The organism is Novosphingobium rosa NBRC 15208, assembly GCF_001598555.1.
Lineage (GTDB): Bacteria > Pseudomonadota > Alphaproteobacteria > Sphingomonadales > Sphingomonadaceae > Novosphingobium > Novosphingobium rosa.
Genome location: NZ_BCZE01000054.1, coordinates 1 through 57,033 on the forward strand (window position 1 = coordinate 1; position 57,033 = coordinate 57,033).

General features: G+C 65.3%; 51 protein-coding genes and 1 pseudogene (1 of these 52 only partly in view). 40 read left to right on the forward strand and 12 right to left on the reverse strand.

What is annotated here, in order from left to right:
• Positions 1-375 precede the first annotated feature (375 nt).
• The 3 genes from SR3_RS31450 to SR3_RS19530 all read left to right on the forward strand — a co-directional run bounded on the left by SR3_RS31450 (position 376) and on the right by SR3_RS19530 (position 3,233).
• A complete protein-coding gene (locus SR3_RS31450; RefSeq protein ID WP_068089975.1) occupies positions 376-1,089 on the forward strand; it encodes a hypothetical protein in 714 nt (237 codons plus the stop codon).
• Between the two features lie 187 nt (positions 1,090-1,276).
• The gene (locus SR3_RS19525; RefSeq protein WP_157098980.1) at positions 1,277-2,626 is read left to right on the forward strand and encodes an oligosaccharide flippase family protein; all 1,350 of its coding nucleotides are present in this window, start codon (positions 1,277-1,279) and stop codon (positions 2,624-2,626) included.
• 7 nt (positions 2,627-2,633) lie between these two features.
• The gene (locus SR3_RS19530; protein ID WP_157098981.1) at positions 2,634-3,233 is read left to right on the forward strand and encodes a CatB-related O-acetyltransferase; all 600 of its coding nucleotides are present in this window, start codon (positions 2,634-2,636) and stop codon (positions 3,231-3,233) included.
• Between the two features lie 92 nt (positions 3,234-3,325).
• Here SR3_RS19530 and SR3_RS19535 read toward each other — a convergent pair whose 3' ends face one another.
• Positions 3,326-4,615 (reverse strand): polyhydroxyalkanoate depolymerase, encoded by a 1,290-nt coding sequence (locus tag SR3_RS19535; protein WP_084455731.1) that lies wholly within the window; start codon positions 4,613-4,615, stop codon positions 3,326-3,328.
• 218 nt (positions 4,616-4,833) lie between these two features.
• Between SR3_RS19535 and SR3_RS19540 the strand changes: the two genes are divergently transcribed.
• From SR3_RS19540 to SR3_RS32480, 13 genes and pseudogenes are all read left to right on the forward strand, one after another.
• Complete coding sequence (locus tag SR3_RS19540; RefSeq protein WP_084455732.1) at positions 4,834-6,714, forward strand: ABC transporter transmembrane domain-containing protein; 1,881 nt, start codon at positions 4,834-4,836, stop codon at positions 6,712-6,714.
• 54 nt (positions 6,715-6,768) lie between these two features.
• A complete protein-coding gene (locus SR3_RS19545; RefSeq protein ID WP_068089978.1) occupies positions 6,769-7,581 on the forward strand; it encodes an undecaprenyl-diphosphate phosphatase in 813 nt (270 codons plus the stop codon).
• A 118-nt stretch (positions 7,582-7,699) separates the two neighbouring features.
• Entirely contained in the window at positions 7,700-7,981 is a 282-nt protein-coding gene (locus SR3_RS19550) for a hypothetical protein (protein WP_068089979.1), read from the forward strand.
• 185 nt (positions 7,982-8,166) lie between these two features.
• The gene (gene rpmG, locus SR3_RS19555) at positions 8,167-8,334 is read left to right on the forward strand and encodes a 50S ribosomal protein L33 (RefSeq protein WP_068089980.1); all 168 of its coding nucleotides are present in this window, start codon (positions 8,167-8,169) and stop codon (positions 8,332-8,334) included.
• A 49-nt stretch (positions 8,335-8,383) separates the two neighbouring features.
• Positions 8,384-9,100 carry a LolA family protein gene (locus tag SR3_RS19560; protein ID WP_084455733.1) on the forward strand — a complete coding sequence of 239 codons (717 nt, stop codon included), beginning with the start codon at positions 8,384-8,386 and terminating at the stop codon, positions 9,098-9,100.
• 362 nt (positions 9,101-9,462) lie between these two features.
• Entirely contained in the window at positions 9,463-10,251 is a 789-nt protein-coding gene (locus tag SR3_RS19565; RefSeq protein WP_068090018.1) for an exodeoxyribonuclease III, read from the forward strand.
• A complete protein-coding gene (gene ribA / locus SR3_RS19570; RefSeq protein WP_174549170.1) occupies positions 10,209-11,303 on the forward strand; it encodes a GTP cyclohydrolase II in 1,095 nt (364 codons plus the stop codon). The genes SR3_RS19565 and ribA overlap by 43 nt, the downstream gene beginning before the upstream one ends.
• 358 nt (positions 11,304-11,661) lie before the next feature.
• Complete coding sequence (locus SR3_RS31455; RefSeq protein ID WP_157098982.1) at positions 11,662-12,432, forward strand: tyrosine-type recombinase/integrase; 771 nt, start codon at positions 11,662-11,664, stop codon at positions 12,430-12,432.
• Complete coding sequence (locus SR3_RS19580; RefSeq protein WP_169805667.1) at positions 12,420-12,851, forward strand: tyrosine-type recombinase/integrase; 432 nt, start codon at positions 12,420-12,422, stop codon at positions 12,849-12,851. The genes SR3_RS31455 and SR3_RS19580 overlap by 13 nt, the downstream gene beginning before the upstream one ends.
• Before the next feature lie 261 nt (positions 12,852-13,112).
• Positions 13,113-13,409 carry a tyrosine-type recombinase/integrase gene (locus SR3_RS32825; RefSeq protein WP_407668182.1) on the forward strand — a complete coding sequence of 99 codons (297 nt, stop codon included), beginning with the start codon at positions 13,113-13,115 and terminating at the stop codon, positions 13,407-13,409.
• 82 nt (positions 13,410-13,491) lie between these two features.
• Positions 13,492-13,662, forward strand: coding sequence for a site-specific integrase (locus tag SR3_RS32235; RefSeq protein WP_218018853.1), 171 nt, complete (start codon positions 13,492-13,494; stop codon positions 13,660-13,662).
• Between the two features lie 53 nt (positions 13,663-13,715).
• Positions 13,716-13,898: pseudogene (locus SR3_RS32830) on the forward strand (integrase); the annotation flags it as partial.
• A gap of 278 nt (positions 13,899-14,176) precedes the next feature.
• Positions 14,177-14,662, forward strand: coding sequence for a tyrosine-type recombinase/integrase (locus tag SR3_RS32480; protein WP_407668181.1), 486 nt, complete (start codon positions 14,177-14,179; stop codon positions 14,660-14,662).
• On the opposite strand, the gene SR3_RS19590 is transcribed toward SR3_RS32480, so the two are convergent.
• The 4 genes from SR3_RS19590 to SR3_RS19605 form a co-directional block, all read right to left on the reverse strand.
• Complete coding sequence (locus tag SR3_RS19590) at positions 14,657-15,568, reverse strand: HEPN domain-containing protein (RefSeq protein ID WP_068089984.1); 912 nt, start codon at positions 15,566-15,568, stop codon at positions 14,657-14,659. The genes SR3_RS32480 and SR3_RS19590 overlap by 6 nt on opposite strands.
• Before the next feature lie 251 nt (positions 15,569-15,819).
• Positions 15,820-16,272 (reverse strand): Dps family protein, encoded by a 453-nt coding sequence (locus tag SR3_RS19595; protein WP_068089985.1) that lies wholly within the window; start codon positions 16,270-16,272, stop codon positions 15,820-15,822.
• Between the two features lie 165 nt (positions 16,273-16,437).
• Positions 16,438-16,998, reverse strand: a complete 561-nt coding sequence (locus SR3_RS19600) for a hypothetical protein (RefSeq protein WP_157098983.1) — start codon at positions 16,996-16,998, stop codon at positions 16,438-16,440.
• Positions 16,995-17,414 carry a group III truncated hemoglobin gene (locus SR3_RS19605; protein WP_068089987.1) on the reverse strand — a complete coding sequence of 140 codons (420 nt, stop codon included), beginning with the start codon at positions 17,412-17,414 and terminating at the stop codon, positions 16,995-16,997. The genes SR3_RS19600 and SR3_RS19605 overlap by 4 nt, the downstream gene beginning before the upstream one ends.
• Before the next feature lie 412 nt (positions 17,415-17,826).
• Here SR3_RS19605 and SR3_RS19610 point away from each other — a divergent pair, with 412 nt between their 5' ends.
• Entirely contained in the window at positions 17,827-18,297 is a 471-nt protein-coding gene (locus tag SR3_RS19610) for a low molecular weight protein-tyrosine-phosphatase (RefSeq protein ID WP_068090019.1), read from the forward strand.
• Positions 18,298-18,425: 128 nt separating this feature from the next.
• Entirely contained in the window at positions 18,426-19,268 is an 843-nt protein-coding gene (locus SR3_RS19615; RefSeq protein ID WP_157098984.1) for a hypothetical protein, read from the forward strand.
• A gap of 22 nt (positions 19,269-19,290) precedes the next feature.
• Here SR3_RS19615 and SR3_RS19620 read toward each other — a convergent pair whose 3' ends face one another.
• A complete protein-coding gene (locus SR3_RS19620) occupies positions 19,291-19,956 on the reverse strand; it encodes an SGNH/GDSL hydrolase family protein (RefSeq protein ID WP_084455735.1) in 666 nt (221 codons plus the stop codon).
• Between the two features lie 768 nt (positions 19,957-20,724).
• Complete coding sequence (locus SR3_RS19625) at positions 20,725-21,558, reverse strand: LysR substrate-binding domain-containing protein (RefSeq protein ID WP_068089990.1); 834 nt, start codon at positions 21,556-21,558, stop codon at positions 20,725-20,727.
• A 179-nt stretch (positions 21,559-21,737) separates the two neighbouring features.
• Between SR3_RS19625 and SR3_RS19630 the strand changes: the two genes are divergently transcribed.
• Positions 21,738-22,325 carry a nitroreductase family protein gene (locus SR3_RS19630; RefSeq protein WP_068089991.1) on the forward strand — a complete coding sequence of 196 codons (588 nt, stop codon included), beginning with the start codon at positions 21,738-21,740 and terminating at the stop codon, positions 22,323-22,325.
• 211 nt (positions 22,326-22,536) lie between these two features.
• Here SR3_RS19630 and SR3_RS19635 read toward each other — a convergent pair whose 3' ends face one another.
• The gene (locus SR3_RS19635; protein ID WP_068089992.1) at positions 22,537-23,652 is read right to left on the reverse strand and encodes an oxidoreductase; all 1,116 of its coding nucleotides are present in this window, start codon (positions 23,650-23,652) and stop codon (positions 22,537-22,539) included.
• Between the two features lie 97 nt (positions 23,653-23,749).
• On the opposite strand from SR3_RS19635, the gene SR3_RS19640 reads away from it, so the two are divergent.
• The 13 genes from SR3_RS19640 to SR3_RS19700 all read left to right on the forward strand — a co-directional run bounded on the left by SR3_RS19640 (position 23,750) and on the right by SR3_RS19700 (position 41,806).
• Positions 23,750-24,625: a LysR family transcriptional regulator gene (locus SR3_RS19640; protein WP_218018854.1), complete on the forward strand. Its 876-nt coding sequence runs from the start codon at positions 23,750-23,752 to the stop codon at positions 24,623-24,625.
• A gap of 144 nt (positions 24,626-24,769) precedes the next feature.
• The gene (locus SR3_RS19645) at positions 24,770-25,531 is read left to right on the forward strand and encodes a siderophore-interacting protein (protein WP_157098985.1); all 762 of its coding nucleotides are present in this window, start codon (positions 24,770-24,772) and stop codon (positions 25,529-25,531) included.
• A 179-nt stretch (positions 25,532-25,710) separates the two neighbouring features.
• Complete coding sequence (locus SR3_RS19650; RefSeq protein ID WP_068089994.1) at positions 25,711-28,182, forward strand: TonB-dependent receptor; 2,472 nt, start codon at positions 25,711-25,713, stop codon at positions 28,180-28,182.
• Between the two features lie 4 nt (positions 28,183-28,186).
• The gene (locus SR3_RS19655; protein WP_245654002.1) at positions 28,187-28,966 is read left to right on the forward strand and encodes a tetratricopeptide repeat protein; all 780 of its coding nucleotides are present in this window, start codon (positions 28,187-28,189) and stop codon (positions 28,964-28,966) included.
• Positions 28,963-29,634 carry a PepSY-associated TM helix domain-containing protein gene (locus tag SR3_RS19660; RefSeq protein ID WP_068089996.1) on the forward strand — a complete coding sequence of 224 codons (672 nt, stop codon included), beginning with the start codon at positions 28,963-28,965 and terminating at the stop codon, positions 29,632-29,634. The genes SR3_RS19655 and SR3_RS19660 overlap by 4 nt, the downstream gene beginning before the upstream one ends.
• Positions 29,634-30,620, forward strand: a complete 987-nt coding sequence (locus SR3_RS19665; RefSeq protein ID WP_245654003.1) for an FAD:protein FMN transferase — start codon at positions 29,634-29,636, stop codon at positions 30,618-30,620. The genes SR3_RS19660 and SR3_RS19665 overlap by 1 nt, the downstream gene beginning before the upstream one ends.
• Before the next feature lie 115 nt (positions 30,621-30,735).
• Positions 30,736-31,518 carry an energy transducer TonB gene (locus SR3_RS19670; protein ID WP_068089997.1) on the forward strand — a complete coding sequence of 261 codons (783 nt, stop codon included), beginning with the start codon at positions 30,736-30,738 and terminating at the stop codon, positions 31,516-31,518.
• 240 nt (positions 31,519-31,758) lie between these two features.
• Positions 31,759-32,436 carry a response regulator transcription factor gene (locus SR3_RS19675; protein ID WP_068089998.1) on the forward strand — a complete coding sequence of 226 codons (678 nt, stop codon included), beginning with the start codon at positions 31,759-31,761 and terminating at the stop codon, positions 32,434-32,436.
• Between the two features lie 18 nt (positions 32,437-32,454).
• Positions 32,455-33,834, forward strand: coding sequence for a sensor histidine kinase (locus SR3_RS19680; protein ID WP_068089999.1), 1,380 nt, complete (start codon positions 32,455-32,457; stop codon positions 33,832-33,834).
• A 465-nt stretch (positions 33,835-34,299) separates the two neighbouring features.
• A complete protein-coding gene (locus SR3_RS19685) occupies positions 34,300-37,539 on the forward strand; it encodes an efflux RND transporter permease subunit (RefSeq protein WP_068090000.1) in 3,240 nt (1,079 codons plus the stop codon).
• Complete coding sequence (locus tag SR3_RS19690; protein WP_068090001.1) at positions 37,532-38,707, forward strand: efflux RND transporter periplasmic adaptor subunit; 1,176 nt, start codon at positions 37,532-37,534, stop codon at positions 38,705-38,707. The genes SR3_RS19685 and SR3_RS19690 overlap by 8 nt, the downstream gene beginning before the upstream one ends.
• Positions 38,700-40,115, forward strand: a complete 1,416-nt coding sequence (locus SR3_RS19695) for an efflux transporter outer membrane subunit (RefSeq protein ID WP_068090002.1) — start codon at positions 38,700-38,702, stop codon at positions 40,113-40,115. Before SR3_RS19690 ends, SR3_RS19695 begins: the two co-directional genes overlap by 8 nt.
• Before the next feature lie 224 nt (positions 40,116-40,339).
• Positions 40,340-41,806 carry an MDR family MFS transporter gene (locus SR3_RS19700; RefSeq protein WP_068090022.1) on the forward strand — a complete coding sequence of 489 codons (1,467 nt, stop codon included), beginning with the start codon at positions 40,340-40,342 and terminating at the stop codon, positions 41,804-41,806.
• A 43-nt stretch (positions 41,807-41,849) separates the two neighbouring features.
• Here SR3_RS19700 and SR3_RS30735 read toward each other — a convergent pair whose 3' ends face one another.
• Positions 41,850-42,794: a glycosyltransferase family 4 protein gene (locus SR3_RS30735; protein WP_169805668.1), complete on the reverse strand. Its 945-nt coding sequence runs from the start codon at positions 42,792-42,794 to the stop codon at positions 41,850-41,852.
• A gap of 414 nt (positions 42,795-43,208) precedes the next feature.
• Entirely contained in the window at positions 43,209-43,625 is a 417-nt protein-coding gene (locus SR3_RS19710) for a YybH family protein (RefSeq protein WP_068090004.1), read from the reverse strand.
• 152 nt (positions 43,626-43,777) lie between these two features.
• On the opposite strand from SR3_RS19710, the gene SR3_RS19715 reads away from it, so the two are divergent.
• The 3 genes from SR3_RS19715 (at position 43,778) to SR3_RS19725 (ending at position 46,056) form a co-directional block, all read left to right on the forward strand.
• Positions 43,778-44,275 (forward strand): hypothetical protein, encoded by a 498-nt coding sequence (locus tag SR3_RS19715; RefSeq protein WP_157098986.1) that lies wholly within the window; start codon positions 43,778-43,780, stop codon positions 44,273-44,275.
• A 109-nt stretch (positions 44,276-44,384) separates the two neighbouring features.
• Complete coding sequence (locus tag SR3_RS19720) at positions 44,385-45,482, forward strand: FUSC family protein (RefSeq protein WP_068090006.1); 1,098 nt, start codon at positions 44,385-44,387, stop codon at positions 45,480-45,482.
• Between the two features lie 76 nt (positions 45,483-45,558).
• Positions 45,559-46,056 carry an RrF2 family transcriptional regulator gene (locus SR3_RS19725; protein WP_068090007.1) on the forward strand — a complete coding sequence of 166 codons (498 nt, stop codon included), beginning with the start codon at positions 45,559-45,561 and terminating at the stop codon, positions 46,054-46,056.
• 33 nt (positions 46,057-46,089) lie between these two features.
• On the opposite strand, the gene SR3_RS19730 is transcribed toward SR3_RS19725, so the two are convergent.
• Positions 46,090-47,736, reverse strand: a complete 1,647-nt coding sequence (locus SR3_RS19730) for an alkaline phosphatase D family protein (protein WP_068090008.1) — start codon at positions 47,734-47,736, stop codon at positions 46,090-46,092.
• A 79-nt stretch (positions 47,737-47,815) separates the two neighbouring features.
• Complete coding sequence (locus SR3_RS19735) at positions 47,816-50,218, reverse strand: TonB-dependent receptor (RefSeq protein ID WP_068090009.1); 2,403 nt, start codon at positions 50,216-50,218, stop codon at positions 47,816-47,818.
• Positions 50,219-50,485: 267 nt separating this feature from the next.
• Here SR3_RS19735 and SR3_RS19740 point away from each other — a divergent pair, with 267 nt between their 5' ends.
• The 5 genes from SR3_RS19740 to SR3_RS19755 form a co-directional block, all read left to right on the forward strand.
• Positions 50,486-52,297: an aspartyl protease family protein gene (locus SR3_RS19740; protein ID WP_068090010.1), complete on the forward strand. Its 1,812-nt coding sequence runs from the start codon at positions 50,486-50,488 to the stop codon at positions 52,295-52,297.
• Positions 52,298-52,316: 19 nt separating this feature from the next.
• Positions 52,317-53,630 carry an MATE family efflux transporter gene (locus tag SR3_RS19745; protein WP_245654005.1) on the forward strand — a complete coding sequence of 438 codons (1,314 nt, stop codon included), beginning with the start codon at positions 52,317-52,319 and terminating at the stop codon, positions 53,628-53,630.
• 183 nt (positions 53,631-53,813) lie between these two features.
• Positions 53,814-54,884, forward strand: a complete 1,071-nt coding sequence (locus tag SR3_RS19750; RefSeq protein WP_068090011.1) for a hypothetical protein — start codon at positions 53,814-53,816, stop codon at positions 54,882-54,884.
• A gap of 105 nt (positions 54,885-54,989) precedes the next feature.
• A complete protein-coding gene (locus SR3_RS31905; RefSeq protein WP_169805669.1) occupies positions 54,990-55,130 on the forward strand; it encodes a hypothetical protein in 141 nt (46 codons plus the stop codon).
• Positions 55,127-57,033 carry the 5' portion of an FUSC family protein gene (locus SR3_RS19755; protein WP_068090012.1) on the forward strand. The gene runs 103 nt beyond the window's last position, so the window shows 1,907 of its 2,010 coding nt (coding positions 1-1,907); its start codon is at positions 55,127-55,129; the stop codon falls past the right edge of the window. The genes SR3_RS31905 and SR3_RS19755 overlap by 4 nt, the downstream gene beginning before the upstream one ends.

Consider the following 57,033-nt stretch of genomic DNA (forward strand, 5'->3'; position numbering starts at 1 on the left):
GTGGCTCCGAAGCGTGGCGCTCAGCCTCTCCACCTGCGCCACATAGTGCGCCGCAGGCAGGCAATTCCTGTACGATACGCGGTGCCAGCGATGTTAAAGCGCTGCGGCGCAGCGTGCCTCGCTCTTTGGCTGAAACTGAAGCGTAAGGTAGACATGAAAGGGAGCGCGAGGGTTATGACCCTCGCATTTCCTCTTCCTTCCTGCTCGCCTTTCACCTCCCGTACATGTTCCGCTTTGCAGGGAAAGGTGCAGGCTCTATGCCCCATGCGCCTCCGATTCCCGCGCTGCCCTTGCTCCAGTGGGCGGCCATGAAAGGTTCGACCGATTAGCCTGCCCGTCTCTTTTGCCGGACAACGCCGCCTGCGTGATCGCACGGTGTCGGCGCTGCTGTCGCTGGCGATCCTGCTGCTGTTTGCGCTGGTTTTGCTGGAACTGGGCGTGGTGGGGCCGGGGTCTGGCCCGGGGCAGGGGCATCTGGTCTCGCTGAGCATGTCTCAGGAGAAGAATGAGCAGAAGAAGACGCCCGAGCAGAAACAGAAGACCGAGGTCACCCATGCGGTGACCGCTGCCGTGCGCCCGCCCGCGCCTTTGCAGAAGCCAGAGGAGGCGCCTCCGCCGCCGCCTGCGCCCGTGACGCCGGGCTTCATCCATATGAGCCATGACGAGATGGCCTCGTCAGACATCAGCAAGATGCCCAAGTCAGCCGGTGGCGGCGGGGGCGGAGGCGGTGGTGGCGGCTCGGGCGGCGGTCAGGGCGCGGGCACCGGGCCGGGCGGTGCGGTGCTGTACAATGCGAAATGGTATCGCGAGCCGACCGAGGCCGAGACGCGCACCTACATCAAGCCCTCGGTGCCGCCGGGCGCCTGGGCGACGATCGCCTGCCGCACGGTGGAGCATTTCCATGTAGAGGATTGCGAGATTCTCGATGAAAATCCGCGGGGCACGGGGCTGGGGCATCAGTTGCAGCAGGCTGCGTGGCAATTTCTGGTCTGGCCGCCGCGCATCAATGGCAAGCCGCAGGTGGGCGAGTGGGTGCGCATCCGCTTCGACATCAGCCGCCGTGGTGGCAACGATTCCGACGGGCAATAACGCCCACTGCACGGCGCGTCGATCGCGTCTTGCTGCATTGCAAAACCGCGTGTAAGCCCCCTGTAAATCTCCGCATGATCGGCCTTATGCCTGATACCGGGCGCAGGTTGGGGCGTGTGGGCCTGTCGCGCCGGGGCATTGCACGGCCTTGTCGCGACCTCTGCTGACTGTTCAAAGGATAGCCTGCTTGAGCCCGACCACATCGACCGGCACAGCTGCCACAATCGCTCCGGCGGGCCAAGCCGGTGGCGCGAAGACTATGAATCGCGACAAGCTGCTGATGCTGGTGGCCACCGCTGCGCGCATGGGGGTGGGCATGCTCACCTTCGTGGTCATGGCCCATTCGCTCGATCCGGCAGCTTTCGGTGTGCTCGCCACCGCGATTGCCTATGCCGCCTTTGTCAGCGTGGTCTCGGATTACGGGCTGGGGATCAGCGCGCTGCGCCTTGCCTCGGCCGAGCCGGAGCGGGCGGGCGAGATCGTTACCCATGCTATGGTCACCAAGCTGCTGCTCTCGGCGCTGGTGGCGGTGGTGTTCCTGGGCGGCGCGGCGGTGCTGCGGCCCGCGCAGCTGGGCATCTATGCCATGGCGCTGGTGGGCTGCCTGACCTATGCTTTCGGCGATCTGCAGATGATCGCGGCGCGCGCGCGCCAGCGCTTCGATGTCGAGGCGGTGATCGTGACGACCACCAGCGTGGTCATCATGCTGCTGGTGGGCGGCACGGCGCTGCTGACGCACAGCACAGTGCTGACGGCGGCGGCCTTCATGATCTCGCGGATCATCTATCTGGTCACCTCCGGCATCGTGCTGCGGCGCTGGCTGGGGATCGCCATCGGCTGGCGCTGCTCGGTCGAGGATTTGAAGGCGATGCTTGCCCGCTCCTCCACCTATGCCGTCGATGCCATTCTGACGACGCTGTCGAGCCAGGTGGATGTGCTGCTGTTCGGCGCGGTGCTGGCCGCGCATGATATCGGCATCTATCAGTCCGGCGCGCGGCTGGTGCAGGTGATCATGCCTTTCGCGGTGGCGCTGGCCACGGTCTATATGCCCACGCTGGCGGCCGCCGCGCTCAACAGCCAGCCCGAGGTGTTTCGCCAGAATTCGCGGCGCATCAACATCGAATTCACAGCTCTGGCGATCATCGGCACGCTGGGCTTCATCATCGTGGGGCCGGTCTTCACCAAGCTGGTCTATGGCAGCCGCTATGATGCGCTGATCCCGCTGTGGCGGGGCTTCGGCGTCTTCGTGATGCTGCGAATGGGCGGGGCCTGCTATGGCATCCAGCTTTCGGCTCTGGGCTTTATCCGCACCCGTATCACGGCGCAGATCGCCTCTGTGGCGGCATTTGTGGTTCTGGCGGCGGTGGCGCTGCCGCATTACGGCCTGCCGATCACATCATGGCTGCTGGCCGGGGCCAGCGTGCCTTCGACGCTGGTGCTGTGGTTCGCCATGTTCCGGGACGAGCGCTCGGACGCCAGCGCGCTGTGGTCGCTGGTGGTGATGGCGGCGGTGTCCATAGCTTGCGTGATCATCTGAGGAATTGATGTCCAGAATTCGCCGTCTGATTGACCGTCTGCGTGGTCGCCATAGTCCCATGGACGAGTTCACCAGCCTGGCTCTGCGTGAGAAATTTCGTGCGCAGGGGGTTGAGGTGGGGCTCTACAGCTATGGCTGCTTCGATCTGGGCCGGGTGCCTGCCGGGGTGACGGTGGGGCGTTATTGCTCCTTCGCGCCCACCGCGCAGATCTTCCTGCGCAACCACGGTGTCGAGTTTCTGGGGCTGACGGCCTATCTCTACAACCAGCATCTGGGCGTGGTGGAGGACAACAAGATCCCCCATGTCACCCTAACGGTGGGCGATGATGTGTGGATGGGGCACAATTGCATCATCCTGCCCCAGGTGGGCAGCATCGGGCGCGGCGCGGTGATCGCGGCGGGCGCGGTGGTGACGCGGGCGGTGCCGCCTTATGCCGTTGTGGCGGGCAATCCGGCGCGGGTGGTGCGGATGCGCTTTGACGAGGCTACCATCGCTGCCATCGAGGACACCCGCTGGTGGGAGCTCGACACCGAGGGGTTGCGCCAGCTTATGCAGGACAAGCCCGAGCTGGTCTTCACCCCACACGAGCATTTCGCGCAGCCATAAGGCGCCTACAGGCCAAGCGTCTGGGCCTGGCTTCCCGGGAAAGCCTGGAGCGGCCGATCCGATGCAATCCAGCTCAGCCGCTCCGCAGCAGCTTAGTCGAGCGTGGCGGCTTTCGTGGGCTGAGGCTTGCGCGCGGCGATGGCAGGCGTTGCCTTGGGTTCCCCGCCATGCTTGGCCATCCAGCCTTCCACCACCGGGGCGATGATGGTGCGCCATTTCGATCCGTTGAAGATGCCGTAATGGCCCACCTTCTCCACCAGCAGATAGCGCTTGGCATCCTCGGGCAGGCGCGGGGCCAGCTTCAGCGCGGCGCGGGTCTGGCCGATGCCGGAGATGTCGTCACGCTCGCCTTCCACGGCCAGGATGGCGGTGTCGGTGATGGCCGAAAGGTCGATGGGCTCGCCGCGATGGACGAACTCGCCTTTGGGCAGCGAGTGCTTCTGGAACACATGCTCGATGGTCTGGAGGTAGAATTCCGCGGTCATGTCGCAGACGCTGCGGTATTCCTCATAGAAGGCCTTGGAGCTTGCGGCATGTTCGCCATCGCCATCCACCAGATGGCGGAACATCTGCCAGTGGCTCATCAGATGGGTCTGCAGGTTCATCGAGATGAAGCCTGCCAGCTGCAGGAAGCCGGGATAGACCTTGCGGCCCGCGCCCGGGTAATGCAGCGGCACGGTGGCGATCACGCTGTGCTGGAACCAGGCGAGGGGGCGATCCGTGGCCACGTCATTGACGCTGGTGGGTGCCTCGCGCGTGTCGATGGGGCCGCCCATCAGGGTCAGCGTGCGGGGGCGGGCAGGATGCTTGGCCTTGGCCATCACCGCCGTGGCGGCCAGCGCCGGAACGCTGGGCTGGCAGACCGCCAGCATATGCGCGCCGGGGCCGATATGCTCCAGATAGCCGATCAGGTAGTCGATGTAATCGTCGAGATCGAAGTTGCCCGCCTCGGCGGGGACCATCTTCGCGTCGGCCCAGTCGGTGATGTAGACCACCGAGCGTTCCAGCATGCGCGCCACCGTGCCGCGCAGCAGCGTGGCATAGTGGCCGCTCATCGGCGCGACGATCAGCAGGCGCGGCGCGTCCGCAGGCAGGCCGGCATGGGTGAAGCGCAGCAGGTTGCCGAAGGGCTTGTGCTGCACGATGGCCTCCGTGACCGGATGCTCCTTGCCATCGACGGTGACGGTCTCGATGTCGAAGGTGGGCTTGCCGCGCGGCATAGCGGCATGGGCGAACACGTCCAGCGCGCTGGCGATCACCGGACCCATGCCGAGCAGCGAGGGGCCGATGGAGGGATTCGTGACAGTTTCAGCCATCACCGACGCCCAGGCACTGGCGCCCGACAGCAAGCTGCGCTGCATTTCATAAAGATTATAAAGCATTGGCACTTTCCTGCATGCCGGTCCGGGCGATCCGGCGGGCGGTCTTGCTGCCGCTTGGCCTTGAATGTGGGGGCGATTGCGCCATGTTGCAATGCACAATCGCTTGTGGCCGCATGAATTTACCCGATCACGTGTAAAAATTGCGGCGCATGTGCCATCAGGGTTTGATCGCGTGCCCCCATTTCATTGCCGCCAGAAATGTTTTAGGGGCTCAGCCCATGACCATCGACGCGCCCGCTCCAGCCGCCGAACCCGCGCCCAGCGCAACGGATGCCCTTTCCCAGATTGCGCCGGCAAGCCCGGCGCCGCAGGAGGTTCCCGTCACGGGCAAGGATGCGCGCAAGCTGGGCGCCCTGGCCATGATCTGGCGCGCGGCGGTTGCCTATCCCGGGCGGGTGACCATGGCGCTGCTGGCGTTGGTCACCTCTTCGGCGGCCACGCTGGGCGTGCCGATGATGTTCCGCCTGATCATCGACCATGCCTTCGCTCCCGGCAGCAAGCCCGAGGATGTCGGCATCTGGTTCGAGGGGCTGCTCGCCGTGGTGGCGGTTCTCGCGCTGGCCACGGCGCTGCGCTTCTACAACGTCAGCTGGCTGGGCGAGCGGGTGGTGGCCGATATCCGCATCGCCGTGCAGCGCAATCTGCTGCGCCTGCCTCCCAGCTTCTTCGAGGAAAACTCCCCGCGTGAGATTTCCAGCCGCCTGACCTCCGACACCACGCTGATCGAGCAGGCGGTGGGCACCACCGCCTCGATCGCGCTGCGCAACATCATCACCGGCACGGGCGGCATCGTCTTCCTGTTCCTGCTGGCGCCCCGGCTGACGCTGTGGCTGCTGCTGGGCATCGTCTGCGTGGTGGCGCCGATCACCATCTTCGGGCGGCGGTTGAAGGGTGCGGCGCGCAACAGTCAGGATCGCGTGGCCGAGATCGGCGGGCTGGTTTCCGAAGTGCTGGGGGCGACGCGCATCGTCCAGGCCTTCAATCAGGAAGGCCTTGAGGCCGAGCGCTTCTCCGCCAAGGTGGAGAGCACCTTCGAGACCGCCAAGCGCCGCATCGTGATCCGCGCCTGCATGACCGGCGTGGCGATGTTTCTGGTGTTCGGCGCGCTCAACGTGCTGATGTGGCGCGGCGCGGTAGGCGTGGCCCGCCATGAGATCACCGGCGGCACCATCGCCGCTTTCGTGCTGACCGGCGGCGTGGTGGCGGGGGCCTTTGGCGCCTTGTCCGAAGTCTATGGCGATCTGGTGCGCGCGGCGGGGGCGGCCAGCCGCCTGTCCGAGCTGCTGCAGGAAAAGCCCGCGATTGCGGCCCCGGCGCGGCCCATCATCCTGCCCGAACCGGCGCGCGGCGCGATCAGCTTCGAGGGCGTGACCTTCCGCTATCCCACGCGGCCCGAATATATGGCGCTTTCCGATTTCACGCTGAAGGTGGAGCCGGGCGAGACGGTGGCCATCGTCGGCCCCTCGGGCGCGGGCAAGTCCACCATCTTCCAGCTGGCCGAGCGCTTCTACGATCCGGCGACCGGCGCGATCAAGCTGGACGGCGTGCCGCTGACCGGCGCCGATCCCGCCGACATCCGCCGCCGCATCGCGCTGGTGCCGCAGGAGGGCGTGCTCTTCGCCGCCAGCGCGCGTGACAATCTGCGCTATGGCAACTGGCACGCCAGCGATGCCCAGATCTGGGACGCCGCCGCTGCCGCTAATGCCGAAAGCTTCCTGCGCGCCCTGCCCGAGGGGCTCGACACCTTCCTGGGCGAGGGTGGCGCGCGTCTGTCGGGCGGCCAGCGTCAGCGCATCGCCATCGCCCGCGCCCTTCTGCGCGAGGCGCCGATCCTGCTGCTCGACGAAGCCACCAGCGCGCTGGATGCCGAAAGCGAGCGTCTGGTGCAGGATGCGCTCGACCGGCTGATGGCCAGCCGCACCACGCTGGTGATCGCCCATCGTCTCTCCACCGTGCGCGCGGCCGATCGCATCGTGGTGATGGAGAACGGGCGCATCGTGGAAGTGGGCCGTCACGACGAGCTGGCACGGGCGGGCGGATTGTACGCTCGCCTTGCTTCTTTGCAATTTGACGAGAACGCGCTTTCCGTTGAACTGTAACGGCGATTCGGGGCGCCCGCCCCTCCTTTTGCTCCCCTCAAGGAAAGCTCTCCCATGTCGTTGACGACCACCGCCATCCTGCTCGGCATTGTCGAGGGATTGACCGAATTCCTGCCGGTCTCCTCGACCGGGCATCTGGTGCTGGCCACCAAATTCTTCGGCTATGACGAACGCCCGTGGGAGGTTTTCAACATTGTGATCCAGCTGCCCGCCATTCTGGCCGTGGTGGTGGTCTACTGGCGCACGATCTGGGCGGTGATCCAAGGCTTGCTGCGCGGCGAGGCGGGCGCCATCCGTTTTGTCCGCAACATTCTGGTGGCCTTCATCCCCTCGGCCATTCTGGGCGTGCTTCTGAAAAAGAAGATCGACATGCTGCTGGAAACGCCGGTGGTGATCGCCTGGGCGCTGCTGATCGGCGGCATCGCGATCATCGTGATCGAGAAGCTGGTCAAGCAGGGCCGCCCGATGGGGCTGGCCGATCTGCCTGTCGGCAAGTCGCTGGCGGTGGGTTTCATGCAGTGTCTGGCGATGGTGCCGGGCGTCAGCCGTTCGGGCGCGACGATCATGGGCGCGCTCTCCATGGGCGTCGAGCGGCGTACGGCGGCGGAGTTCAGCTTCTTCCTGGCGATCCCCACCATGTTCGGCGCCACCGCCAAGCAGCTGTTCGACCATCGCCACGAGCTGTCGAGCGGCGTGGCCGAGGTGGGCTTCACCCAGCTGGCCATCGGCTCGGTGGTGTCTTTCGTGGTGGCGCTGGCGGTGCTGAAGCCCTTCGTGGGCTATGTCAGCCGCTCGGGTTTCATGCCTTTCGCGATCTACCGAATCATTCTGGGCGCTGCGGCCATCGTCTGGCTGAGCCACAGCTGATTCGCATCAGGGGCTCCGATTCGCGCCGGAATGCGATTTCGGCGCGATGGAGCCAGCTTGCGCGGAACTCTGATCGGCGTATCCTGTTGCATGACAGGGGGCTGTTGGAGGTGCTGCGATGACCCTTTTTGTCATGCTGCTGGCTGGCGCTGCGCTGGGCGCTCTGGTCGGTCTGGTTTTTCGTACCGGCGGTGTGCTGCTTCATGCCGCTTTGGGCGCTTTGGGCGCCGTTCTGGCGGGCGCGCTCGACAGCGAGGGCCTGCTCACCGGGCTGAGCCCGCTTTCCCTTGGCACTGCCATGCTGGGCGCTCTGGCGCTGGTCGTCGGGGCCCATGTGGTGGGCCGGATCGGCGATGGGCCTGTGCGTGGCTGGGGGCGTTCGCGCGGCCTTTCTGACTGAAGGCCGGATTGCAGCGCTTTGGCTCTTCGCGCTTGACTCTGTCACGCGGCTAAGCCAAGGGGCACAGCCTTGAAGGGCGGTGGGCCTGTGCCTGCCGCTTTTGCTGATTTTTACAGACTGTACATTGGCATGGCGAACAAGGCCGTGGCGGTGGGGCAGTCAGGCAGGGAATTTAGGAAAGCGCCATGGCAAAGCCCGCAACCGTCAAGATCCGTCTGGTCTCGACCGCCGACACCGGCTTCTTCTATGTGACGAAGAAGAACCCCCGGAACACGACCGAGAAGTTCGTGTTCAAAAAGTATGACCCCGTCGTGCGCAAGCATGTCGAGTTCAAGGAAGCCAAGATCAAGTAATTCAGCGCGGGTTCAAGCCTGCGCTGACACAGCGCAGGACATGACCCGGATGAATGAAAGACAGGTTTCGAACCTGAGCGCCCTGCCCGAGAACCTTGGGGGGGCATTCGCGAAGAGGCTGCTGACCATGGGGTTGGCGGCCTTTTTGCGTGGTATGGCCCCTGTGGCGCTGGTCGCGGCCTTGCCCGTTCCCGCCATGGCGGCGGACGCTCCGCAGCCCGGCAATGCGCAAGTGGCCGAGGCCGTGGCGGCGCTGCGGGCGATCACCGCGCTCAAGGCCGATTTCGTGCAGAACGATTCGAACGGTGGCAGCGTGCGCGGCACGCTTTACCTCAAGCGCCCCGGCAAGATCCGCTTCCAGTACCAGCCCGGCTATCCGATGACGATCCTCTCGGACGGGCATGCGCTGTTCATGATCGACAAGGAGGTCAACCAGACCCAGCGCTGGCCGATCAACAACAGCCCGCTGGGCGCGCTGCTCGATCCCAACAAGGATGCCGCGCGATTCGGCCGACTGGTGCCGGTGAACGATCCGGGCGCCGTCGCCATCGAGGTAAAGGACAAGACTCACCCCGAATATGGCACGATGACCTTTGTGTTCCGCCGCAAGGGCGGGGCGCCGGGCGGGCTGGAGCTGGAATCATGGACCACCCGTGACGCGCAGAATCGCCAGACGCGAATCGCGCTCAGCGGCCAGCAGTATAATGTGAACCCCTCGGAGGATCTGTTCCGCTTCACCGATACAAGGGCGCGCCCGCACAAATAGGGCTTTACGCGGTTTAATATACTGAATTTTTATACGAAACCCCGTGCCGGGCAGCCACGGCGCGGGGTTTCTGCCGTCTGCAATGGTGACGAGCTGCCTCAAACTTATGACAATCTGCGACAATCCTGCCAGCTTTGTTCACTTGGCAGACAGGCAAACCCCGCTAGAACAACTCTTGTCAGGACGGGATGACAAAGCGGGTTTCCCCCCTGTTGCCCGCTGCCCCAAGACAGACCGCCTGATATGCGTGACGAACGCAGACACGAACCCTCGTCCCCATGCCCCCGGGACGAGGGTTTTTTCTTGCCTGCAATCCACGCGCCGGACTGGTCAGGCGCCACGCATCGCCCTACATGGCGCGCATGATCACCGTTGCCACCTGGAACATCAATTCGGTGCGGCTCCGCATGCCGCTGGTCGAACGCTTTCTGAAGGATGAGGCACCCGATGTGCTGTGCCTTCAGGAAATCAAGACGATTGCCGAACTCTTCCCCTATGACGCCTTCACCGCGGCGGGTTACCCCTATCACGCGGTGCATGGGCAGAAGGGCTATCATGGCGTCGCCACCGTCAGCCGCATTCCCTTCGAGGAGGTGGACCGCCACGACTGGCAGGCCAATGGCGAGGCGCGCCACGTCGGCGTCCGCCTGAAGGATTCCGGGCTGGTGATCGAGAACGTCTACATCCCGGCCGGCGGCGACGAGCCCGACCGCACGATCAACCCCAAATTCGGCCAGAAGCTGGACTTCCTCGAACGCATGATCGGCTGGGCCGGCGCCGTGGCCGAACCCACGCTGATCGTCGGCGATTTCAACATCGCTCCGCTCGAATCAGATGTGTGGAGCCACAAGGCGCTGCTCAAGGTCGTCAGCCATACGCCGCTGGAGGTGGAGACGCTGGCCCGCTTTCAGGCCGCGCATGACTGGGTCGATCTGGGCCGCCAGCTGGTGCCCGCCCCGGCGCGCTACTACTCCTGGTGGTCGTATCGCTCGAAGGACTGGCGGGTGAACGACCGTGGCCGCCGCCTCGACCATATGTGGGCCTCGCCCTCGGTCGCGGCCAAGGCCACCGGCCACCGTATCATCGAGGACGCGCGCGACTGGGAGAAATGTTCGGACCATGTGCCGCTGATCACCGAGTTCGATCTGTGAGCAGCCCGGCGCGGCGCGTGGCGCTGGCCGTCGATGCGCTGCGCCACGGCTGGGCGATCCGCATCGGCAGCTGGGTGCTGATCCCCGCCGAAACCGGCTTCGGCCCCGATCTGCATGCCGAGCGCATGCTGATCAGCGCGGCCCGCGCGGTCTCGCTGCGCCTCGCCAATCAGCGCGACGCCGCCGAGCCCGAGGCTCCCGTGGTGATCCGCGCCGCCGAACCTTTCGATCTGGCCACGGCGCGGGCCATCGCCGATCCTTCGTTGGATCTCGATTACCCGCTCAAGGGCCCGTTCCTTGCCGAGCCGATCCCCGATGTCGCCACCGCGCGCGCCGCTAATGAGCTGGCACGTATCGCCGGTATCCTGCCCGCCTTCCTGATCGACCCGGCAGGCGAGGGCGAGGCCCAGCAGGTGGAGGCCGAAGATCTGGCCGATTGGAAGAACACGGCCCATCTCGCCATCGCCAGTCGTGCGCGCCTGCCGGTCTCGGCCAGCGACCACGCCGAGATCGTCGCCTTTCGCAGCGTGAACGATCTGCGCGAGCATGTCGCCCTGGTGATCGGCCAGCAGAGCGGCGACCGCGCGCCGCTGGTGCGCCTCCATTCCGAATGCCTGACGGGCGATGTCCTCGGTAGCCTGAAATGCGATTGTGGGCCGCAGCTGGACGCGGCGCTGGCTGCCATGGCCGACGAGGCCAGCAAGGGCGGCTGGGGCGTGCTGCTCTATATGCGGCAGGAAGGGCGGGGCATCGGTCTCATCAACAAGCTGCGCGCCTATCGCCTGCAGGATCAGGGCTTCGATACGGTGGACGCCAACAACCGCCTCGGCCTGCCCAATGAAGCGCGCGATTTCCCGGTGGCGGCGCGGATGCTGGCGCTGCTGGGCGTGAAAGGCATCCGCCTGATGACGAACAACCCGGCCAAGGTGGATGCACTTTCCGGCGTGGGCGTGCCGGTGATCGAGCGCGTGCCGCACGAGTTGCCCGCAAACCCGCATAATGAGCGTTATCTGGCAACAAAGCGGGATCGGTCGGGGCATTTGTTGACGTAAGGGCTTCAGGAAAAAGGAAAATGCGAGGGTGTTACACCCTCGCGCTCCCGAAACGTCTCCTGACGCGCGGGCTGGGGCCCCCTATCGGGGTGCCCAGCCTCTCCACCTGCCCAATGCAAAGCCCCGCAGGCAGATCATCTTTGAAGGATAGGTCGTGCAGGAATTTTACTTTCCCCTATGCCGCGTGCGGCATAGGGGCTTTATGCTCACCGGCGGACTATGCCGATTGGGCACGGCTTTCCCAGCATGGCCCGAGCGTTAGCGGCTTTCGGTGCGGCATAGTTTCCTCCTTGCGTGCATCACGTGCGCAAAGAGGAAAGGCAATGATCACCGTGAGTATTCGAATAGCAGTCGGGTTTTGCGGGGTCTGCAACATGGCCCGGTCGGCGAGCACATCCACCTCTACGTCGAATGGCTGCAACGACGAGGTTACATTCGAGAAATCGGTCAGCGAGATCTGAGCCTTTCTCGAGATTTTGGCTTCTGGCTTGCCGCCACCGGCGCTGGGCTTGCCGATATCCAGGAAGCGCTCGTCACCCGATATTTGGCCAAGCGAGCCCGCTACCAACCGCGCCGTCAAGGCGACGCGTCGGCGTTAGCTCGTGTGTTGTCGGTCATGCGCGACGCCACCGTCATTGCGCCTAGGCCAGTTCCAGAAGGCGTTCCTCACGAGGACCTTCTCGATGCCTATGCCTTCTATATGTCGCGTCAGCGTGGTCTCGCGACAATCTCCATCGCAAGCCACCTGTGGTTTCTTCGTCCATTTCTCAAAGAGCTGAGGATGATGAGCCGCGCCGACGCCGCGCGCCTTTCGTACCGCGAGGTTGCACGTTATGTTGAGCGACATGCTGGCGACCACAGACCGACAACTGCCCGCATCATGTGCTCTCGCCTGCGCGCCTTCCTGCGATACCTGCATGCTGAACGGTTTCTCGCCAAGGATTTGACGGCAGCGCTACCATCAGTGCGCCGATGTGCTGAAGCCGGCTTGCCCAGATTCATGCCGATAGAAGATGTGCAATGTGTCCTTGCCGGTTGTGACCGGAGCACGCTAACCGGCCGAAGGGATTACGCGATCCTCAGTTGCTTGCCCGTCTGGGATTGCGGGCGACCGAAGTGGTCAGGCTGAGCTTTGATGATTTCGATTGGCATGCCGGGCAGTTCACGGTTCACGGCAAAGGGCGCAAAATGGCGATCATGCCGCTGCCGCCCGATGTCGGTGCGGCAATCGCTAACTATCTGCAAGACGGACGCCCCCGATCAGACAGCCGGAGCCTGATTCTGCTCGCGGTCGCGCCATATGCCGGGTTCAAGGGAGCACCCGCGGTGCAGACCGTCGCACGCAAGGCGATAAGGCACGCTGGTATTACCGGCTTGCATGCCTTTTGCCACAGTCTGGCAACCGGGTTGCTACGATCAGGCGCGCCGCTGACCGAGATCGGCCAACTTCTGCGTCACGAGCAACCAGACACGACACGGATCTATGCTAAGGTGGATATCGGCAACCTGCACACCCTGAGCCAGACTTGGCTGGGAGGCGCGCAATGAGCGGGCTCGATCAGGCACTCAACTGCTATCTGCGCATGCGGCGTGGGTTCGGCCACCGCTACGACAGGGAAGCCCGTTATCTGGGGGAGTTCGTCGCGCTAGTTCACCATCATTACGCGTGGGCTCGCCATGGCCTGGATCACCCAGGCTCAGCGAACGTCATGGCGGCTGTGATTATCGGCGGTGCGTGGATTTGTCCGACATCTTACGGACATCGAGCAACTATTCGAAGTGACCCTTCACTAGGGTTGGGCCAAAGGTATCAATCGCTGGACCTATCATTGCCTCTTCGGTCTGCTCGCTGCCACTGGCATGCGTATTGGCGAAGCGATCAATTTGGCGCGGGCAGATGCGGATCTTGAAGTTGGGATCTTGAGGCCGCGCATGACGAAGGGCGGCAAAGGGCGGCTGATTCCACTTCACCCGACCACGACGCAGGCTTTGGCGGACTATGTAGCGCGACGTGACGAGTCCCCTGATTGCCGTAAGAGTTCCCGCTTCTTCATGGGCAGCGCTTGCGCCTTCAATATCCGGAGCGGGTATTCCTGGGCGTGGTAAGGCGGATCGGACTGCGCGATCCCGAACCCCATAGCAAAGGCCAGCGAGTCCACGACCTGAGCCACAGCTTGCGGTCAACACCATGGCGCGGCGGTATCGGGCAGGCGAAGATATCGAGCGCCTGCTGCCGATGCTCGCGCCCTATCTGGGGCACAGCAAAATCCGCGACACCTATTGGTATCTGTTAGCCTACCCCGAGTTGATGGAGCAAGCTGTCAACCGGCTCGAAACGCGCTGGGAGGCACAGGCATGACCGGGGCCGCAACCCTGCCAGCGCTCATCGAGCGCTTCTTCACCCAACGTCTCATGCGACAGCGCAACACCAGTACGCACACCATCGCATCCTATCGTGATACGTTCCGCCTGCTGTTCGCCTTCGCGCAAACGACGCTGGATAAGCTGCCATCCCGGCTCGATCTGGCCGATCTCGATGCCCCGTTCATCTTTGCGTTTCTTGACGATCTGGAGGTGAGCCGGGCAATTGGAATCAAGATGCGCAATCTCCGGCTGACTGCCATTCGCGCATTCTTCCGCTTTGCCGCGCTCGAAGAGCCGAGCCATGGTGGTCAGATCCAGCGCGTACTGGCGATCCCGGCCAAGCTGCATGACAAACGCGAGATGCATTTTCTCACGCGCGCAGAGATCAATGCCCTCCTGGCCGCACCTGATCGCAGCACCTGGATCGGACAGCGCGATCACATGCTTCTTCATCTCGCTCCCCAAACCGGGTTACGGCTCTCGGAGATCATCCGGCTCGAACGCGAGGAGTGGTTCTGGGAGGGAGGGGCGCCCATGTCCGATGCCTCGGCAAACGCCGCAAGGAGCGTTGCACGCCGCTCACCAGGCAGACCGGTCAACTGCTGCAGGCTTGGCTCCAGGAGGCAGGGCAGGAAGGCTCGACGAAGTTATTTCCCAACATTCATGGCGGCCCGCTTCGCCCTGACACCGTGCAGCGCCTGTTGGTCCGGCATGTCATAACTGCGACCCTGCAGTGTCCTTCGCTGAACTGCAAGCGGATCGCACCCCATGTTCTTCGGCACAGCGCAGCGATGGAGCTCCTCCAGGCCAGCGTCGATATCTCGGTTATCGCCTTCTGGCTCGGGCACGAGTGGATCAGAATCACCCAGGTTTACCTGCACGCACACCTCGCGCTGAGGGAAGCGGCACTGGCCAGGAGCAAGCCGTTCAATGGTCAGAAGGGCGGAAGGTACAAGGCTGGCGATCGCCTTCTGGCATTCCTGGACGCGTTATAACGGGAACGCAGCTTTGGCCCGCAGTCGCTCGAGCCATTCGAGGGATACTGTTTCAACGCTGTCGCGCAGATGGCGCACCATGTCCTTGATCGATTGCAGATCTTCGGCGCCGATCTCGTAGCTGGCTGAGTAGCGGGCCTCGACATAGGCGCGCTTCGCCAGTTCGAAGCGCCGCCGGTCGAGTTTGGTTGCACGGGGCCAGCTATCGATCAGCCGTGGTTGCTTGTCCTCGGCCAGCGAGCGCAGGAACTTGAGGTTGTGCGAGCGGGGAACGTACAGACTGCGCACGAGAATGTAACAGATATAGGCCCGCTCCGCTGCCTGATGCAGCGTGAAAGCGGCAAGATTTGCGTTACCGCGCTCGCGGTACAGCTCCACACCAGCAAGAAGGTCGTCGATCCCCGAAAACCATTGATCGAAATAGCCTTTTGCCATCTCGTATGCATCAGCCGCCGTCAGGGGCCTAGGGGTCGCCAGTGTCGAACCTGCCAGCTCGTAGAGCGCGATCCCATCACGGGCGATATCGACCCAGAAATACTCGCCGCGCGTCAGCCCCTCATTCACCTCATCGAGCGCGTGAACAATGACGTTCACCGGACGCGTGATGGCCGTATCCCGCTGGATTTTGTCCTCTGCGACATACCAGTATTCCGCGACGTCGGTCAGATCCTTGTGGCTCACGATAACGAGGATATCGAAGTCCGACTGATAGCCATTCTCCGCCTCGTCGACCCAATCGTCGCGAGCGTAGCTGCCGAACAGGATAACCTTCAGAATCTTGCCGTTCTTCTTCCACGGCTGCGTGGCTCGGGAGATCGCGACGGCAAATTCTTCCATCAGAATCCGGCGCACCCGCGCAAGCTCGGCCTGCTGGGTCAAAGGGAGATGATCGACGTCGTGACGCATGGGCTGATTGTCGCGCTCTGTGATCCAGGTGGCAAGCTTTTCTGTGCCAGCAGCTGGAAACTATGCCACGCCGAAAGCCGCTAACGCTCTGGGCATGCTGGGAAAGCCGTGCCCAACCGGCATAGTCCGCCGACCGGAATAATGCCTGCGGCGCCATTAATCCGTGCCTGACCGGTAGGTTGCGCGCAACGTAGACATTAAAAAGAACGCGAGGGCGATGGCCCTCGCATTCTCTTTTTTCCAACGTTAAATCATGCCAAAGTTTCCGCCAGGAACCAGTGCCGCTGCTGCGCCTGATCGGTCCAGTCGTCGGCGGCACCTTCGGTGGCGTTGTCGCCCGCGGCGGTGGCGGCGGCTTTCACGGCGCGGATCACCTCGACCAGCCTGGCATTATCGTCGCGCAACTGGGCGACCATCTCTTCCGGCTTTAGGTCGGCGCGGGGTTCGTCCTTCAGGTTGGCCTTGGCGGCGATGGCGCCGATGCCGGTCAACGTGGTGGCGCCGTTCTTGCGCACGCGCTCGCCGATGATGTCGGTCAGGGCGAAGATCTCGGCTGCCTGATCGTCGAAAAGCAGGTGCAGATCGCGGAAGTTGGGGCCTCGCACGTGCCAGTGGAAGTTCTTGGTCTTTACATAGAGCGTGAAGAGATCGGCCAGCAGCCCGTTCAGGCTGTCGACAAGGGCGGAGGTGGCGTTGTTGGTCATGGGGGCGCTCCTTTGGGTCATCGGCATGATCTTGCAGGGTTTGTAGTGCATTGCGCGGTGGAGGGTAAGGTTGCAAGCACGGCGAGACTGATCGAAAATTCCGATCAAAAAGCATCGTGCGAAAAAGCGGGAAGCGGTTTTTCGCAAAAACGACGCGGCAACAGCCTAGAGCACGCCCAATGTGGTCCATCCCAGCGTGACGCCGGAAAGCAGCAGAATGGCCCCGGCGAGGCGGCGGGCGAGGCGCAGGTGTCTTTCTGCCGCCAGCAGCGGCCCGGCGCCGAACCAGCCGATGGTGATGGCCGCGCCGCCGCCCAGCGTGCCGCCCAACGCGGCGAGCAGGGGAGCGTGGAGCAGGGCGATGGCCAGCACGATAAAGCGCGCGGCATCGACGATCTGGCTGATCGCCAGCACCAGCAGCGCGGCGAAGAGCGAGCGGGTGGGCTCCTTGGCGCGGCGCCCGGGGGAGACGAGCAGCGATTCCACTCCTGCCGCCGCAAGGGCGAAGCTGGCCAGCAGCAGGCGGGCGCGGTGGTTCATAACGCCGGCCAGATCCTGCGCGAAATAGGCGGCCAGCGCGCAGGTGAGGCCGCCGGTGATGCAGGCGATTGCGAGCAGGCTGAAGCGCGGGCCGAGGCGGTCGGTCAGGGCGGCTACCAGCACCTGATCGCGCGCGCCGCAACCGGCGAGGAAGCAGGCGATAAAGGCGTAGAGCAACCCGTTCATGGCCGGGTTTCACCCTCTGTTCGCGTGTCTGCCACGGCCTGTTGCAGCACCTGTGTGATGCGCTGCGCTTTTTCGGTCAGCAGGGCGGCGTCTTGCGGGGCCATCACCTCTGCAGCCGCGGTGCGCCACAGGGTGAGCCGGCGCGCGAACATGTCGGGCGTGATACTGCTGGCCAGAGCGACATGCGGGGCAACGGGCTGGCCGCGATAGCGTCCCCGCCCCCGCAACTGCGCGGCCCAGAAGGCGGTGAAGGCGCGAAAATGCCCTTCCCAATCGTGGATGATCCCCTCGAAGACGGGGCCGATCAGCGAGTCCTGCCGGGCGCGTTCATAGAACAGGCGCACCAGCCTGGCGATGTCGGGATGGCGATCCATCACCGGGCTGGGGCCGGGTTGAGGCAGGGCGTTCAGGGTCATCGATGGGCACCCTAGAGCGTTTTCACAATGAGTGAAAATGCTCTGGTCTGGATGCCGCATTTTTCGAGTCGGTGATCGTTGACGGTCAACTGGCAGATGCTCTGGCGCGTTGTCTGCAGGGCCCGAAAGGTATGTGCCAAATTGGGCTCCAGGCGCGGATTTTCGGGGCTTTAAGCGGCCTAACTCCATCCGTCGAAAAGGGCGGGCCATTGGTCGCGGGGTGATTGTCTACTGCCGAAATTGAGTTATTACTCGGCATGGCTCGGCCGATGCAGGCGGCAGGGCGAATCGGCAAAGGGCGGGACTTCGTGGCTGGCGCATGGGCGCGGAGCCCCGCCTGGGCCCGATCAGCATCCCGATCACCAAATCCAGACTGATGACAGGCCTTGATCGGCGCTTTATGCCGGGCCTTATGCATCAGCCTTCTGTTCTCTTCGTCTGTCTGGGCAACATCTGCCGCTCTCCGCTGGCCGAGGCCGCGTTCCGGAAGGAGGCGCAGCGCATGGGCCTTGCCGTCACGGTGGATTCGGCGGGCACCGGCAACTGGCATGTGGGCTCGGCGCCCGATCTGCGGGCCTGCGCTCAGGCGTTGCGCTGCGGGGTGGACATAGCCGCCTACCGCGCCCGTCAGGTGAGCCGCGCCGATTTCACCCGCTTCACGCATATCTTCGCTCTCGATGCCAACAATCTGGCCGATCTGCGCACATTGCGCCCCGCCGATGCCACCGCCCATCTCGGCCTGCTGCTGGATGAAGTGCCGGGGCATGAGGGCCAGTCCGTCGCCGATCCCTATTACGGCGGCCGGGAGGATTTCGCGCAGACCTGGGATGAGGTCACGCGGGCCGCCAAGGCTCTGGTGGCACGGTTGCAGGCTGTGGCCTGAGCGCCTCCGCTATCTCGGGCCGGTTGCATCCGCCCAAGGGAACTTCCTCTTTCGCGAGAAATTGGTTCTGTGATAGGTCGGAATCACTATGTAATTTTTATGCCCAGATGGCGGGCGGGAGGTTACCCATGTCGAGCAATATCCTACGCCCGGTTCTTGCGGCTTTCCTGACAACAGCAGCGATTCACGCACCAGTCCATGCCGCCACGGAGATGGGTGAATTTCACGCCCCGCCCTGCGGCGAGGCCCCCTCTGCCCGTGCCATCGCCGCCTCTGCCCGCTATGAGGCCCGCGAGCCCACCATGGCCGACATGACCCAGCCGGGCGAGGGCATTCCGCATGGCGTCGTGAATGCCCATGGCAAGCCCTATGGCTGGGCGGTGCGGGCGCATGTCCACCTCGGGCCTTCCGCGCCCGAAGGCTGGCAGGGCATCACGCCCACCGCCATGATCTATGCGCCGCAGGAGCAGCCTGTTTCGACAGGCGTGCGCGTTCAGGTCCGCAACCTCAGCCTTTTCGTCAGGCCGAAAGCGACAGGCCGCTGGTGCCTGCTGGAAACCAAGGCCTCTCCGAACGGAGCGCTCTTCGTCGAGAGTTTTACCGGCAATCAGGCGCTCCCCGCGTCGCCCCGCCCGGAGCCGAGCGGGGGCATCAGCGTCGTGCTGATCGGAGGCCACAACTTCCATTTCTTCGGTGACATCAAGCCCTTGCCGCCCGGTGGCGTCGAGGGGGTTTTCGCGCAGTATGAAGCACGCATCATCCCGGCGAATGGCGCGAGCGACAGTGATGTTGCTGCGGCCCGTTATATCGGTGCCGCCTCGGCCGATTACTGGAAAAGCGTGAACGGGCCCACCGGCCATGTCGGCACGCAAAATGATGATGCGGCGATTGGCCGCTTCAAAAAGCTGTCCAGCAACTGGCGGGTCTTCACCATGAACGCCGATGGCGGCGGAATGCCTCCCCCGCGCTGACCGAGCACTGGAAACGCGGGGTTCAGGCCTCGCAGCTCTTCCCCACCGCCGCTTTCCAATGGCTGTAGCCAGCCGGATTGGGGTGCGTGCCGTCGTCGCTGTAGCTGTCGGGCAGCCATTCGGTGCCGGGCTGGCGCATGGCTGACCACAGGTCGATGGTCGGCACGCCCATGCTGGCGATGATGCGGTTTTCCGCCTCGATACGCTTGGGATCGAAGATGCGGTTGGCTTTGACCACCGGCTCGACATTGACGGCGACCACCCGTGCCCCGGTGGCCTTGGCCAGCGTGATGATCTGGCGATAGGATGCGGTGAAGGCCGAAGTGTCGGTGGGCGCCTGACCGACAGCGTCATTCACGCCCACCGCGATCACCACCAGATCGGCCTTGCGCCCGGGCAGGATGTCGGCGGCGATCGTCTTGACCTGCGCCGCATTCGCCCCGCCCAGCCCGGCGTTCAGCACATCCTTGCCGCAAAGCTGGGGCAGCAGCGCCATTTCCGAGATGCTGTCCCCCAGCAGGATCACGCGGGCATCGCTCTGCTTGGCCTGGCTGACGATGGCCTTGGTCCGGCTCTGGGCATGCGATGCGGGTTGCTTGCCATGCATCCATGCGTAAGCTGATGCACCGCCCGAAGCGAACACAACACCGCTCCACGCCATACCAGCGAGAATTTTTCTCATCATCATGAAGCTCCCAACATGAAGTCGCGATCCGTCCGGGAGGAGCACATACAGTTGAGGTGCGGAGACATCAACGGAACGCCGCAAATTTTACATGACTTGTCTTGTTTTGAGGCGATGTAAAAGTGCGTTCAATGCTGTTTCCGGTGGTGCCGAACTTGACTTGAGTTGCTGATCGCGAAAGATTTTCATGCCTGTGGCCATGATGTGTTCCTGCCAGATGCAGCCTGTCGCTGAGAGTCTGTTTGGACATTCGGCGAAGCCGAATTTGCGGCACCGGCCCTCTCCCCCATCCGGCTAGCCATATGATACTGCCGTTGGGTGGCCGGGTGGGGGAGAGGGCCGGTGCCGCATCAGAAGATGCGCTTTTGCGCATCTTCCAAACAGGCTCTTAGCGCTTTCCGAAAACCGCTGCCTGGCTTTCGGAAATCGCCAGCAAGGTCGAAACGCCCCTTACGGCATTCCGATAGGGCGAAAAGGCATAGGTGCCCCACACAAGGCCGATGAACAAAAGAAAGATAATACGGCTCGCTGTGATCACGTCAGATCGCTCCCCTGCGTGACGGCGACTTACGGATCAGGCAGAATATTCGCAATCCTACGGATGTAGGGGGCAGGTGAGGCCGTTCTGTTCTGGCACATCGACTGTCTTGTGCTGCAAAGGCGCTGTTGCAAAAGAATTTTTATGAGCCCCTGACAAGCAGACTTGCGATTCGCTTCGGTGGCAGATTTTATGGAAAAAGGATGGCGCGTGTCCGAATGCGCCCCTCCCGATCACAACGCCGCCATCGCCTGATGCGCCAGCCGTGCCAACTGCCCGGTCACCATATCCAGCCGGGGCGCGGTCTGCAGGATGCAGGACAGGCGCGGCAGGCCGGGCAGCTTGCGTGAGGACAGCGGCGGCTCGGTCAGGAACAGCTGGGTGCGGCAGGTGACGCCCAGCCCGGCTTCCACCGCGGTGCGCAGGGCGGTGAGATGCGGCGTCTCCACCGCGATGCGATAGGGAATGCCCGCCTTGTCCAGCGCCCGCAGCGCGGCATCGCGAAAACGGCAGGGCGCCTCCAGCATGGCCAGCGGCAGCACGGGCTGCTCCAGCAAGTCGGCCTTGCCGTACCAGTCCATGGCGGTGTGGGCGATGGCCCGATCGTCGGAAGCCTGCGCAAAGCCCAGCACGATATCGAGCTGCCCCCGGTCGAGCAGGGTGAGCAGATCCTGCGTATCGGCCACCCGCGAGTAAATCTGCGTCCCCGGATGATGATCGGCAAATTGCGACAACAGCCCGGACAACAGGCTCTCGGCGAAATCCTGCGCCACGCCGATGCGCGTGGGGCTGGCGAAATGCCCCGCGCTGATGGTGGCCACGGCCTCGTCATGCAGCACCAGCACCTTGCGGGCGTAATCCAGCATCAGATCGCCCGCCGGGGTCAGCGTCAGGCGGCGGCCCTCGCGGTGGAACAGGTTCTGGCGCAGCAGTTCCTCCAGCCGCTTGATCTGCAGGCTAAGCGCCGATTGCGTGACGAAGACCTTGTGCGAGGCACTCAGCATCGAACCGGCATCGACGATGGCGACGAAACTGCGGAGCAGATTGGTGGGCAGATTGACAGGCATCGTTTTTTCGCAACTCTCTGGTGAGGCAGGCGATGTATGATAACCTCATATACTCTATCAAATCACTAGAGATTATGGGGTTAAAAGCATTTCTTTTTGGCAGGGCGCTCGCGCCGGGGCGGGCAATGGGCTAACCTGTAGCCAAGAATGTCACCTAAATCATTGAAGAAAGGCGTTTCATGAGCGAGCCGCGCATTGCTGACCACCCCATCGATGAATATTTCCTCGCCCGCTGGTCCCCCCGCGCCTTCGACGGTTCGACGCTGAGCGAGGCCGATCTCAAGCCCCTCTTCGAAGCCGCGCGCTGGGCCCCCTCGGCGTTCAACTATCAGCCGTGGCGCTTTGCATGGGCGGTGAAGGGCGATGCGCATTGGGACGCTTACGTCTCGGCCCTGCTGCCCTTCAACGCCACCTGGGCCTCGAACGCCGCCGCGCTGGTGTTCATCCTCTCCGACCGGCAGATCACCGCGCCCGGCTCCACCGAGTCCACGCCCGCCGGCACCAACAGCTTCGATGCCGGCGCGGCCTGGGGCTATCTGGCCCTGCAGGCGACGCGCCTCGGCCTCGCCACGCATGCCATGGCCGGTTTCGATGCCGCCCGCGCCGGGGAGATCACCGGGGCAGGGGAGCGCTATAAGGTGGAAGTCGCCGTGGCGATCGGCCGTCGCGGGGATGCATCGACCTTGCCGAAAGCTCTGGCCGCGCGTGAGGCGCCCAGCCCGCGTCTGCCGGTGTCGGAGATCGCTTTTAACGGGGCGATCAGGTAAGGGAAAAGAGAAGCGCGAGGGGATTATCCCCTCGCGCTCCCATGACGTCTTCCGGCGCATGGGCAGTGGCGCCGCCATGGAGCGCCCTGCCTCTCCACCTGCGCAAGCCACGGCGCCGCGGCAAGCTGGGCGCAATGCCGAACCCCAAGCGCAAGGTAGACACTAAAGGGAGCGCGAGGGTCATGACCCTCGCACTTTCCCTTCCATCTTCTTAAGCAGCCACAGCCTTACCCGGCCCCTTATAGCGCGCCAGCCAATGGGCATAAGGCGCGGGCAGCACATCATCAGGCTGATCCACGCCCAGCTCCAGCGCCAGACGGTGAGGATAATGCGGATTGGCGAGCATGGCGCGCCCGATGCCCACCAGATCCATCACCCCGTCCGCCACCACTCTCTCGGCATCCGCGGCCGCATCGAAGCCCCATGCCGAGGACACGGGCAGCCCGGCCTCGCGGCGCACGCGGGCCACCACGGGCGCCAGAAACGCCGGGCCCCATGGGATGTGCGCCTCCGGGGTGGAGAAGCCCATGCTGACGCTCAGCAGGTCCAGCCCGCCGTCCTTCATCTTGCGGGTGAGGTCGATGGCTTCGGAGAGCGTTTCCTCGTCGCGGCCATCGTATTCGATCACGCCGAAGCGGGCGGTCAGCGGCAGGCGCTCGGCCCAGACAGAGCGCACGGCGCTCAGCGTTTCAAGGATGAAGCGGCCCCGGCCTGCGGCGTCGCCGCCGTAGGCATCCTCGCGGTGGTTGGCGTGGACGGAGAAGAAGCTCTGGGCGAGGTAGCCATGGGCGAAATGCAGTTCCAGCCACTCGAAACCGGCGGCCAGAGCGCGCCTGGCGGCGGCGGCGAAGGCTTCGCGCACCTCCGCGATATCCTCCAGCGTCATGGCCCGGGGCACCTTGCCCAACCCGCCGCCAAAGGCGATGGCCGAGGGGGAGATGGTGTCCCAGCCGCGCGGATCGCTGTCGGGGATGTGGTCATCGCCTTCCCACGGGCGGTTGGCGCTGGCCTTGCGGCCGGCATGGGCGATCTGGATACCGGGCACGGCGCCGGCGGCCTTGATGGCGGCGGCGATTTTGGAGAGGCCTGCGATATGGCTGTCATCCCAGATGCCGGTGCAGCCGGGGGAGATGCGGCCCTCGGGCAGCACGCCGGTCGCCTCGACGACCACCAGACCCGAGCCGCCGCGCGCCAGAGCGGTGTAATGCGCCAGATGCCAGTCGGTGACGGCGCCGTCGATCGCGCTGTACTGGCACATGGGGGGCACGGTGATGCGGTTGCGAAGGGTGACATCCTTCAGGGTGAAGGGGGTGAACAAGGCTGTCATTCAGAAACTCCGGGGGGAGAGGGAGAGGTTATGATGGCCAAGATAGGCGATGGCTTGTATTAGATAACCCCGTGGTCGCTTATGGATTCGATAAATAATGCTAATGCTGAATCCGATCTGGTTGCGCAGTTTCATCGCGCTGGCCGATCTGGGCAACTTCACCCGCGCGGCGGAGCGGCTGGGGGTGACTCAGGCGGCGATCAGCCAGCATGTGCGGGCTCTGGAGGACCGGCTGGGCCCTCTGCTGGTGCGGCGAGGGCGGCAGGTGGAGATGACCCCCGCAGGCAGATTGCTGCTCGACCATGCGCAGGCGCGCGAGCAGGCCGAAAGGCTGCTCCATCAGCGGATCGAGGGCGACTGCGATTGCGAGGGTGCGGTTTCGCTGATCACGCCGGGCAGCGTGGGGTTGAAGATCTATCCGCTGCTGCTCGATCTGCAGGCGCTGCATCCGCTGCTGGCAATCCATCACCGCTTCGCGCCGGACGCCGAGGTGGTGGAGGCGGTGCTGGCGGGCCGTTTCGAGCTGGGTCTGGCCACCGTGCTGCCCGATGATCCGCGCCTGATCGCAAGGCCTTTCGGCAGCGAGGCGCTGGAGCTGATCGTGCCCGCGCAGGCGCAGGTGAAGAGCTGGGAGGATCTGGCCCGGCTGGGCTTTATCGACCATCCCGAAGGCAAGGCCATGGCGACGCGGCTGCTGGGCCTCGCCTTTCCGCGCCATCCGGGGGTGGCCAGCCTGCCGGTGAAGGGTTTTTCCAATCAGGTGGGGCTGATGCTGGAGCCGGTGGCGCGGGGCATGGGGTTCACCGTGTTGCACCGCCATGCGCGGCAGGCTTTTCGCGATCAGGCGGCGATCCGCGTGGTGGAGCATGGCCCCCCGGTGATCGACCGGCTGTGGCTGCTGCATCGCGCCGAGTGGCCTTTGTCGCAGCGGGCGGAGCGGGCGGTGGCGTGGTTGCAGGCCAATCTCGTCTAGAAGGTCTCGACTGAGTAAGTAAAACTGCATCAAGATATATCTTGATTTTGAATCGCAAGTCGTCCATTGGCGGGGACACCCACTGAGAATCATCCTTTTGCGCAGGCGTCTGTGCCTGTCGCCCAGTCATTGGAGTTCGTTCCCATGTCGACCCAGACCCAGCCCCGCCATCACATCGAACGCGTCCGCCATGAGCTGCGCCGCCGCACCATCACGGTGACCAGCGTGATCGACCTCTCGCCCAAAATGCGCCGTTTCGTCTTCACCGCTCCAGACCTCTCCGATTTCAACAGCGCGGGCGTGGACGATCACATCAAGCTTTTCTTCGGCGAGGAGAATGGCGAGCGCCTGATGCGCGATTTCACCCCCCGCGCCTTCGACAATGCCACCCAGAGCCTGACCGTCGATTTCGCCCTGCACGATCACGGCCCCGCCGCCCATTGGGCGCAGACGGCGCAGATCGGCACGACGCTGGACATCGGCGGCCCGCGCGGCTCGCAGATCGTGCCCGATGATTTCGACTGGTATCTGCTGATCGCCGACGAAACCGGTCTGCCCTCGATCGGCCGCCGTCTGGAGGGCCTGCGCGGGGGCGTGCCCGTCACCACCATCGTGCTGGTCGACAGCCCGGCCGAGGCCCAGCAGATCGAGACCCAAACCGCATGGACAGCCCAATGGCTGGCCCGCAACGAAGGCGAGGGCGATGACCAGGCCCGCCTGCTTGCCGCCCTGAGCGCGCTGGAATGGCCGCAGGGCGAGGGCTATGTGTGGATCGCCGCCGAGGCTGGCGTGGCCAAGGCCCTGCGCGCCCATGTGCTGGAAGAGCGCGGCCATCCCCCCGCATGGATGCGCGCTGCCGGCTATTGGCTGAAGGGCGAAGCTGGCGCGCATGAGAACTTCGGCTGAGGTCAGCCAAAAACGCGCCTTTTCAGGCTCATGTCGCACCGCCCTCGGAGCCTGTCCCCGGGGGCGGTGTTGCATCTGGGCCACGCGTTCAACATTCCGCAACAGCGCCGATTGACCTTTTGCAACTCACTTGCAATAGCCGCGCCAACTATTGCGTATCAGTTGCATAAAGGATCATCATGCCGACCACCACCTCGCGCAGCATCGCTCAGGGCGCCAGCACGCTGGCCATCGGCTGCATCGGCCTGTTTTCGGCCTTCCCTGCCATGGCTCAGGATCAGCAGGCGCAGGGCAAGGGCGGTGAAGGCCAGAACCTTGGCGGCGTGACGGTGACCGACACCGCCATCGAGGAAGGCAGCTACAAGGTGGAGCGCATGGCCAGCCCCAAGGCCACGGCGCCGCTGCTCGATACGCCCAAGTCGATCACCGTGATCTCGCGCCAGGTGCTGGAAGACACCAACTCCACCACCCTGACCGAGGCGCTGCGCACCGTGCCCGGCATCACCATGGGCGCGGGCGAGGGCGGCAACCCGCTGGGCGACCGCCCCTTCATCCGCGGCGCGGATTCGCAGGCCTCGACCTATCTCGATGGCGTGCGCGACATTGCCGCCCAGACCCGCGAGACCTTCGACGTCGAGGCCATCGAGGTCACCAAGGGTTCGGACAGCGTCACCAACGGCTCGGGCAATGGCGGCGGTTCGATCAACATCGTCTCCAAGGCGCCGGAAACCAAGCGTTTCGCCAAGGTGGAAGGCAGCCTGGGCAATGCCGATTACAAGCGCGTGACGGTGGACATCAACCAGCCGCTCAGCGATTTCGTGGGCGTGCGCATCAACGGCATGTTCCACGATCAGGGCGTGGCGGGCCGCGATGCCATCTGGCAGAAGCGCTGGGGCATCGCGCCCTCGATCAAGTTCGGCCTGAACGGTCCCACCAGCCTCGAGCTGGACTGGTATCACATGCATTCGACCGAACTGCCGGATTCGGGCATTCCCTATGCCACCACCATCAGCAACCAGACCGCGACCAACGCGCTGACCGCGCCGTTGCCCACCACGCCTTTCACCACGGCGCAGGGCAACACCATCACCCGCAGCCGTGGCGCTTTCTATGGCCTGGCCGACCGCGATTTCCGCACCACCAACAATGATGCGCTGACCGCCCGCTTCGAGCATAATTTCGACAGCGGCCTGAAGCTGCGCAACACCATGCGCTACACCAACACCACGCAGGAATACATCTACACCCAGCCCGACGATTCGCAGGGCAACGTCTACAACACCGGCACGGTGTGGCGCCGTGCCAACACCCGCTACAGCAAGCAGACCGGCTTCGTCGATCAGGTCGATCTGTCGGGCAAGTTCAACACCGGTTCGATCAAGCACAGCTTTGCGGGCGCCGTGGAATACAGCTGGCAGTCCTCGGGCTATGGCTCATTTGTGTCGAACGCCGCCACCGGCACCGCCCTGTCGACCGGCTCGACGATCAGCCCGCGCTGCAACGCCACCACGCTGGCGCAATATTACTGCACGTCGGCGGCGACCCCCAATTCGAACGACGCCTGGGCCAGCACCGTCAGCGACACCTCGGCCACGCCTGCCGCCATCCAGCGCAGCGCGCCCGCCTCGATGACGCTGGCCAACTCCTCCACCGTTTCGGCCAGCCTGTTCGACACGATCAGCATCACCGACCAGCTGATGATCAATCTGGGCGGCCGCTATGACCGCTATTCCACCAATGTCAGCGCCGCCGTGGCCGCGCCCTACACCGCCAGCCGCAGCTGGCAGAACCGCACCGACGACATCTTCACCTATCAGGCCGGTCTGATCTTCAAGCCGGTGCCTAACGGCAGCTTCTATATCTCGACCGGTTCCTCGGCGGTGCCTCCGGGCTCGTTCCTGGGTCAGGGCAGCGAGGACAATGCGGTGGCCTCCACCACCATCGATCCCAACACGCTCAAGGTGCAGAAGACCACCTCCTATGAAGTGGGCACCAAGTGGAGCCTGCTGCATGACCAGCTGGCGCTGAGCCTCGACCTGTTCCAGACCCGCACCACCAACGCGCGCTACACGGACTCGACCGGCGTCGTGGCCTTCATCGGTGAGAAGCGCGTGCGCGGTGTCGAATTCGGCTTCAGCGGCAATGTGACGCCGCAGTGGAGCATCTTCGGCGGCTACACCTACATGCCCTCCAAGGTGCTGAACGCGGGCTACACCGTCACCACCACCACCGTGGGCACGGGCGCCAATGCCGTGACCTACACCGCATCGGCCCCCGCCGCGCTGACGGGTCATGCCTTCCCCAACACGCCCACCAACAGCTTCACCCTCTTCACCAGCTACAAGGTGACGCCCAAGTTCACGCTGGGCGGCGGGGCGATCTATATGGGCCGCGTCTATGGCGGCTTCTCCGACAGCCGCACGGCAGGCCCGAACGGCGTGGTGACCATCACCAAGACGCGCGCGGTCTATGTGCCTGATTACTGGCGTTTCGATGCCAATGCCTCGTATCAGATCAACAGTGTGATCGGGCTGCGGGTCAGCGCGCTGAACATCACCAACAAGCTGTATTACGATCAGGCCTATGCCACCCATTACGCCCATCAGGCGGCGGGTCGCACGGTGATCGGCACGCTCAGCATCAAGTACTGACCGCGTGACGACAGCGCCTGCTGCCGATAGCCCGTCCGAAGCTTCGGCGCTCCCTCGGGACAATCCCGTGTGGAGCGCCGAGGAATGGCGCGCCCTTCTCACCGGCCCGCCCGAAGGCGCCGCCCGGGCGCTGGAGCAGGCGGCGCAGGGCGGCATGGCGCTGGCGCAGCTTTATTATGGGCAGTTTCTGGTCGACGGGTGCGGGGTTTCGGCAGACCCCCGCGCCGCGCTGCACTGGTTCCACAAGGCGGCGCAGGCCGGGCTGCCCATGGCGATGAACATGGTGGGGCGCTGCTTCGATCAGGGCTTCGGCGTGGAGGAAGACCCGGCGCAGGCCGTGCCATGGTTCCGCGCCGCGGCGGAGCAGGGGCTCGACTGGGGGCTCTACAATCTGGCCACCATGCTGACGCTGGGGCGCGGCGTGGCGGAAGACAAGGCGCAGGCGCTGGAGCTGTTCCGTCAGGCCTCGGCCCAGAGCCACGCCAAATCGACCAATATGGTCGGCATTTTTCACGAGGATGGCTGGGTGGTGCCGCAGAACCTGCGGCTGGCCGCCTATCACTTCGCCCGCGCGGCGGAGGGTGGCGATTTCCGCGGTGCTTTCAATCACGCGCGCATGCTGATCGCGGCTGGGCAGATGGCGGAAGCGCTGCCATGGCTGGAAAGTGCGCGGGCCGGCGGGCATGCGCGTTTCGCGGAGCAGATGACGGCGTGGCTGGCCGCGCGCAAGGAAGAGTCTCTGCGCGCATTGGCGCGGCAATGGGATGAGCAAGGGCGGGCATGAAGACGGTCGTGAAGCAGAAGCCGGTGCTGACTCCTGCCGAAAAGGACAGGCTGGCCAAGCGCAAGAAGGCCAAGCAGTTCTGGCTGAAGCAACTGCATAGCTGGCACTGGATCAGCGCGGCGCTCTCCATGATCGGCATGCTGGGTTTCGCGATCACCGGGATCACGCTCAATCACGCCGAGGCGATCCATACCGAGCCCAAGGTGGTGTCGCGCAGCGGCCAGCTGCCCGCCGCCATGGTGAAGGAGCTGGCCGCGCCCGCCAAGCCGAATGCGCCTCTGCCCGCCGATATCGCCGCGCAGGTGAAGGCGCAGGTGGGGATCGATGTGGCGGGCCGCCCGGCGGAATGGGCCAGCGACATCGTGACGGTCAACATGCCCCGCCCGGGTGGCGACGGCTGGGTGACGGTCGATCCGGCGAGCGGCGCCATCGCCTCGGAGCTGACGGATCGCGGCTGGCTCTCGTTGGTCAACGATCTGCACAAGGGGCGCAATTCCGGCGGCGCATGGAGCTGGTTTATCGACCTTTTCGCCGGGGCCTGCGTGATTTTCACGCTCACCGGGCTGTTGCTGTTGCAGCTTCACAGCAAGCATCGGCCCAGCACCTGGCCGATTGTCGGGCTGGGGCTGTTGATCCCGATCCTGCTGATCCATTTTCTGGTGCCGTGATGGCGGAAGAGTTGCGCATTGCTCTGCCGGATCACGTCGATCCGCTGGCCCTGCGCAGCATGGATGCCGATGCGCCCGTCACCACCCTGTCCGGCCCGACGATGGGCACGACTTGGCGCCTGCATGCCGTGTTGCCCTCTGGCCTGAGCGCGGCGCGCGTCACCGAGGTGATCGAGGCCCGGCTGGAAGCGCTGGTGGCGCAGATGAGCCATTGGGAGCCGGACAGCGCCCTGTGCCGCTTCAACGCCGCGCCCGCCGGGCATGGGCAGATTCTGCCGCCCGCTTTCGCTTATGTGATGCGGGCGGCTCTGACCATCGCCGAAGCCAGCGCGGGCGCTTTCAGCCCCGCCATCGGCCGGCTGGTCGATCTCTGGGGGTTTGGGCCGCCCGGCCCGGTGGCGCAGGCTCCCGCGCCTCAGCGTGTTACACAAGCACTGGCCCCCTCCGACTGGCGCTTGCTGAAGCTGGAAGAGGGGCGGCTTTATCAGCCGGGCGGTCTTTCGCTCGATCTCTCCGGCATCGCGAAAGGCTATGCCGTGGATGCGCTGGCGGGCGATCTGGCGCGGCTGGGGGTGATTCACCAACTGGTCGAAGTCGGCGGCGAACTGGTCGGGCGCGGACTGCGGCCCGATGGCCAGCCATGGTGGGTCGATCTGGAAACGCCAGAACAGGCTGGCCTGCCGGGCCTGCGCGTGGGGCTGCATGGCTTGGCCGTGGCCACCTCGGGCAGCTATGTGCGCGGGTTGCACAATCTCGATCCGCGCACTGGCGCTCCCGCGACATCGGGCGTGGTGGCCTGCAGCGTGATCCATGCCAGCGCCATGAGCGCCGATGGCTGGGCCAGTGCTTTCAGCGTGCTCGATCCCGATGGCGGCATGGCTTTGGCGACTCGGCTTGGGCTGGCGGTGCGCTGGGTGATCCAGCGGGCTGACGGACCCTATATCGAGCATATCAGCCCCGTTCTGGCCCATATGCTGGCTGAATAGCGCTGTTTTGGCCTTTACGGCGGCCTCTGTGATTGATACTGACTCTCAATAACCCGGATCGCCGATCCGGGTTTCCTATTGTCGTCACCGCGTCGTCATCACGTCAGGGGCAGTCATGCTGGCAGACACTTCCGCACTCGCGCGCTTTGCGCCGGATGATTTCCCGCTCCCCACGCGGAACGCCGCGCTGGCAGCCCCCCGTCTGGTGCCGGTGAGCGCGCCGGAGCCGATCTATTCCCATGCCTCCACCTATGGGCAGGGCGGGGTGAAACGTCAGGCGCCCGCCGCCGTGGTGGCCTTTGCGGCGGTCAGCCTGCTGTTCTCGACGCTGGTGTGGATGAATGTGCATGAGCATCACCATCGCCACCACCGCGTCATGGCGGTCGATCTGAAGCTCGATCCGCCCGCGCCGCCCAAACAACAGCCCAAGCCCGAGGTCGAGAAGGTGGAGCTGCCCACCACCCCAACCCCTGTGCAGCAGCCTGTGGTGACCCCCGAGCCCATGCCCGCGCCCGTGGCCCTCTCTCCCGCGCCCGCCCCGGCGCCCGTGGTGCAGGCGCCGCCCGCGCCGCCGGCTGCCCCCGCCGCGCCGCCGCCCAAGGCGGTTGGCCCTGCCGAGGGCGGCGATCTTTCGGCCAAGATGCTGTCCTTCACCGCGCCGTCCTATCCGCTGGAATCGCGGCGCAACAAGGAAGAGGGCACGGTGGCGCTCAGCCTGCTGCTGGGCACCGATGGCCGAGTCGCGGAGATTTCCATCGCCAGCAGCAGTGGTTTCGCCCGGCTCGACAAGGCCGCGCTGGAGGCGGTTCGCAAATGGCGCTGGTCCCCCGTGATGCGCGGCGGTGAGGCCGTGCAGGTGCGCGGCACCGTGAAAATTCCCTTTATCATCAAGCATTGAGGGGCCATCCGCCAAGGCTTTCCGCCGCATGGATATCCATGCGGCGGGCTGTCTTACGTCTGCATCGTAAGACCAAGGTGAAATTCTATTCACTTGAGCCCGGCGCGCCGATGCGCGAAAGCGGCAGGCGGAGAGGACGCCCGAACGGCCGTTCCGCCCACGCATTCACCCCCCCGATGCGTCTGGCGGAACGGCCAATCCGGGTTAAGGGGCCCGAGCACCGGATTTGAGGAGAGCGGCATGGCCCGCATCTTGGTCGTCGAGGACGATTCAGAAACCGCCGAGATTATTGCCTCTGCCCTCACGGGTCAGGGGCATGATGTTGTTTGGGTCGATGATGGCCGCTTGGCGCTGACCCGGCTGGAGACCGAACGCTTCGACGCCATCACGCTGGACCGCATGCTGCCGGGCCTCGATGGCCTGGGGCTGGTCGCAAGGCTGCGCGCGCGCCGGTTGCAGACGCCGGTGCTGATGCTCTCCGCGCTGGGCGATGTCGATGAGCGCGTGGCGGGCCTGCGCGCGGGCGGCGATGATTACCTCGCCAAGCCCTTTGCCGTCAGCGAGCTGGCGATGCGGGTGGAGGTGCTGCTGCGTCGCAACCGTGAATATCCCGAGGATGGTTTCCTGCGCGCCGGGCAGGTGGAGATCGATCTGGTCAAGCGCCAGGTCTGGGTCGGCGGTGAGCCGGTCACGCTGCTTCAGACCGAGTTCCGCCTGCTGGAGTTTCTGGCCCGCCATGCCGGTCGCCCGGTTGCGCGGCAGGTGATTTTCGAGCAGGTTTGGGGACGGTTCTTCGAGGCGAGCGACAATCTCATCAATGTGCATATCGCCAAACTGCGCAAGAAGCTGGAGCGGCCCGGCCATCCCTCGCCGATCCAGACGCTCAAGGGCGAAGGGTATCGCCTTGAAGTCGAGTAAGGGCCGCCGAAGCACCCCATGCCGCCCCTGACCGAAACCTTGCTTGGCCTGCGGCTGGCCGATCTGCGCCACACCACCGCCTTCCGGCTGACGGCGGGGCTTTGCGCGGTCTTCGTGGTGGCGGTGATCGGCCTGCTGGGTCTGACCTATGTGCTGACCGCCCAGCAATTGTTCTGGCGCACCGACCAGTTTCTCACCACCCGCATGGACAGCATCCTGCACACGCCGCGCGGCCGTGAGGCCCTGATGACCCGCCATGCCATCGATGCCTGGGCCAGCGGTCTGGAATTCATCGCGCTCTACGATGCGCATGGCCAGAGGGTGGTGGGCAATGTGAAGGTCGCCGAGCCCTTTCCGCTGGGCAAGCCCTTCGAGCGCAGCGACGGCGGCCCGCCGGGCATCCCGCTACGCCTGCTGGCCGGGCGCCTGTCCTCCGGCGATGTGGTGGTGGTGGCGCGCGACATTTCTCCGCTGCGCGATCTGCATGAGCGTGTGCTGATCATCATGGGGCTGAGCGGCTTTGCCACGATTCTGGTCGCGCTGGTGGTGGGCGTGTCGCTCAGCATCGGGCCGATGCGGCGCGTGCGCGACATGCAGGTGATGGCCAGCGCCATCGCGCGGGGCGATCTGCGCCACCGGCTGCCCGAAACCCCGCGCCGCGACGAAATCGACGTGATCGGCACCATCATCAACGGCATGGTCGAGGAGATCGAGCGGCTGATGGGGCAGGTGAAGGGCGCCACCGATGCCATCGCTCACGATATGCGCACGCCGCTGACGCATCTGCGCGCCCGGCTTGACCGGCTGGCCCAGCACGCCGCCATTGCTGACGACACCGAACTGCGCGGCTCGATCTACGGCGCCATGGGCGAGCTGGACATGACGCTGGCCCGCTTCCGCGCCCTGCTTCGCATTTCCGAGATCGAGGCCTCGCGCCGCCATGCCGCCTTCGCCAATCTCGATCCGCTCGATGTGCTTTCCGGCGTGGCCGAGCTTTACGATCCGCTGGCCGAGGAGCGCGGCATCACCCTCTCCGTGGCCGCAACCGGTGGTCTGGTGATCCGCGCCGACGAGCGGTTGCTGTTCGAGGCGATCAGCAATCTGGTCGAGAACGCCACCAAATTCGCGCCGGAGAACTCCACCGTCACGCTGGCGCTGAAGCCTTTGCCCGATGCCGTGGCCATCGAGGTGCGCGACTCGGGGCGCGGCATCCCGGAGGGCGAGCGCGAGCGGGTCTTGCGCCGCTTCGAGCGTGGGGCAGGGGCCGCCATGGCGCCCGGCTCCGGTCTGGGGCTGAGTCTGGTGGTGGCCATCGTGCAGTTGCACGGTTTCGAGTTTTCGCTCGAGGACGCCGGGCCGGGGCTGGTGGCGCGGATCGTGGCAAGGCGGTTGCGGTAGGGTTTTGCAAATTTAAAGAATAAGATGCGAGGGGGTTACCCCCTCGCGCTCCCATAACGTCTTCCGGCTATAGGGCAGGGGCTCCGAAGCGGGGCGCCCTATCTCTCCACCTGCGCAACTGGCGCAGCAGGCAGGAAACCCCAGACTGCCCTCACGATATTGACTGCCTGCGGCGCCGACGCTTGCGTCGGAGCGCTACCTTAATCTTCGCACTACGCCAGCGTCGGGAGACGTAACGGGGTGCAGGGGCGATGGCCCCTGCATTTTCCCTTTTCTGCCTTGCTTTTCGGGCCCTTCGCACTGGCGCTGCTCCGGGGCGTTCGAACTTAATTTTAATTAAGTTGTTCGCACTTGCACAAGAGCGCAGATGCATCGTCATCCCCTCGGCGCGTCGGGCTTCGTCCCCCCTCATCCCCCCCGGCTCGGCGCGCCAACCCTCGATTGTTCAACGAGAGAGCGCCTTTCATGCTGCAACTCGTCAAGATCGCATTGCTCAGGCCGCTCACCTTCGTGGTGATGGCGATTCTGATCGTGCTGTTCGGCTCCATTGCCTGGGTCAAAACCCCGACCGACATCTTCCCCGACATCAAGGTGCCGGTGATCGCCGCCGTGTGGACCTACACTGGCCTGTCCCCCAAGGACATGTCCGGGCGTATCGTCTACAGCTACGAGCGTCAGCTGACCGCCACGGTCAATGACATCGACCATATGGAAAGCTCGTCGTACAACGGCATCGGCGTGGTGAAGATCTACTTCCGGCCGGGCGTCGACATCCGCACCGCCACCGCGCAGGTCACCTCGACCTCGCAGACGGTGCTCAAGCAGATGCCGGCGGGCATCACCCCGCCGCTGATCCTGAACTACAGCGCCTCGACCGTGCCGATCCTGCAGATCGCGCTGTCTTCGGGCGTTCTGTCGGAACAGCAGCTGTTCGATCTTGGCCAGAACACCATCCGCTCCTCGCTGGCGACGGTGCAGGGCGCGGCGCTGCCGTCGCCTTACGGTGGCCGCGTGCGCCAGATCCAGATTGATCTCGATCCGCAGGCGCTGCAGGCCCGCCACCTTTCGCCCGCAGACGTGGGCGCGGCGCTGGCCTCGCAGAACCAGATCATCCCGGCGGGCACGGCGCGCATCGGCACCTATGAGTACAACGTCAATCTGAACAACGCCCCCGAAGCCATCGACTCGCTCAACACTCTGCCGATCAAGACGGTGGACGGCGCGACGGTGATGATGCGCGACGTGGCCAATGTGCATGACGGTTCGCCCCCGCAGCAGAACGAAGTGCGCGTGAACGGCAAGCGTTCGGTGCTGATGACGCTGCTCAAGGCCGGTTCCGCCTCCACCATCGACATCGTCGACGGCACCAAGGCGATGCTCGACCAGCTCAAGCCCTCGCTGCCCGATGGCGTGAAGATCGACCTGCTGTCCGATCAGTCACTCTTCGTGAAGGCGGCCATCTCGGGCGTGGTGCGCGAGGGCGTGATCGCCGCGGCGCTCACCTCGCTGATGATCCTGCTGTTCCTGGGCTCCTGGCGCTCGACGGTGATCATCGCCACCTCGATTCCCCTGGCCATTCTGGCCGCCGTCTGCGGCCTGTCGCTGACGGGCGAGACGCTCAACATCATGACGCTGGGCGGCTTGGCGCTGGCGGTCGGCATCCTCGTCGACGACGCCACCGTCACCATCGAGAACATCAACTGGCACCTTGAGCATGGCAAGCAGGTGCAGGACGCCATCATGGATGGCGCCAAGCAGATCGTGCAGCCCGCTTTCGTCTCGCTGCTCTGCATCTGCATCGCCTTCGTGCCGATGTTCTTCCTCGATGGCGTGGCGGGCTTCCTCTTCGCGCCCATGGCCAAGGCCGTGGTCTTCGCGATGATCGCCAGCTTCGTGCTCAGCCGCACGCTGGTGCCCACCATGGGCAACTGGCTGCTGCGCGCCCATGCCGGGCCGCACACCCATGAGCATATGGCCACCCATGATGCGATGGCGGGCGAACCCAACACGCGCAATCCCTTCAAGCGCTTCCAGCATGGCTTTGAAAAGCGCTTCGAAAACGTGCGCCGGGTCTATGTCGGCATCCTCACGCTAGCGCTGGACAACCGCAAGCGCTTCGTGATCGGTTTCATGAGCGTGGTGTTGGTCAGCTTCGTGCTGGTGCCGTTCCTGGGCCGCAACTTCTTCCCGACCGTGGACTCCGGCCAGATCAGCATCCACGTGCGCGCGCCCACCGGCACGCGTCTGGAAGAGACCGCCGCCCTGTTCGACCATATCGAGCAGCGCATCCGCCACACCGTGCCCGAAGAGCAGACCGCCTCGGTGGTCGACAACATCGGCATGACCGTGTCGGGCATCAACATGGCCTATTCGAACAATGGCGGCATCGGCTCGCAGGATGGTGACATCCTGATCACGCTGAAGGAAGACCACAAGCCGACGGCGCAGTATGTCGAAGCGCTGCGCAAGGATCTGCCCGCGCAGTTCCCCGGCACCAACTTCGCCTTCCTGCCCGCTGATATCGTCAGCCAGATTCTGAACTTCGGCGCGCCCGCGCCCATCGACGTGGTGGTTTCGGGCAAGGACAATGCCGCGAACGAGACCTATGCCAATGAGATCGCCGCGCGCATGAAGCATATCGGCGGCATCGCCGACGTGCGCCTGCAGCAGCCGAGCAACTATCCGGAGCTGAAGGTCAATGTCGACCGCTCGCTGGCCAACCGCATCGGCATCACCGAGAATGACGTCACCAAGTCGCTGTCGGTGAATCTGGCGGGCAGCTCGCAGGTGGCGCCCACCTTCTGGCTCAACCCCAAGACCGGCATTTCCTACCCCATCGTGGTGCAGGCGCCGCAATATGCCAATGACTCGATCTCGGCGCTGAACAATGTGTCCGTGACCGGCACCAATACGTTCCAGACCCTGAACGGCGTCAGCAACATCCATCGCGGCCTGACCGCGGCGCTGATCACCCACTATTCGATCCGCCCCGCGATCGATGTCTACGCCACCACTCAGGGCCGTGACCTTGGCGCCGTGGCCGCCGGGATCCAGCAGATCCTGAAGGACACGCAGAACGACCTGCCCAAGGGCTCGACGGTGGTGCTGCGCGGTCAGGTGCAGACCATGAACTCGGCCTTCTCCGGGCTGATCCTGGGTCTGGCCGGTGCCATCGTGCTGATCTACCTGCTGATCGTGGTCAACTTCCAGAGCTGGGCGGACCCGGCGGTGATCGTCTCGGCGCTGCCGGCTGCTCTTGCCGGCATCGTCTGGATGCTGTTCGCCACGGGCACCACGCTGTCGGTGCCCGCGCTCACCGGCGCTATCATGTGCATGGGCGTGGCCACGGCCAACTCGGTGCTGGTGGTCAGCTTTGCCCGTGAACGTCTGGCCATCGTCGGCGATGCCTACAAGGCCGCGATGGAGGCGGGGGCCACCCGCTTCCGCCCGGTCATCATGACGGCGCTGGCCATGATCATCGGCATGGGCCCCATGGCCCTTGGTCTGGGCGACGGCGGCGAGCAGAACGCGCCACTGGGCCGCGCGGTGATCGGTGGCCTGATCTTCGCCACCACCGCCACGCTGATCTTCGTCCCCGTGGTCTTTGCCATCGTCCATCGCCACATGAAGGCCGGTTCTTCGCAGCCTGCCGAAACCCACCCCCCTGTTGCCGCCCATGAAGCCGCGGAGCCCGTCCATGTCTGAACACAATGAATCCGATGCCCTGCTCTCCGCTCCGGTGGCGCCGCCCAAGGGGCTGGCCAAGCTCGGACTGATCGCCGGCGGCGTGGCCGTGCTGGTGGTGGCCTGGGGGCTGGTCAGCCGCAACCACAATGACGTCAACGCCCAGAGCTTCGCCGATGCGCAGTCCGTGCCCACCGTCCATCTGGTGGCCCCGGGCCAGGCGGGCACCTCCACCCAGCTGGTGCTGCCCAGCACGATGCAGGCCTGGACCTCGGCGCGCATCTTCCCCCGCGTCTCGGGCTATGTCCGCTCGTGGGACAAGGATATCGGCTCGCTGGTCGGGGCGGGCACGCCGCTCGGCTACATCGACACGCCTGAACTCGATCAGCAGATCATTCAGGCCCGCGCCACATTGCAGCGCACCAAGGCCGAGGCCTCGCTGGCCAAGTCCACCGCCGCGCGCTGGAACGATCTGCTGACCTCCAACTCGGTCTCGCATCAGGAGGCGGACGAAAAGAACGCCGGCGCCGCCACCGCCAACGCCACCGTGGCCGAAGCGCAGGCCAGCCTGGGCCGCCTGCTGGCGATGAAGTCCTATGCCACGGTGCGTGCGCCTTTCGCGGGCGTGGTCACGCTGCGCCAGTCGGACATCGGCGATCTGGTGGGCCCCGGCACCACCAACCCGCAGCCGATGTTCGCGGTGGCCGACGAGCATCGCATGCGCATCTATGTGAATGTGCCTCAGCAATATTCGTCGCAGATGCATGCGGGCCTCACCGCTGGTCTCACCGTGCCCGAAGCGCCCGGTCAGGTGATGCAGGCCCGGGTGCTGGCGCAGGCCAACGCCATCAGCCAGCAGAGCGGCGCGCTGCAGGTGCAGCTGGAAATCGACAATCCGCAGCATCTGCTCAAGACCGGCGGTTATGCTCAGGTCAGCTTCAACCTCCCGGTGCCGGTGGGTCTGGTGACCGTGCCGTCCAGCGCGCTGGTACTGCGTGGCGGCGGCACGCGCGTGGGCACGGTGACGCCTGACGGCCATGTCCGCCTGATCCCGGTGACGGTGGGCCGCGACATGGGCGCCACGGTGCAGATCACCTCGGGCCTGTCGCCCGACATGAAGATCATCAACGATCCTGCCGATTCCATCGCGGATGGCCAGAAGGTGGAGATCGGGGGCAGCCATGGCTAAGCGCCTCCTTGCCGGGCTGGCCCTGCTGGGGGCCACCGCGCTGGGCGCCTGTTCGCAGGTGCCCGCCTATCACCCGCCCGTCGCCCCCAATCCCCCCGCCTTCCGCGAGGGCGGACCGTGGAGCATGGCCGCGCCCTCCAGCCTGAGCGCCGCCGGGCACTGGTGGGAAGGCTTTGGCGACCCCGTTCTGAATGAGCTGGAAGGCCGGATCGAGAAGGACAGTCCGACGCTGGCCGCTGCGCTGGCCCGCCGCGATGCCGCCTCGGCGGCGCTGCGCGGAGCGCGGGCCGATCTGTTCCCGCAGCTGGGCGCCAACAGCAATCTGACCTATGACCGCCAGTCGCAGGACCGCCCGCTGCGCAACACCAGCGGTCAGGAAAACATCTATGGGGCCAACACGCTGGGCGGCACCGCCAGTTACGAGCTGGATCTGTGGGGCCGGGTGCGCGCCGAAGTGGCGGCGGGCCGGGCCAATGCGCTGGCCAGCGAGGAGGATGTCGCCGCTGTCCGTCTGAGCCTTCAGGCCGATCTGGCCGCCTATTACATCACCCTGCGCGGGCTGGACCGCGAGGCCGATCTGCTGGTCCACACCGTCGCGGCCTATCAGCAGGCCGATGATGTCACCCGGCATCGCTTCAAGGGCGGCATCGCCACCGGCATCGAGACCGGCCAGTCCGGCGCCCAGCTGGCGGATGCCCAGGCGCAGCTGGCCGATGTGCAGGCCTCGCGCGCCAAGGTGGAGCATGCCATCGCCACGCTGGTCGGCGCGCCCGCTTCGGAGCTGACTCTGGCCGCCAATGTCACGCCGCTCAATGCGCTGAGCGCTGAGGTTGGTCTGCCCTCCACGCTGCTGCAGCGCCGCCCGGACATCGCCGCCGCCGAGCGCCGCATGTTCGCCGCCAATGAGGGGATCGGTCAGGCCCGAGCCGCGGCCTTCCCGCAGATCAGCCTGCTGGGCGGCGGCGGCACCAATTCGACGGTGCTGTCGGGCCTTGGATCGGCGCCGAACCTGTTCTGGGCGCTGGGCCCCTCGATCAGCCTGCCGCTGTTCGATGGCGGGCGCATCAAGGCGGGCATCGCCAAGGCGCGGGCGCAGTGGAACGAATCCACCGCCACCTATCGCCTGACGGTGCTGACGGCCTTCCAGCAGGTGGAGGACAGCCTGTCCGACCTCCACCATCTGGGAGACGAGGACGCCGCCGAGCATCGCGCCGTGGCCAATGCCGAGCAGGCCGCCCAGCTGTCGATGAACCGCTACAACAAGGGCGCGTCGAGCTATCTCGACGTCGTCACCGCCCAGACCACCGAGCTGACCGCCCGTCGCAAGGCGCTTCAGGTCGAGACCGCGCGCCTGCGCGCGGGCGTGGCGCTAGTGCGGGCCCTTGGCGGCGGCTGGCAGAAGGCCTAGGAGGCTTGTGACCACTGTGCGCAAGCACAGTGGTCAGCGGCACCGACCCTCTCCCCCGCCCGGCCACCCACAGGATGCCACCATAGGGTAACCGGGCGGGGGAGAGAGCCGGTGCGGGGCATTCCCGCCCCTTTCAGGAGTCGCCCGTGAGCACCGATCTGCCCCGCCCCACCCGCCTTGTCCCCGGCACGGGAGACGGGCTGACGGGCGGGGCGGCGGCGGCGGTGGGCGCTCCGCCCTGCCGCGATGAGGAAGACGCGCCCGCGGCGGCGGCCGTCAGCAAGGCTCCCGAGAGGGTTGTCGGCTATCGCACCATGGCGATGATCATCGCCAGCGCGCTGTTCATGGAATTCCTCGACGCGACGGTGCTCTCCACCGCTCTGCCGACCATGGCGCGCGATTTCCATGTCCGCGCGCCGGATATGAGCGTGGCGCTCACCTCCTATCTGCTGGCGCTGGCCATCTTCATTCCCGCCTCGGGCCGCTTGGCCGACCGTTTCGGCGCGCGCACGGTGTTCCGCACCGCGATCATGCTGTTCATGGCGGGCAGCGTGGGTTGCGGCCTTGCTCCCACGCTGGAGGCCATGGTCGTCGCGCGCTTCGTGCAGGGGCTGGGCGGGGCGATGATGATCCCGGTGGGGCGGCTGGTGCTGCTGCGCTCGGTGGACAAGGCCGATATGGTCGACGCCATGAGCTGGCTGATGGCCCCGGCGATGATCGGGCCGATTCTCGGCCCGCCGCTGGGCGGCCTGATCGTGACCTGGCTCGACTGGCGCTGGATCTTCTACATCAACCTGCCGATGGCGGTGCTGGCGGTGTGGCTGGTGGGCCGCTATATCCCCGATATCCGCGACGATGTGGATGATCCCTTCGACTGGATGGGCTTCGCGCTGAGCGGCATCGCGCTGGGCTGCCTGCTGTTCGGCTGCGAATTCATCAGCCGTTCGGGGCAGGCCTGGCTGGCGGTGCTGCTGCTGGCGCTGGGCACGGCGACGGGCACGGCCTATCTGCGCCATGCGCAGGGCAATCCGGCGGCGATCCTCGATCTGACGCTGCTCAAGGATCAGACCTTCCGTCTCTCGGTGATTGCCGGGTCGATCACGCGGGTGACGCAAGGCGCGCAGCCCTTTCTGCTGCCGCTGATGATGCAGCTCTCCTTCGGCTTTTCCGCGGCGCGTAGTGGCACGATCACCGTGGCCACCGCCTGCGGATCGCTGGCGATGAAAAGCGCGGCGCCGGGCCTGCTGCGGCGTTTCGGCTTCCGGCAGGCTTTGGTGTGGAACGGCATCTTCGCCACCTGTGGCTATGCCGTCTGCGGGCTGTTTTCCGCCGCATGGTCCGATTGGGCGATGTTTGGGGTGCTGGTGGTCTGCGGCATGTCGATGTCGTTCCAGTTCACCGCCTACAACACCATCGCCTATGCAGGGATCGAGAAGGACATCATGAGCCGGGCGACGGCCTTCTATGCCACCTTCCAGCAGCTGATGCTGTCTCTTGGCATTTGCGCCGGGGCGATGGCGCTGCATGGCGCGATGCTGATCGATGGCCATGCCCGCCCGCTGCAGAGCGATTTCTCGGCGGCCTTCTGGGTGGTCTGCACCATCTCGCTGACGGCGACGATCTGGAACCTGCGCTTTGCCCCCGATGCCGGGAACGAGATCAGCGGGCATGGTTTGTCCAAAGAGGCGTGAACAGGGCGCCGGGGTAACACCCCGAGCCCTGCCTCACATGAGCTTAAATATTTCTGGACAGGGCTTGCGCGTAAACATCGTTCCAGCGCCGCGCCATCAGTTCGGCGTCGAAGCGGGTTTCGATCTTGGACAGCGCCTGATGCGACATGGCCTCATAGCCGCCGCTTTCCACCAGCGCCTCAAGGCGGTCGGCGATGGTCAGGGCCAGATCGGAAAACAACGTGTCCAGCATCTCGCTGTAGGCGGGATTGAGCCGGCCCGGCGTGTCCTCATAGACATGCGCCCAGCGGCCATTCGCATCGCAAGGCATATCGACCAGAATGCCGTCCTGCCCGTCATCGATCACTTCGGGAATGGCGCAGATCCGGGTGGCGATGCAAGGGGTGCCCCCGGCCATCGCCTCCAGCAGGCTGAAACCGAAGGAATCATCCAGCGTGGGCAGAAGGACGAAATCGCTTTTGTCCATCAGGGCCAGCGCATCGGCATTGGACATGGCGCCGTGCAACGTGACTTCGGGTGCGCGCAGCAGGTCGATGTCGCTCTTGTAGAAGTCGACGCTGGTGTCGGTGTAAATGTGCGGCCCGTGGTCTAGTGAAGAGATGATGTGCAGGCAATGCTTCAGCCCGCGCTGCGTGAGCAGCCTGGACAGGCGGGCACAGACCGCGCCACCCTTGCGCGCCCATTGGCCGCCCACGAAGGTCAGCACCAGCTCGCCCTTGTTTAGCTGCTTGGGCCTACCGCGGCGCTGGATGCTGGGGTACATGATCTGGGGCTGGAAGCGGTCTTCCTGCACCTCAGGCCAATCCCTGGCGTAGCTGCGCAACAGGCGTAGGGCGAAGGCGCTGATCGGGTAGAGCCCGCGACAGCGCCTGGAAAAGAAGTGCTTGCGAAGACGTTTGCGGGCGCTGGTGGAAGCTACGTCTCCGTTCATCACACGCGGCAACTCACCCTCGAAGCTGACGACATAGGGTTTTGTGCCTAAGGGCACATAGTTGAACGCATGAATGAGATCATGCGGAGCCGTGGAAATCGGGAAGCTCAGCCCCTTTAAAATGACCGGAGACAGACGCTGGCCGAAAATCTTTGCGGAGACTGAATAAAGTGGAGGAATACGGGCGCGTGCGACACTGTCAAATGTATCGACGCGTGGTGTGGCAAACCGCGATGGATAATCGACGCCAGCGAGTATGTTTGCCATGCTAAATCCTTATTTGCATTTTCAGGAACCGCTCTGGTGAACGGTCATGATGCGAAATGCTGCACAGACCTTGTCTGTTAAAATTGCCGGGAAAATTTGTATAGGGGTTTGGAGACTGTTTGGAGAATGCGCGGGATGGATCGAGGATAGGACCGGCCTTGCCAATAAGCTTATTGGCGTAGCGCCGGGCTGGCACAAGACGGTCTATCGCAGCGTCAGATAGAGTTCGGCCTCGATCACCCAATCCCCGGCGATCTTGCGCCATTTGGCGGTGTAGTCGCCGCCGCTGGTCTGCTCGCCCCCGCTTGCCAGATCGCTGGAGGTGCCGGTCCACACGCCATGCTCCAGAGCGATGGGCTCGACGCTGGAGGCGACGATCCGCTCGGGCTTGCGCAGATAGATCGTGCGCGGCTGGGCCGCGAATTCGCGTTTCCAGGCCGTCAGCTGCGCCTTGCGCCCGGCCAGCACGGCGCTGTCGGTGCCGGTGATCAGCTGGGCGCCCTGCGCCAGCAAGGGGCCGATGGCGGCCAGATCGCCCTGAGCCAGCGCATGGTTGAAGGCGGCGCGGCGCAGGCGGATGGCAAGATCGGCGTCACTGGAGCCGGGGCTGGAGCTGGTCATGGGGCAAGAGGCTTTCCGCTGAGGGCAGGGAGCTTCCCTTTGGCGGCAGGCAGGCCATCAGGGCAAGCGCGATGATGGCGGCGATCCGATGGTTGCATTGCCTGCAAGTCTCACGGCGGTTTTCGCTGTAAGCGAGAACCGGTGGTGGTTTCGTGCGTTCTTCCCCGATCATGGATCATCTCTATATCGTTGAAATCGGAGGCAAGCGGCAGGATTGTCTGTTCGAGAGCCATCTCGTCCATGCGCTGGTCGCCCCTGATGAAGCCGCCATGATCGAGCGCTGCCGCGCAACCTTCGCCTATCAGCTTCAGGCCGCCCATATCGACGGCTGGGTCGGCCTGCCGGTGGAGCGCGACGATCCGTTCCAACCGCTGCCCAGGACCCAATGCTATCTGGTTGAACTGGGCCGCAACACCGCCGATTTCCTGCGCGAACAGCATGATTACCGCTTCGTCGCCGCCAGCGACGGGCGTGAGGCCATCGCGCGAATCCGCGCCGGGATGCCCGGCTGGCATGTCGATACGGTGGTCAACATCGACCGGCTGGCGCTGGATCGCGGCTGGCGGCTGAGGCGTGACGGGCCTGACGGCCTGCCTGCGCGTCATCAGGTCTCGCGCTATCTGCCGTTCGACCGGGTTCCAGCGCCATAACGTTTGCGTTGCGCGACGAGTCGCTTGCTTTCTTCACGCTTGGCACCATTTCGGGCTAGGGATAGGGGCGCGCCTCTCGCTCCCGCTGCCCGTTCCTTATGGACTCATCATGCCTGCTCTGAACGCCGCCTTCTTCGCCCAGCCACGCTTGCGCAATGCCGCCATTCAGGCGCTGCGGGTGATGGTTGCCTGCGCCGTGGCCTATGGCCTGTCGCACGCGCTGGGGTTGCAGCAGGGCTATTGGTCGGTCTTCACCGTGCTGGTGGTGATGCAGGCTTCCACCGGGGCCACGGCGGGCGCCGCCATGGACCGCTTGCTGGCCACGGTGGCGGGCGCGCTGCTGGGCGCTGTGGCGGTGCTGGTCACCCCGCATGAGCCATTGCCCATCGGCATTGCGCTGGTGGTGGCCACCGGTGTGGGAGCCTTTGTCGCCGGTTTGCAGCCGCGCCTGAAGATCGCCGCGCTGACCGCCTCCATCGTGATCCTCACCCGCCCGATGATGACGCCGGTGGGGGAGTTCGTGCTGAACCGCATCGCGGAAATCCTGCTGGGCGGGGTGATCGGCGTGGGCGTCAGCCTGCTGGTGCTGCCGCGCCGCCCGCATCGCGTGCTGCAGGGGCGGCTGGCGGGCGTGGCCGAGGCGATGGTGCCGGTGCTGGAAGGCCAGGCCGGGGCGCTGGAAAGCGGCAAGGGCTTTTCCTCCAGCGCGGCGACGATTGCGCTGCGTCAGGCGCTGGTCGGCGCGGAAACCTTGCTGGCCGAGGTGAGGCAGGAGCGATCCTTGCGGCTGGCGCGCGGCGAGCTGTCCGATGCGGTGCCGCGCACGCTCTGGCGCATTCGCAACGATATCGCGCAGATCGGCCGCGTGCTGGAAGCGCCCTTTCCGCTCGATGCGCTGGGCGGGGTGGGGTCAGACGGCGCGCAGGTGCTGAGGCAGGAGGCGCTGTTCGTGGCCAGCTGCGCCAGGGCGATGCGCGATGGCGCAGCGGTGAGCCAAAGCGGGGCGCAGCAGGCGCTCGACGCCTTCGATGCCGCCTTTGCGCAGGTGCGCCAGACCGAGGCGGCGCGCAGAATCGATTTCGACGACATCGGGCGGCTCTTCGGCCTTTCCAATCTGCTGCACCGGTTGCGGCAGGATATGGGCGATCTGGCGGAACGCCTTGGCGAAAGCGCCCGTGGCGAGGGCGAAGAGCCGCCCGAAAACTGATCCTGCCGGCCTGCGCCGCCGCTTGCTTTGCCCTGTGAAACCGCTTATGGCGCGCTAGGAACGGAGGCGGGCTTTCATGCTATCGCAGCAATCGCGCTATGCATTGAAGGCGCTGATCTATCTGGCAGGCAAGGATGGGAGCAAGCCCCATCCCAGCGCGGAAATCGCCGCTGGCGCCAACATCCCTCGCAAATTCCTCGAAGCGATCCTGCTCGATCTGAAGCTGGCGGGCATCGTCCACAGCACGCGCGGCAAGGCGGGCGGCTATGTGCTGGCGCGCCCGGCCGAGCAGATCAGCTTTACCGAGGTGATGCGGGTGACGGATGGCCCGCTGGCGCTGGTCCATTGCGCCAGCCAGAAGTTCTACCGCCGCTGTCTGGACTGCACCGACGAGGCCGCCTGCGCGCTGCGCCGCATCATGATCGAGGCGCGCACGCAGCTGGCCGCCGTGCTGGATCATCGCACGCTGGCCGATGCGGCGGGGCTGGTCGATATTCTGGCGGGCGATGACACGCCGGGTGACGATCTGGATATCGATGCCGCGCTGGACAAGGTGCGCCCGGCTGCGGTCTGAACCTTTGCCCCGGCCTGAACCGGGGCGACGGTTTCAGGCCCTATGCATTCCCGGATGGCCGCGCTCGACAGCAAAGCTGGCATAGGTGGAGACCGTGCCGCCCGGTGAGGACACGCGGTCGATCACCTTCAGATCGGCGTGGAGCACATCCCGGCCCATATCGCAGAGCACATAGCCGCGCCGGTCGATGGTGGCCTTCAGCACCGGGTTGTCCGCCAGCTGCTGCGGGGTGTTGAGCTCTCCCATGCCATCGTCCCCCGAAGACACCGAGGTGCCGAGAAATTCGGTGGTGATGACCTTGCCGGGTTTCGCGCCGGGCGCGCCCTCATCCTGCACGACATCGCCGGCGTAATGGCGATGCGCATCGCCGCTGACGGTGACGACATTGCCCGGGCAGGCCTTGTCGATATGGGCCAGCAACCGGCGGCGGCTGTGCATATAGCCCGACCAGCGGTCCATATTGTAACCCTTCACGCCCCCCTGAGCGCGCCCGACCAGATGCATCAGCATCACCTGATGCGCGATCAGGTTCCAGCGCGTGTCTGACTTGGCGAGGCCGTTGAACAGCCATTGCTCCTGCGCATCGCCCATCATGGTGCGGGCGGGATCGTAGGCGGCAGGGGTCATCGGGGCCAGCTTGTCGCCGCCGGGCAGCTTTTCCGCCTCGCCGATCTGGTCGGAGCGGTATTGGCGGGTGTCCAGCACGAAGGCACTCATCAGATCGCCATACCGCGCGCCGCGATACATCTGCATATGGCTGCCATCGGGCATGGCGGCGCGGCGCAGCGGCATATGCTCATAGTAAGCCTGAAAGGCGGCGGCGCGGCGGTAGAGGAAGACCTCCGGCGGGGTGCCGTCCTGATCCCAGCGGTCGGCCCAGTCATTGTCGACCTCGTGATCGTCGAGGCTCATCCAGAAGGGGGCGGCGGCATGGGCGGCCTGCAGATGCGGGTCGGTCTTGTACTGGGCGTAGCGCTGGCGGTAATCGTCGAGCGAATAGGGCTCGTCATTGTTGTGCTTGCGGGCGCGGGGGAATGTGTTGCCTTGAATGGTCAGGGTGTCGGCGCCCTTTTCGTTGGTTTCGTAGATGTAGTCGCCATAATGGAAGACGAAATCCACCGGCTCCTGCGCGATATGCTGCCAGGCGGTGTAGTGGCCGTGCTCGTAATGCTGGCAGCCCGCGACGGCGAAGCGCAGGCGGTCCACCCGCGCGCCGGGCAGTGGCAAAGTGCGGCTGCGGCCCGTGGCGCTGACCTGCCCGGCGATGCGGAAGCGGTAGAACCACACGCGATCCGGCGAGAGCCCTGCCACCTCGACATGCACGCTATGGCCGAGTTCCGGGGAGGCCAAAGCCTCGCCCTTGGCCACGATGGTGGAGAAGCCCTCGTCGGGCGCGACTTCCCAGCCTACGATCATCGGCTGGCGCGGCATGCCGTAATGCTGCTCGGCGGGGCGGGGGCACAGGCGGGTCCAGATCACGAAGCCATCGGGTGCGGGATCGCCCGAGGCCACGCCCAGCGCGAAGGGGTCATCGGTGAAGCGCGGATTGGCCTCGATGTTGCGCGGCCATGAGGAAGCGGCCAGCAGCGGCCAGCCTGCCGCCAGAGCGCCCGCGCCGATCCCGCTTTTCGCCATCAGCGCCATCAATGCGCGCCGGTCGAGGAAGGGGATCTGCGCCATGGGACTGTCTCTCAAAATCAGGTGAGGCCGGGGGTGAGCCCGGCCTCTTGTGTTACGCTATGCCGTTCAAACGCAAGCCTTAGAAGCTGGCGCGCACCCGCACCCCGAAGCTGCGCGGATTGCCCGGATAGCCCTGAGCGATGCCGGTCGACTTCGTCAGGCCCAGCAGGTTGAAATAATAGGTCTTGTTCAGCAGATTGTCCGACCAGAGCTGCACATCCAGCGCATCGCCCAGCAGCTTCACGCCCACGCGGGCATTGACCAGCGCATAGGCCGGAATGTTGGCCAGCGGGTCCAGCGTGATGGTGGTGTTCTGGCCGGTGCGCCAGTTGGCGTCGACCAGCCAGTAGCCCTTCACATTGTGGTTGAGCTGCACCGTCTGGTCGAGGCTCAGGTCGGCGGTCCACTTCGGTGCCCAGGCCACCTGGCGGCCGGTCAGGTCGCAGGAGAGGGCGGTGTATTCCGCCGGGCAGGCCGAATTGTGGAACGAGCTGTAATAGGCATGGTCAAAGGCCACGAAGCCCTTGGCGTGGAAGCCCTTGGGCAGCCAGGCCTCGGATTCCAGCTCGACGCCGTTGGAGGTGAGCGAGCCCACATTGGCCAGGAATTTCAGCGCCGTGTTGCCCACGCCCACCGATTCATTGGCCTGATAGTTGCTGACCTTGGTGTGATAGGCGGTCAGGTTGATCTGCAGGTGCTTGTCGAACCACTGGCTCTTGATGCCGCCCTCGAAATTGTCGGCCTGCTCGCCCTTCACGGTCTGGCCGCCGCCCAGCGCGAAGATGCGCGGATCGACCACCGGCAGCAGGTTGAAACCCGCCGACTTATAGCCGCGCGCATATTTGGCATAGAGCATCACGTCAGGCGTGACCTGATAGCTGAGCGTGCCCTCGCCCGAGAGCGCATTGTCCTTCAGCGACTGGTTGACCGAACCCATCGCCGCATTGGCCGCCGCACTCGACATATCGGCGATCTGCGCGGCGTTGAGGTTGCCGGTGTTGGAGGTCAGCACGCCCGAATAGAACTCGCTGCGGCTTTCCCACGTGTAGCGCAGGCCCCCATCCAGCGCCAGCTTGCGGTCCGAAGTGGGATGCCAGCTGACATTGGCGAAGAGCGCCTCGGTGTTGGTGTGGAACACCGCGTGGCTGTTCATGCCCACGCCGGCCACGGCATTGGCATAGGCGCCCTGCGCCCAGCTCTTGCCATTGATGTTGGGGAAATCGGTGGCCGAGGGGTTGGCGGCCCAGATGTAATATTGGTCACCGAAGCGGATGCGGCTGTCCACCGCCAGCTGCTGGCGCGAGAGGAAGCCGCCGACCGTGGCCTCGATCGGGCGGTTCTTGGGCGTGGACCAGCGCAGCTCCTGGCTGAACTGCTGCTCATTGTTGCACGAGCCGTAATCGGGGATGGCGTTGAGCTGGGTGTAGTCATTGTCGTTGTTGGTCCAGCACTTCCAGTGCTCCCAGGCGGTGATCGAGGTGATCGTGCCCGCGCTGCCCAGATCGTAGTCGATGGTGCCGCTGCCGGTATAGGAATCGGTGCGGGCGTTGAGCGCGGCATCGATGTTGAGGTAGCGCTGGCTGGCGTTGCTGGCATTCAGCACATAGCCCGCCGCCGCCATGCGCGCCTGCAGCGCGGTGGGGGTGTAGATCTGGGTCACGATGGGCGACATCGTGTTGAAACCCTGATGGTTCCACGCCGCGATCAGGCGGACGGTCAGTTTCTCGTTGGGGGTGAACAACAGCTGGCCGCGCAGGCCCTCGCCCTGACGGCCATTCTGATACTGGCCGTTGTAGAGGTTCTTGTAGCTGCCATCCATCTCGCTGTAATAGCCGGACAGGCGGAAGGCGAGCTTGCCGTCGATCAGCGGACCGGTCAGGCTGGCCTTGCCCTCACGCAGCCCCATATTGCCGACATTGGCTTCCGCCGTCACGCCCGGCTTGAAGCTGGGTTTCAGCGTGTTGATGATGACCGTGCCCGCCGTGGTGTTCTTGCCGAACAGCGTACCCTGCGGACCGCGCAGCAGCTCTACATCAGCGATGTCGTTGAAATCATTGCTGACCATGCCCTGACGGCCGGTGTAGACGCCATCGACGAAAATGCCGACCGAACCATCGATGCCATCGGTGTTGAAGCCGTTGTTGCCGATGCCGCGAATGCCCAGATTGAGCTGCTTGGGGTTGGTCAGATAGACCGAGAAGGCCGGGAACTTGTTCTGGAAATCGGTGAAGTTCACCAGATTTTCGCGGGTCAGTTCGCCTGCCGAAAGGGTCGTGATGGGGATCGGCACGCTCTGCGCATTTTCGGCGCGCTTGCGGGCGTAAACCGTGACCTCATGGGGATCTTCGGCGGGGGGCGCCTCCTCGGCGGCTTGCTCGGCCTGAGGGGCGGCGGGGGCGGTGCCGGCGTGAGCGCTCAGCGCCACGAAGGGCATCAGCGAAACCGAGGCAAGCGCCAGCATCCGGCGAACGGCAGACGTCATCGAAAACACCTCATGAAGGAAGGAACCCGTGCGGCCTTCTCGCCCGGGAGCGTGGGCGGGGCCGTCCTGTGGGGGCGCTGATATTGCGAGGCTGTTGCGCTTTTGTGACGAAACCATGCGGCCAGGGATAAAGTTGCGCCTGTTTGTTGCGGTGCGGTGGGGTGCCGGGCAACTTTCTGTATCTCTTCGAGAAATGACAAGACAGCCGTTCCTAGGCTGCTAGAAACCATGATGAATCGAAACCTCAGCCAAAGGGATAGGGCGGGCATGACGATTGAAGTGGGTAAGGTCTCGCGCGGGTTCGCGCGCATGATGATGGTTGCGCTTCTGACGAGCGGGGTTGGCGTTTCTTCCGCCTATGCCGCAGACTGCACGGCAGCCAGTTACGGCACGCTGCCGGTGGAGATGATCGGCGGGCGGGCCACCACCATGGTCAAGATCAACGGCAAGGATATGCGCTTTATCCTGGATACCGGCGCCTTCTTCAGCATCATGTCGCGCGCCACCGCGCAGGGACTGGGTCTGCCGCTGCAGATGACGCCGCCGGGTTTCTATATCCAGGGCATTGGCGGCAAGGCCGACGCCAGCATCGCCACGGTCCGGGATTTCGGCATTCTTGGCGCCAATCTGCACAACATCCAGTTTCTGGTCGGCGGATCGGATGCTGGCACCGGTTTGCTGGGCTCCAACCTGCTCAACATTTTCGATCTGGATGCCGATCTCTCGCAGGGCAAGGCCACGCTGATCAGAACGAGCGGTTGCGGCTCCAAGGCCTCGCTGGCCTATTGGGCCAAGGACGGGAATTATAATGAGGCCCCGCTGCTCTCGCCCAAGACCGAGCATGACCGCTCCAGCCGCGTCACGGTCTTTGTCAACGGCAAGCCGGTGATCGCCGAGCTGGACACCGGCGCCACCACGCTGATCACCCGCAAGGCGGCAGAGCGCGTGGGGATCGACATGCATTCGGCGGCGGTGACCCCGGGCGGCTTCTCGCGCGGTTTCGGGCAGAAGACGAACGATGCCTGGAACGCCCGTGTCGCCCTGTATCAGGTGGGCACCGAAACCATCCAGAACAGCCATATGCGGGTGATCGACGGTGAGTTCGATACCAACAGCGAGCCCACCGAGATGCTGTTGGGCATCGATTTCTTCCTCTCGCACCACATCTTTATCGCCCATAGCCAGCGCAAGGTCTATTTCACCTACAATGGCGCGCGCCCCTCGGTGCTGGACAAGGCCTCGCAGGTCAGCGCGGCTTCGAAACCGGCGCCCGCTGCCGATGCGGCGGAGCTGCAGGATGCGCAGGCGATCGGGTTGCGGGGGCAGGCGCATCTCTCACGCGGGGAATTTGCCGAAGGGATGGCCGATCTCGACAAGGCCATCGCCATGGCGCCTGACGCGCCCGCCAGCGCGGGTTTCTACTTCGAGCGCGCCAAGGCAAAACTCGCACGCGGCAGCGCGGATAAGGGCGAAAGCGCGCTCTCCGATCTGGATGCCTCGCTGCGCCTCGCGCCCGATCGGAGCGAGGTGCTGCTGACCCGCGCCCGCGTGCTGATCCGGCGCCATGAGCGTGACAAGGCCGATGCCGACCTGGCCGCCGCCGGGCGCGCGCTCACCCCGGGCTCGCAGCAGACGCTGACTCTGGCGGGCCTGCTGATCGATCAGGACCGCCCGCTTGAGGCGATCCCCTTGCTCGACACATGGGTGAAGCTGCATGGCGAGGACGCCAATCTGCCATCGGCGCTGAACACGCGCTGCTGGGCGCGCGGTCTGGCGGGCACCCAGCTGCCCCAGGCGCAGGAGGATTGCCGCAAGGCGATCAAGGGCTATGGCGAGAAACCGGCTCTGCTGGACAGCGCCGGGCTGGTGCAGCTGCGCATGGGCCAATATCAGCAGGCGGTGGATTTCTACACCAAATCGCTGGCCGGCCGGGCGGACAATGGCTGGGCGCTTTACGGCAGGGCGCTGGCGAAATTGCATCTGGGGCAGGAAGCGGGCAAGGCCGAGCTGGCGGCGGTCCGGCTTTCGCATCCCGTCATCGTGGCGCGGGCAGAAAAGCTGGGTCTGACACCGCCCTGACGGAGATGACACCCACCGCATGAAGGCAAGGACGATCTGGGCTCTGGCGCTGCCCGCCATGCTCACCAACGTGGCGACGGCGCTGTTCGGCCTTGCCGATCTCTGGGTGATCGGCCGACTGGGCGACGCCGCCGCGCAGGGCGGGGTGGAGCTGGGCGCGCGTTTCATGACCTCGCTGCTGGTGGTGTTCAACTTCCTGCGCACCGGCACCACCGCGCTCAGCGCGCAACAGGCCGGGCGGGGCGGCGCGGGCGGGCAGGCCGCCACGTTGGCCCCCATACTGGCCCATGCCGCGCTGCTGGCCGCCGCCATCGCCGCGCTGCTGCTGGCGGCCTATCCGCTGATCGTGCCGCTGGGGCTGGGCTGGCTGGGCGCCAAGGGCGACCTCTCGCTGCTGGCCGGGGCCTATATCGCGCGGCGCTATGGCGCGGTGCCCGCCGCATTGATCAATGGCGCGCTGACCGGCTGGCTGGTGGGCCAGCGGCAGGTGCGCGGCGTGCTCGCCGCCGAGGTGGGCGCCAATCTGGTGCATATCGCGCTGGACCTCACGCTGGTGTTGGGCCTGCATTGGGGGGTGGGGGGCGTGGCCAGCGCCTCGTTGATCTCCGAATGGTTGAAATTCGCGTTTCTGCTGATGCTGGCGCTGCGGCAGGGGGCTTGGCAGGGCCTGCGCCAGCATCACGCCTTGCTGAGCGATCTGACGCCCTTCCGCCGCCTGCTGGCCCTCAACCGGGACCTCTTCCTGCGCACCCTGCTGCTCACCGGCGTGATGCTGGAGTTCACCCGCACGGGCGCGAAGGCCGGAGCGGTGACGCTGGCCGCCAATGGCATATTGTTCCAGATGTTCATGCTCTCCGCCCTGATCCTCGACGGTTTCGAGACCGCCGCGCAAGTCCTCTGCGGCGAGGCGGCGGGGCAGGGCGATGCGCCCGCCTTCCGCGCGGCGGCGCGGGCCAATCTGCGCTGGGGTCTGGGGCTGGGGCTGGTCATCACGCTGGTCTACGCCGTGGCGGGCGCGCAGATCGCCGCCAGTTTCACCCTCAACCATGCGGTGCAGGCCGAGGCCATCCGGATCGCGCCATGGGCCGCGGCGCTGCCGGTGCTGGGGGTGGCGTCTTATGTGATGGACGGGGTCTTCGTGGGCGCGGGCTGGGCGCGGGCGATGCTGGGCACGATGGCTGCCGCCTTTGCGGCCTTCAACGCCGCGCTGTGGCTGGCCGCTCCGCTGGGCAACATCGGCCTGTGGCTGTCTTTCTACCTGCTGCTGGTTGCGCGGGCGGGCGGGCAACTCTTGTGCTTGCCGGGACTGGTGCGCAGGCACCTTTCGGGATAGCTTTGATGGTCGCATCGTTTTGTGCGAAAAACCGGTTCCCACTTTTTCGCACGATGCTTTTATGGCCGCATCGTTTTGTGTGAAAAACCGGTTCCCACTTTTTCACACGATGCTTTAAGGAAGCTTACGGGGTCCGCCCGGATCGAACTGGCGGGCCAAGGGGTTATCGACGAAGGCCGGGACATGAGACAGATCGAGATCGCGGCCCACTGCATGGGCCTCCTGTCCATGGGAGCGCTCAGCACCGTCCCGCTGACAGCGCTGGCCCAGACCAGCGCGCCCGAAACCCTGCCCGAACCCGCCACCGTCCCTTGCCCCGCCGACGGCATGGAGCATTGCCTGCAGGTTCCCGGCGTCGCCGTCCCGCCCGATGCGGGCAACCATCCGCTGATCGTGCCGCCGCCCGCCCTGTGGTCGATCGGCGTCTCGGGCGGTCTGGCCCCGCGCGATGGCGGGGCGACCGGCGCCTATGGCGCGGTCGAGCTGCGCCGCCAGATCGGCCATGGCTATGTGCAGGCGGGCGCCATGCGCTATCACACGCCGCTGCTTTCCGATGCGGTGTCGGCGGCCTCCACCTTCAATGTCGGCACGCTGGCGGGGGGGATCAATCTGAACAACTGGCTGCTCGATGGCTATGTCAGCTATGGTTGGCAGCATTTCGGCGCGGTGCGGGTCGACGATGGCAGCGGGGTGAACACCACCGTGCGCCCCAGCAACGGCCCCGGCGGCAGCCCCTATTACGCGGCGGGCGTCAGTCTGGGCAAGATGATCCCGGTCAGCAACCGCACCTTCATCACGCCGACCGTGGCGGCGGTCTATGCCTGGGGGCGCTGGCTGCGTCCGGCGGGCACCGTGTTGTCCGCGCCCGGCCAGCCCGTCATCCCCGGTCAGGATTACGCCACTGGCGAACCGACCTGGACCGGCACCATGCGCCTGCGCGCCGACCATATGGTGGGCCGGGCGCGGCGCAGCTATCTGGGCGTGTCGCTTGCGGGCTTGTGGTCCAGCAACGCCACCTCCTTTGCCGGAGCGGGCGGGGTGGGCGGCGTCGGCGGGCCTGCGGGATCGGGTCCGGGTCTGCCGGGGCCGGGCGCCAATGCCTTTCGCCTGCGCGATCCCTGGGTGGAGGTGGCGCTGCATGGCTCGCTGGCGATGACCCGCCTGCTGCGCGGCGAGCTGACCGTGGCGCGCACCGCAGGGCTGGTCTCGGGGGATACCACCACGATCAATCTGGGTTTGCGTCACCAGTTCTGAAGATCTTCGGGGTAGACGAAGGGGCAGGTTCTATTGGCGGTTGGTCGGATTGATTGTGGGGACGCCCCTGCGTAACGGGGCAGTTGGGGGGGTATGAGAGACCTAATGATCTTGACCCCATTGGACTGGAACAGCGGCCATGCCTGCATGGCCGCCTTTACGGCTTGCGTGCATCACGCCGGCGTGGCGGGTGTTGCCCGACGCGCGGCGGCGGCGCGTGCCTGTCAGGCAGGGCGGGATCGATGAAGAATCTGGGGCCCGCCACGCTCTATTCGCTCAAGACCGCCGCGGCGGCCTTTGCCGCGCTGGGCATCGCGCTGATGATCGGCCTGCCCATGCCCTTCTGGGCGATGACCACCGTCTACATCACCAGCAATCCCCTGTCGGGCGCCACCCGCTCCAAATCGATCTACCGCGTGATGGGCACCACCATCGGCGCGGCGGTGGCGGTGGCGATGGTGCCCGCGCTGGTGGACTGGCCCGCGCTGCTCAGCCTTGGCCTCGCCAGCTGGGTGGGTTTCTGCCTGACGGTCTCGCTGCTGGACCGTTCCCCGCGCGCCTATGTGATGATGCTGGCGGGCTACACCGCCGCGATCATCGGCTTTTCCAGCGTGGACCGGCCCGAGGCGATCTTCGACACCGCGGCGGCGCGCGTCACCGAGATCACGCTGGGCATCGTCTGCGTCACGGTCGTGCACAGCATCTTCTGGCCGATGTCGGTGGGCGAGCGGCTGGGGCCGCGCCTGCACGGCTGGCTCTCCGATGCCGAGCAATGGATGCGCGACGCCATCGCGGGCAACCCCGATGAGATGGTCGACCGCCGCAGGCTGGCCGTCGATGCGCTGGACTGCATCGCGCTGGCCACCCATGTGCCTTACGACACCTCGCACTGGCGCGAGGCGACGCGGGTGGTGCAGGCGCTGCTCTACCGCATGCTGCTGCTGCTGCCGCTGCTGTCGGGCAGCGTGGACCGCCGTGCGGCGCTGGGCGACGATCCGGTGCTGGCGGACGCGCTTGCCGGCACCGACCGCTGGCTGGAGGCGGGCGCGCCGCCCGCCATCCCCGACTATCTGCATATGGCGCCGCAAGAGCGCGACTGGCGCGGGTTGTTGCGCGAAAGCTTTCTGGTGCGCCTGTCGCAAAGCGCCACGGTGATCGCCGAATGCCGCCAGCTGCTGGCAAGGCTCGACAATCCCCATGCGCCGCTGCCCGATGAACTGGTGGCCGAGCGCATCCCGCTGAAGCTGCACACCGATCCCGGATCGGCGGTGCTGGCAGGCCTTGCCGCGATGTTCGCGCTGATGCTGATCTGCACCTTCTGGATCTGGACCGGCTGGGTGGATGGTGGCGGCGCGGCGGCGATGACCGCGGTGTTCTGCTGCCTCTTCGCCGCGCTGGACAATCCGGTGCCCGCGATCCTCAACTTCGGCGGCTCGATCATCGCCAGCGTGCCGGTGGCGGGGGTGGTGCTGTTCGGGATCCTGCCGCATATCGAAACCTTCGAGATGCTGTGCCTGGTGCTGCTGCCGATCTGTCTGGTGGCTGGCATTTTCATGATGCACCCGCGCTATGGCGGCACGGCCACGGCCTTTATGGTCGGCTTCGGCAGCGGCATCGCCATCACCGAGACCTACACCGCCGATCTGGCCCATTTCATCAACACCAATGGCGGGCAGGTGGTGGCCGTGGCGGTGGCGGTGGGCGTGACCGCCACCTTCCGCAAGGTCAGCTCGGAAAGCGCCATCGCCGTGCTGGTCAAGCGCCTGCACCATGATCTGGCGGTGCTGGCCGGGGCCCGCACCCCGCCCGATCCCAACCGCACGCTGGTGCGCGCCACCGACCAGCTGGCCCTCATCACCCAGCGCCTGACCGATGACACCGACGGTTCGGTGGCAGGCCTTGGCGAGGTGCGCGTGGCGCTCAATCTGGTGACGATCCAGCATTTGCGGGTGAACGCGCCGCGTGCCCCCCGCGTGGCGCTGACCCGCCTGCTGCGCACCGCTCAGGAGCATTTCGCCAGCAGCCAGCCCGGCGATGCCCCGCCGCCGCAGCTGCTGGGCCAGATCGACAAGGCGCTGCGCCTGACGCTCGACACCCCGCCCGAGGCGACCGAGGCGCTGATCGGCCCCGGCGCCCTGATCGTCGCCAA

Excerpts from the sequence above, each read along its gene's own strand:
- SR3_RS32235 (WP_218018853.1), top strand. The coding sequence starts at position 13,492 with ATGGCGCGGCGGTATCGGGCAGGCGAAGATATCGAGCGCCTGCTGCCG.
- SR3_RS19590 (WP_068089984.1), bottom strand. The coding sequence starts at position 15,568 with ATGCGTCACGACGTCGATCATCTCCCTTTGACCCAGCAGGCCGAGCTT.
- SR3_RS19750 (WP_068090011.1), top strand. The coding sequence starts at position 53,814 with ATGAGACAGATCGAGATCGCGGCCCACTGCATGGGCCTCCTGTCCATG.
- SR3_RS19735 (WP_068090009.1), bottom strand. The coding sequence starts at position 50,218 with ATGACGTCTGCCGTTCGCCGGATGCTGGCGCTTGCCTCGGTTTCGCTG.
- rpmG (WP_068089980.1), top strand. The coding sequence starts at position 8,167 with ATGGCAAAGCCCGCAACCGTCAAGATCCGTCTGGTCTCGACCGCCGAC.
- SR3_RS19565 (WP_068090018.1), top strand. The coding sequence starts at position 9,463 with ATGATCACCGTTGCCACCTGGAACATCAATTCGGTGCGGCTCCGCATG.
- SR3_RS19720 (WP_068090006.1), top strand. The coding sequence starts at position 44,385 with ATGCCTGCTCTGAACGCCGCCTTCTTCGCCCAGCCACGCTTGCGCAAT.
- SR3_RS19690 (WP_068090001.1), top strand. The coding sequence starts at position 37,532 with ATGTCTGAACACAATGAATCCGATGCCCTGCTCTCCGCTCCGGTGGCG.
- SR3_RS19530 (WP_157098981.1), top strand. The coding sequence starts at position 2,634 with ATGTCCAGAATTCGCCGTCTGATTGACCGTCTGCGTGGTCGCCATAGT.
- SR3_RS19665 (WP_245654003.1), top strand. The coding sequence starts at position 29,634 with ATGGCGGAAGAGTTGCGCATTGCTCTGCCGGATCACGTCGATCCGCTG.
- SR3_RS19680 (WP_068089999.1), top strand. The coding sequence starts at position 32,455 with ATGCCGCCCCTGACCGAAACCTTGCTTGGCCTGCGGCTGGCCGATCTG.
- SR3_RS19560 (WP_084455733.1), top strand. The coding sequence starts at position 8,384 with ATGAATGAAAGACAGGTTTCGAACCTGAGCGCCCTGCCCGAGAACCTT.
- SR3_RS19745 (WP_245654005.1), top strand. The coding sequence starts at position 52,317 with ATGAAGGCAAGGACGATCTGGGCTCTGGCGCTGCCCGCCATGCTCACC.
- SR3_RS19545 (WP_068089978.1), top strand. The coding sequence starts at position 6,769 with ATGTCGTTGACGACCACCGCCATCCTGCTCGGCATTGTCGAGGGATTG.
- SR3_RS19730 (WP_068090008.1), bottom strand. The coding sequence starts at position 47,736 with ATGGCGCAGATCCCCTTCCTCGACCGGCGCGCATTGATGGCGCTGATG.
- SR3_RS19675 (WP_068089998.1), top strand. The coding sequence starts at position 31,759 with ATGGCCCGCATCTTGGTCGTCGAGGACGATTCAGAAACCGCCGAGATT.
- SR3_RS19660 (WP_068089996.1), top strand. The coding sequence starts at position 28,963 with ATGAAGACGGTCGTGAAGCAGAAGCCGGTGCTGACTCCTGCCGAAAAG.
- SR3_RS19685 (WP_068090000.1), top strand. The coding sequence starts at position 34,300 with ATGCTGCAACTCGTCAAGATCGCATTGCTCAGGCCGCTCACCTTCGTG.
- SR3_RS19725 (WP_068090007.1), top strand. The coding sequence starts at position 45,559 with ATGCTATCGCAGCAATCGCGCTATGCATTGAAGGCGCTGATCTATCTG.
- SR3_RS19650 (WP_068089994.1), top strand. The coding sequence starts at position 25,711 with ATGCCGACCACCACCTCGCGCAGCATCGCTCAGGGCGCCAGCACGCTG.
- SR3_RS19540 (WP_084455732.1), top strand. The coding sequence starts at position 4,834 with ATGACCATCGACGCGCCCGCTCCAGCCGCCGAACCCGCGCCCAGCGCA.
- SR3_RS19550 (WP_068089979.1), top strand. The coding sequence starts at position 7,700 with ATGACCCTTTTTGTCATGCTGCTGGCTGGCGCTGCGCTGGGCGCTCTG.
- SR3_RS31905 (WP_169805669.1), top strand. The coding sequence starts at position 54,990 with ATGATCTTGACCCCATTGGACTGGAACAGCGGCCATGCCTGCATGGCC.
- SR3_RS19595 (WP_068089985.1), bottom strand. The coding sequence starts at position 16,272 with ATGACCAACAACGCCACCTCCGCCCTTGTCGACAGCCTGAACGGGCTG.
- SR3_RS19610 (WP_068090019.1), top strand. The coding sequence starts at position 17,827 with ATGCATCAGCCTTCTGTTCTCTTCGTCTGTCTGGGCAACATCTGCCGC.
- SR3_RS19615 (WP_157098984.1), top strand. The coding sequence starts at position 18,426 with ATGTCGAGCAATATCCTACGCCCGGTTCTTGCGGCTTTCCTGACAACA.
- SR3_RS19695 (WP_068090002.1), top strand. The coding sequence starts at position 38,700 with ATGGCTAAGCGCCTCCTTGCCGGGCTGGCCCTGCTGGGGGCCACCGCG.
- SR3_RS19600 (WP_157098983.1), bottom strand. The coding sequence starts at position 16,998 with ATGAACGGGTTGCTCTACGCCTTTATCGCCTGCTTCCTCGCCGGTTGC.
- ribA (WP_174549170.1), top strand. The coding sequence starts at position 10,209 with ATGTTCGGACCATGTGCCGCTGATCACCGAGTTCGATCTGTGAGCAGC.
- SR3_RS19635 (WP_068089992.1), bottom strand. The coding sequence starts at position 23,652 with ATGACAGCCTTGTTCACCCCCTTCACCCTGAAGGATGTCACCCTTCGC.
- SR3_RS19670 (WP_068089997.1), top strand. The coding sequence starts at position 30,736 with ATGCTGGCAGACACTTCCGCACTCGCGCGCTTTGCGCCGGATGATTTC.
- SR3_RS19535 (WP_084455731.1), bottom strand. The coding sequence starts at position 4,615 with ATGCTTTATAATCTTTATGAAATGCAGCGCAGCTTGCTGTCGGGCGCC.
- SR3_RS19740 (WP_068090010.1), top strand. The coding sequence starts at position 50,486 with ATGACGATTGAAGTGGGTAAGGTCTCGCGCGGGTTCGCGCGCATGATG.
- SR3_RS19640 (WP_218018854.1), top strand. The coding sequence starts at position 23,750 with ATGCTAATGCTGAATCCGATCTGGTTGCGCAGTTTCATCGCGCTGGCC.
- SR3_RS19605 (WP_068089987.1), bottom strand. The coding sequence starts at position 17,414 with ATGACCCTGAACGCCCTGCCTCAACCCGGCCCCAGCCCGGTGATGGAT.
- SR3_RS19625 (WP_068089990.1), bottom strand. The coding sequence starts at position 21,558 with ATGCCTGTCAATCTGCCCACCAATCTGCTCCGCAGTTTCGTCGCCATC.
- SR3_RS19645 (WP_157098985.1), top strand. The coding sequence starts at position 24,770 with ATGTCGACCCAGACCCAGCCCCGCCATCACATCGAACGCGTCCGCCAT.
- SR3_RS19630 (WP_068089991.1), top strand. The coding sequence starts at position 21,738 with ATGAGCGAGCCGCGCATTGCTGACCACCCCATCGATGAATATTTCCTC.
- SR3_RS19710 (WP_068090004.1), bottom strand. The coding sequence starts at position 43,625 with ATGACCAGCTCCAGCCCCGGCTCCAGTGACGCCGATCTTGCCATCCGC.
- SR3_RS19620 (WP_084455735.1), bottom strand. The coding sequence starts at position 19,956 with ATGATGATGAGAAAAATTCTCGCTGGTATGGCGTGGAGCGGTGTTGTG.